We start from the raw sequence: 57,029 nt of genomic DNA, 5'->3' as shown, positions 1-57,029 counted from the left end.
GTGACGTGACCTTCGCCGCCCCCGACCGCGTCGGCGAGGCGGAGGGCGACGAGATCCTCGCCGTCGGCCTGGACGCCTTCGGCCTGGCCGTGCCCGACCTGCCGCCGGGGATCGACGACTACACCACCGAGGTGCGCGTGCACCCCGATGCCTTCACGCCGGGCGGCGTGGGCGCGGACGTCCCGGTGCTCGCCGGTGACACGGCGGAGATCGTGCTGGCCCGGTCGACGGCCCTGGCCGCGTCGGCGGGCTACGCCGCCGGCGACCGGGTGCTCTCCACGCGCGAGTGGCGCACCGTCGACGACCTGTACGACGGCCTGCTCGCCCCGTTCGCGGCCCCGGCCTCGGTCATCCACGTCTCGCATCCGGACCCGGCCGGACTCACGGACAAGTTCGCCACCGAGAAGGCCACCGCCCGCGTCGCCTGACGCGCTACCGCTGCACGTCCACGACGATGCGGCCGGGTCCCGTCAGGGTGGAGTCCGCGTAGCGCTGCGCGTTGCCGGTGAGCTTGAGGGCCACCTGCAGCTGCCCCTCGAAATGGCAGGTGATGATCGCGCGGGAGACGGCGCGGCCGGGCCCGGCGACGGTCCGCTCGCCCGTGTACGGCGAGTACCCGTCGTGGTCGAAGATCCCGACGGGCTCCGCGCGCACCACGAGGTACTCCCCCGGCCCGCCGAGGTCCGCGCCGGACGCGCAGTCGACCACGGGCCCGGCCTCGCGCGTGACCCGGTACGGCGGCACCGGGCCGGTGAACTCGAGCACCACCCGGTCGGCACCGTCCCGCGCCCCGGTCCGCAGGTCCTTGAGCATCGTCGCGCCCGGGGCGACGGAGGCGCTCGCGCTCGCGGTGCGCGGACTGGTCGAGACCGCGGTACTCCCCGGGCCCGACGGTGCCGCCCCCGTCACCGTCGTGCCCGTCACCGTCGTGACGGATGACGGACGCGCGATGCCCGACGGCGCCGTGACCGGCCCTCCGCCGCCGCACGCGGCCGTCGTCGCGGCCAGGGCGAGCACCGCCGCGCCGCACGCCGCTCGGATCGTCTTCGGATGCACGTCCGCCCCTCTCGTTCCGGTCCAGGCTATGCAGGGATCGGGCGGGAGGGGCGGATCGTTATCGAACCGTGGGCGAGCCGGTACCGGCCCGCGTGCGGGTCAGCGCAGCAGCTGGCGCGACATGACGAGGCGCTGCACCTGGTTGGTGCCCTCGTAGATCTGGGTGATCTTGGCGTCGCGCATCATCCGCTCGACCGGGAAGTCGCGGGTGTAGCCGGCGCCGCCGAGCAACTGCACGGCGTCGGTGGTGACGTCCATCGCGACGTCCGAGGCGAAGCACTTCGACGCGGAGCTGATGAAGCCGAGGTTCTTCTCGCCGCGCTCGGCGCGGGCGGCGGCGGTGTAGACCATGAGGCGCGCGGCCTCGAGACGCATCGCCATGTCGGCGACCATGAACTGCACGCCCTGGAACTCGGAGATGGACTTGCCGAACTGCTTGCGGTCCTTGATGTACTCGATCGCGACGTCGAGCGCGCCCTGCGCGATGCCGACTGCCTGCGCGCCGATGGTCGGGCGGGTGTGGTCGAGGGTCTGCAGCGCGGTCTTGAAGCCGGTGCCCTCCTCGCCGATCATGCGCATGGCGGGGATGCGGCACTCCTCGAAGGCCAGCTCGGCGGTGGGGCTGCCCTTGATGCCCAGCTTGTGCTCGTAACCGGTGACGGAGAAGCCGGGGTCGTCCTTGTGCACGATGAAGGAGCTGATGCCGTTGGCGCCCTTCTCCGCGTCGGTGACGGCCATGACGGTGTACCAGGTGGACTTGCCGCCGTTGGTGATCCAGCACTTGGAGCCGTTGAGGACCCACTCGTCGCCGTCCTTGCGGGCGCGGGTGCGCATCGACGCGGCGTCGGAGCCGGCCTCGCGCTCGGAGAGCGCGTAGGAGGCCATGGCCTCGCCGTTGGCGAGGGACGGCAGCACGTGCTGCTTGAGCTCCTCCGAGCCGTTGAGGATCAGGCCCATGGTGCCGAGCTTGTTCACGGCGGGGATCAGCGAGGAGCTGCCGCAGACGCGGGCCACCTCCTCGATGACGATGCAGGTCGCGACCGAGTCGGCGCCCTGGCCGCCGTACTCCTCGGGCACGTGGATGGCGTTGAAGCCGCTGGCGACCAGCGCGTCGAGCGCCTCCTGCGGGAACCGCTCCTTCTCGTCGACGTCCTTGGCGTGCGGCGCGATGTCGCGCTCGGCGAGCGCCCGGATGGCGGCGCGCAGTTCCTCGTGCTCCTCGGGGAGCTGGAACAGGTCGAAGTCGGGGTTGCCAGCCATGGGGCCTCCATCAGCGTCTACGTGTTTGGTCCGCGCTGATTGTATCCATGCCGGTTCGAGGGTCAGTTAGTCGCACGTAACCAGCATTAGCAGCCGCGGTTGTTCCCGGGAACAACCGTCCGTGCGGTCGGCCGCCCCGCCCAGCGGTCCTCCGCCACATGAATGAGGATCGGGGCATGACCTTCACGACGACGTTCGGCGCGGCACGGGTGGACCAGGTGACGGAGCTGGAGCGGTGGGCGTTCCCGCCCGCCGAGCTGTTCCCCGCGATCGGGGACGGCCTGGCGCAGTCGGCACGGGCGGAGCTCGGCGACGGTTACGTCGACCCGGACACCGGCGACCTGCTGCTCGCGATCCACACCTACGTGATCCGGCTGGGCGCGACGGTGATCGTGGTCGACACCGGCAACGGGAACGGCAAGGAGCGCCCGGTCCTGGCGGCGCACCACATGTTCGACACCGACTACCTCGACCGACTCGCACGCACGGGGATCGGCCCCGACGACGTCGACCTCGTCATCAGCACCCACCTGCACCCCGACCACTGCGGGTGGAACACCCGCCTCGTCGACGGGCAGTGGCGTCCGACGTTCCCGCGGGCCGTCCACCTGTTCGCCGAGTCGGACCTGGACGCACTGCGGAGCCTCGCCGCGGGCGAGGACCTGACCGGGGTGGTGGCCGACCTCGCCCGCACCTACCGGGACAGCGTCGGCCCGGTCCTGCGCGACGGCCACTGGCGCGCGGTCGCGGATGGCGAGGTCATCGCCGCCGGCGACGGCGTCGAGGTGGTCGTGCGCGCCGCGCCGGGCCACACCGACGGTCACCTCGCGGTGGAGATCCGGACCTCCGCGGGCGGCGCACTCATCGCCGGCGATGCGATCCACCACCCGATCCAGCTCCTGCATCCCGAGCTGGTGCAGGGCGGCGACGCCGAGCCCGCGACCGCGCGCAGGACGCGGGACGCGCTGCTCCGACGGTGCGCGACGGAGGGGCTGCTCCTGCTGCCCGCGCACTTCACCGAGCACGCGCCGTTCCGGGTCGCGATCGACGCGGACGGCCGCCCGAGGATCAGCGCGGCGGGCGTCCGACCGTCAGCGCGGCCGGCGGGTGAGGACGCGGTGCACGACTCCGGTGGCGGGACTCACGACGGATTCGATGGCGAACCGTGACTGCACGCCCTCGAGCCCGTCCCACAGACGCTCGCCGCGGCCGAGCACGATCGGCACCTCGACGAGGTGCAGGTGATCGACGAGGTCGGCGGCGAGGAACTCGCGGACCGTCGCCACGCCGCCGCCGATGCGGATGTCCTTCTCGCCCGCGATCTCGCGGGCCGCGGCGACGGCCTCGGCGGGTGACGCGTCGAGGAACCGGAACTCCACCCCGTCCTCCGTGGTGAACGCGGGCCTGGGGTGGTGGGTCAGCACGATGATCGGTGTCGTGAACGGCGTCTGCTCGCCCCACCAGCCGCGCCAGGACTCGTCGGCGAGCACCGCGGGTGTCGGAGCGAACTTGCCGCGGCCCATGATCTCGACGCCGATGCCCTCGTCCCACGCCGCGGAGAAGGCGTCGTCGACGCCGCGGGCCGAACTGGTCAGGCCGTGGATCGCGGCGCCCCGTCGGGTGCCGAAGAACCACTCCATGAGCGATCCGCCGGCGTGCCCGAAGGGCGCGTCCACGCTCTGGTCCGCGCCGGTGCCGAAGCCGTCCAGCGAGATCGCGAAGTTGTGCACGCGCACCTGACCCGTCATGCGGATCAGGCTAGCCGCGTTCAGCCCTCGAGGAGCTTCTTCCGCAGGGCCTCGTCCTTGGCCAGCACCATCTTCTCCAGGTCGGCCTGGAACGCCGCCATGCGGGAGCGCAGCGCGGGGTCGGCGGCGCCGAGGATCCGTACGGCCAGGAGACCCGCGTTGCGGGCGCCGCCCACGGACACCGTCGCCACGGGGATGCCGGCGGGCATCTGCACGATCGACAGCAGCGAGTCCATGCCGTCGAGGTGCTTGAGCGGCACGGGCACGCCGATGACGGGCAGCGGGGTCGCGGAGGCGACCATGCCCGGCAGGTGCGCGGCGCCGCCGGCACCCGCGATGATGACCTCGACGCCCCGATCGGCGGCGCCCTTGGCGTAGTCGAGCATCCGCTGCGGGGTGCGATGCGCGGAGACGACACCCACCTCGAACCGGATACCGAACTCGGCGAGCGCCTCGGCGGCGGCCTCCATCGTCGGCCAGTCCGAATCGCTGCCCATGATCAATCCGACGCGCGGCCCGGTCTTGTCAGCCATGCTCACTCCATCCATCGGTCCACTCCGCGGTCGCCATCCAGTGCGCCGCTCGTTCCGCCCGCTCCCGCAGTTCCGCCACGTAGCCGGGGTCGTTCCGGTCGCCGTCGAGATCGCCGACCAGGTTCACGTGCCCGATCTTGCGGTCGGGCCGCCCCTCCTTGCCGTACATGTGCACGTGCGCCTCGGGCATCCGGGCCATGAGGTGGTGCAGCCGCTCGTCGACGCCCATCTCGGGCTCCGACGGTGCGCCGAGCACGTTCGCCATGACGGTCAGCGGTGCGGTCGCCGCGGTACCGCCGAGGGGGTAGTCGAGCACGGCGCGTAGGTGCTGCTCGAACTGGCTGGTCACGCAGCCGTTCATCGACCAGTGCCCCGAATTGTGGGGGCGCATGGCGAGCTCGTTGACCAGCATCTCGCCCGCCGGGGTCTGGAACAGCTCGACCGCCATCACGCCGACGACGCCCAGTTCGTTCGCGAGCCGCAGCGCAAGCGACTCGGCGAAGGAGGCCTCCTCGTCGGAGAGGTTCGGGGCGGGCGCCAGCACCACGGCGCACTGCCCGTTGCGCTGGACCGTCTCCACCACGGGCCAGGTGGCGCCCTGGCCGAAGGGCGAGCGCGCGACCATCGCCGACAGCTCCCGGGCGAGCTCCACCCGCTGCTCCCCCAGCAACTGCACCCCCGCGGCGAGCTGCTCCCGCGCGACCTCCAGCGCCTCGTCCAGCGTGTCCGGCAGCCACACGCCGCGGCCGTCGTAGCCGCCCCGGACGGCCTTGAGCACGACGGCACCGTCGAACCGCTCCCAGAAGGCCCGGACGTCCTCCGGGGACGCGATCTCGGCGAAGCCCGGCACGGGCGCCCCGAGTTCGGCCAGACGGTGCCGCATCGCCAGCTTGTCCTGGGCGTACAGCAGGGCCTGCGGCGGCGGGTTGACGGTCACGCCCTCGGCCTGCAGCGCGAACAGGTGCTCGGTGGGCACGCCCTCGTGGTCGAAGGTCAGCGCGTGCGCCCCGGTGGCGGCGCGGCGCAGGTCCTCGATCCGGTCGTGGTCGCCGAGCACCACGTCGGCGCACACCTGCGGCGCGGGCTCGTCGGGCGACGCGGCCAGGACGCGCAGCGACTGCCCCAGTGCGATCGCGGCCTGATGGGTCATGCGGGCCAGCTGGCCTCCGCCGACCATGGCCACCACGGGCCGCGACCGGCGCGATTGAACATCACTCACCGGTCCATAATCGCAGGTCCACGAGGCCGTGGGAGCGCCCGGCACACGGCGCGCCCCCGGTACCGAGCGCGTCACACTCTCCGCGGTACTATTCACGGTTCCGTTAGAGTGGCGCACGTGGCTTTCATCGAGGCGATTCTGGATCGCACCCCGGCACCGCTCCGCGGGCTCGTCATGCAGCACCACGAGCTGATCAAGTTCGCCATCGTGGGCAGCACGACGGCGGTCTTCGACCTGGCCATCTTCTACGGCCTCGTGCTCACCGTCCTCGACGAGAAGCCCACCGTCGCGAAGATCTTCTCCGGCGTCTGCGCCGTGATCCTGTCGTACATCCTCAACAGCGAGTGGAGCTTCAAGCACCGCGGTGGCCGGGAGAAGCACCACGAGGCGCTGCTCTTCTTCATCATCTCGGGCATCGGCGTGCTCATCATGGCGGCGCCCATCTTCATCGCGAACAACTTCTTCGACCTGCGCAACGTCGACTCGAAGACCACGCTGATCATCGTCGACTTCGTGCTCAACTACATCGTCGGCAACCTGCTGCAGATGGCGTTCCGGTTCTGGGCGCTCCGCCGCTGGGCCTTCCCGGAGGACATGCGCGACGCCCCGGATCAGGAGTCGATCCCGGACGACGAGACGCGCAGCGCCTCCGCCGAGCGCTGACCTCCCCGGGCGTGCGGCACCGGATACTCCGCTCGACCATCGCGGTCGTCGCGGTCACGGGCCTGTTCCTCGGCCTGCCGCTCATGTTCTACACCTGGCGCTGGCTCGACGACACGGCGCGCACCGACCTGCAGCACCGGCTGCAACGCGCCTCCTCCGCGATCCTGCTGCAGGAGCAGCGCACCGGCGTCACCGACGACCCGCCCGTCGAGGCGCTCCGCCTCCTGACGCCCTCCGACGGCCGCCTGGTGCTCACCTACACGGACCGGACGGGCGCCTCGCGGGTGCTCGCCGTCGGGCGCGGCCCGCTCACTCACGCGATGGTCGAGGGCACGTCCCTGGGCGACGCGGGCACGCTGCGGATCGAGCAGGACTACGCGGGTGTGCGCAACGACCAGTTCCGGGCGCTGAGCATCGAGCTGATCGTCATGGTGCTGTCGCTGACCGCGGGCGTCGTCGTCGCGGCGGTCACCGCGAGCCGCGTCGCCGACCCGGTGCAGGAGGTCGCGAGCCGTGCGCAGCGCCTCGCGAACGGCGACTTCCGCCCCGATCCGCACCGGCACGGCATCGAGGAGCTCGACCGCGTGCTCGACGTGCTCGACACCGCGACGGTGGAGATCGCGGACCGGCTGCAGCGCGAACGGCAGATCGTCGGCGACGTCTCGCACCAGCTGCGCAGCCGCCTCACCGCGATCCACATCCGGCTCGACGAGCTCACCCTGCACGCCGATCCGGAGGTGGTCTCCGAGGCGCAGGCGGCCCTCGACCAGGTCGACCGGCTCACCTCCTCCGTCGGTGACATGGTGAAGATGGCGCGCTCGGAGCGGACGACGCAGGGCACCGTCGACGTGCGGGCCGAGCTCACCCCCCTCCTCGCCGACCTCGCGCCGTCGTTCGAGCGTGCGGGACGGCGTCTCACGGTGCTCCCGCCCGACGGTCCGCCGCTGCCCGCCCGGGCCACCGCGACGCGGGTCCGGGAGGCGGCGGCGGTGCTGGTGGACAATGCTCTGCAGCACGGCCGCGGTGAGGTCACGGTGCGCCTCGGGTCGGTCGGCGCGCACACCGTGCTCGTCACGGTCAGCGACGAGGGCGCCGGCATCTCGGACGCCGACGCGCAGCGCATCTTCCGCCGCGGTTATTCGGTGGGCGACGGGACCGGCGTCGGCCTGGCGCTCGCCCGTGCGTTCGTCGAGGGTGATGGCGGCCGCCTCCAGCTGCAGAGCCGCAAGCCGACGACGTTCGCGATGTTCCTGCCCGCGGCGGGCCCCGGCGACGCCCCCGAGCAGCCCGTCGCGCGCGAACCCGAACCGCGCTGACGATCAGGCGCCCAGCGCCCGGTCCATCAGGTACTCGGCGAAGGCCGTGATCACGAGGGACGGGTTCGCCCCGCCCGCGTTACCGGGGATCCCGGCACCGTCGACCACCCGGATCGCGGGGTGCCCGTGCAGTCGCCCGTCCGCGTCCGAGGCGGCCCCGAGAACCGCACCGCCGAGCAGGTGCGCGGTGCCCGATGGAGGCAGGCCCGCCGGGCTGATCCCGATCCCCGGGTCGGGACCCGCGATCGGGATGCCCGGCAGCGGCGCGAGCGCGATTCCGCCCTCGACGTCGGTGACGCGGCGCAGCACCCGGGCGTTCGCCGCGCCGGCGTCCGCGACGAGCGACAGCGGCGGCACGACGAGCTTCGGTGTCCCGGCGACGATCTCCCACGAGGTGCGGTTCTCCCAGTCGACGGGGATCGTGAAGTAGACGATGTACGGCAGTCGAGCCACCGACCCCGCCGTTTGCACCACGGTGGGCAGGTAGTTGGGGTCGTCGTCCACGAACGCCGAGGTCACGATGCAGCCGGGCCGGGGTTCGAAGGGGCCCGGCACGAGGCGGGCCGCGAACTGATCACCGTTGTCGCCGACCTGGGTGCCCACGTGCTCGTTGAGGTTCGGCAGCCCACCCGCGAGCCGTGATGCGAGCAGCAGTTCCGGCGTGCCGTAGGCGCCGCCGGCGAGGAACAACTGATCGCACGTGTAGTCGCGGCGGCGCACCACCGCGCCCTGCACGTCCAGTTCCTCGGCGTGCACGGCCACCCGGCCCCGTTCCTGCGTCAGGCCCGTGACCCGCTGCAGCGTCCGCATCTGCACCGAGGGGCGCCGGAGCGCCGAGCCGAGGTAGGTGGTCGACAGCTCACGCTTGCCGCCGTTGCTGACGCCGAACATCATTTCGCCGACGGTCACGCTGCGCCGCACCTCGCCGCGCAGCTCGCGCCGCACGACGTCCCAGTTGATCGTCGACGGCACCGAGCGGGACGGCCAGCCCGCACGGGCCATCGAATCCTCGAACCGCCGCATCATGGCGAACGGGCGGCTCGCGCGGATGTCGTCCGGGATCGTCTCCGCGCGCAGGTTCCGCAGCGCGCGAGGCACGTACTCGGCCATCAGCTGCTGGTACCGCGGGCCGGCGCGGAAGATCTTGTCGTAGTACCGCGCGTGGGGCGGGATGGTGGCACCGAAGTACGGGACCGAGCCACCGCCGACGGCCGCGCCACGCAGAATCGCCATGGTTCCGGCGAGCTCCACGTCGAAGACCCCCGTGCGGCCCAGTGCGGGCGCCCAGAGCGCGTTCGGGTGCAGCGGGTTCGTCCCCGGCGCGTACACCTCTGCGTGATCGTCGTGCCGGTAGGAGCGCCCCCGCTCGAGGACGAGGGTGTCGACGCCCGCGGCGCCGAGCCGCGCAGCGGCGACGGAGCCGCCGACGCCGGTACCGACGACGATGGCGGTGTAGTGGGTCCGTTCGGGTACGGCACGCACCGGCGCGGGGAGCGCGGCGGCGGCTATCGCGGCGGCGGCGCCGAGCAGCACCGAGCGGCGGCTCGGCGCGGTACGGGGATCTGTCTGCACCGCGCGAGCATATGTTGCGATCGCAAACGTTGATGGCGGAAGGGGCGGATCACTCCGCGTCGAATCGGAAACCCACCCCGCGCACGGTGACGATGCGGCGCTGCGCACCGGTGTCGTCGCCGATCTTGCGACGCAGCCAGGAGATGTGCATGTCGAGGGTCTTGGAGCCGCGCAGGTCCGAGTCCCCCCAGACGTCGGCGAGGATCTCCTCGCGCGAGAGCAGCCGCCCCGCGTGCTCCATGAGGAACCGGAGCAGTTCGAACTCCTTGTTCGCCAGGGAGACGTCGTCTCCGTCGATGGTCACGCGCCGCGCGGTCGCGTCGAGCCGGATGCCGCCGGCCTCCACCACCTCGGGGGCGTCGTGGGCGGGCGCGCTGCGCCGCAGCAGGGCACGGGTGCGCGCCATGAGCTCGAACATGCGGAAGGGTTTGCCCACGTAGTCGTCGGCTCCGGCGTCGAGGCCGACGACGAAGTCCATCTCGTCGGTGCGCGCGGTCAGCATGAGCACGGCCAGCTCGGGCCGGGCGGCGCGCACCTCGCGGCACACCTCCAGTCCGTCGAGCTCGGGCAGCCCCAGGTCGAGGATGAGCAGCGCGAACTCCTCGTCGAGCGCGCGCCGGAGCGCATCGGTCCCGGTATCGGCGACGGTCACCTCGTAGCCCTCGCGTGACAACGCCCGTGCCAGGGGTGACGCGATCGCCTCGTCGTCCTCGGCCAGGAGCACCCGCGTGGTCATGACCGACGAGGGTACTCCGCCGAGCCGCCGTCGCGCCCGCGGTAGTCGTCCGCGTCGTCCAGCGCGTCCACGAGGAGCGCGTGCGTCGCGGCGATCCGCGGCACGTCCGGGAAGTCGAGGGGGTCCTCCCCCGCGGATTCGACGGTGAGCACGCCGCTGCGCAGCGCCCGGTCCACGAGCCGCTGGTGGTACTGCACGGAATTGATGCGGCGGAGCGGGATGTCGATGCCGCGGCGGCGGACGATCCCCGAGCGGAACATGATCCGCAGGTCGGTGACGACGAGGTGGGTCGCGCGCCAGACCGCCCACGGGCGCACCGTGAACCAGCCGACGATCAGCACCCACACCACGACGATGGCGAGCAGCAGCCAGTCGGGCAGCGCGCCGTCGAGCCTGGCGCGGCTGAGCAGGCCCAGCGCGACGCCCGCCGCGGCGCACGCGGCGAACAGCACGAGCACCGGCACGATCATCCGGGTGGCGTGCGGGCGGGTGTGCAGGAGGACGCGCTCGTCGTCGACGAGCGCCTTCGCGGGGAAACCCACGGCTCAGGCCGGCCGGAGGTGGGTGACGTCGCCGGCGGAGAGCACGTGCCTGCTCCCCGCCGCGTCCTGCACCACGATCCGCCCCTCGATGTCCACGTCGACGGCGGTGCCGCGCAGCACCTCGTCGGCCGGGAGGGAGACCGTGACCTCCTGCCCCACGGTGACGCACGCGGCGAGGTAGTCGGCGCGGGCGGAGGCGGGGTCGTCGGTCCAGGAGGTGAGCCCGGCATCGAGGTGTCGCAGGTACGCGATGGCGAGCGCGGTGCGATCCGGGTCGTCGGCGCCGGCCAGCTGGAGCGACGTGGCGGTCTCGACGGGCACGTCGGCGGCGGCCAGGGTCGTGTTCAGGCCGGTCCCGATGACGGCCACGAGGTTCCCGCCGGGCGCCGTCGCCAGCTCCGAGAGGATGCCGGCGGTCTTGCCGCCGCGCTTGCCGGGCTCGGCGTCGAGCAGCACGTCGTTCGGCCACTTGAGGCCCGCGCTCAGGCCGGTCACCTCGCGCACCGCGGCGACGGCGGCGACGCCGGTGACCAGAGAGAGCCAGCCGGCGCGGGGTGCCGCGGCGGCGGGCACCGCCACGGTGACCGAGATGGAGAGCTGGGTGCCGGAGGGCGCCGACCACGGGCGCTGGTGCCGGCCGCGGCCCGCCGTCTGCACGTCGGCGATGAGCACGCGGCCGGGCTCGTCGCCCGCGCGGACGCCGTCGGCGAGGTCGGCGTTGGTGGAGCCGGTGCTGGGCACCACCGACACCTGGTGCCAGCGCGTGCCGCGCACGGCTGCGGCGATGGCCGCCTGATCGGGAAGCACCACGACCTCCTCCTTCTATGGGCAGTGCGGTTCGGAATCGACTCTATTGGTTAGAGTCGGGTCTATGACGAGTGCCTCCACCACCGACGGCGCCTCCGGCGCCGGCAACCCCGCTGACGCCGAGCCCAGCATCCACACCACCGCCGGCAAGCTGGCGGCGTTCCGCAAGAAGGACGCCGAGGCGATGGCCCCGATGGGGCAGGCGGCGATCGACAAGGTGCACGAGAAGGGCCGGTTGACGGCCCGCGAGCGCGTGCTCGCGCTGCTCGACGAGGGCTCGTTCGTGGAGCTGGACAAGCTGGCCCAGCACCGTTCGACCAACTTCGGCATGGCGGCGCGCCGTCCCGTCGGCGACGGCGTGGTGGCCGGCTACGGCACCATCGACGGCCGCGAGGTGTGCGTCTTCAGCCAGGACTCGACCGTCTTCGGCGGCTCGCTCGGCGAGGTCTACGGCGAGAAGATCGTCAAGGTCATGGACCTGGCCACCAAGACCGGCCGCCCGCTGGTCGGCATCATCGACGGTGCCGGTGCGCGCATCCAGGAGGGCGTCGTCTCGCTCGCCCTGTACTCGCAGATCTTCTTCCGCAACACGCAGGCCTCGGGCGTCATCCCGCAGATCTCCGTGGTGATGGGCGCGGCCGCCGGCGGTCACGTCTACTCCCCCGCGCTGACCGACTTCGTGGTGATGGTGGACCACGAGAGCCAGATGTTCATCACCGGCCCGGACGTCATCAAGTCCGTGACCGGCGAGGAGGTCACCAAGGAGGAGCTGGGCGGGGCCCAGACGCACATGACCAAGTCCGGCACGGCGCACTACGTCGCGTCGGGCGAGCAGGACGCGCTGGACTACGTCCGCGAGCTGCTGACCTACCTGCCGTCGAACAACCGCGCCGAGGCCCCGCGCTTCGTCCCGACGGACCCGCTCACCGGCTCGATCGAGGACTCGGTCAATGACGAGGACCGCGAGCTGGACACGCTGATCCCGGATTCGCCGAACCAGCCGTACGACATGCACGAGGTCATCCGCCGCCTGCTCGACGACGACGAGTTCCTCGAGATCCAGCCGCAGCGCGCCATGAACATCATCGTGGGCTTCGGCCGCATCGACGGCCGCTCCGTCGGCATCGTCGCGAACCAGCCGACCCAGCTGGCCGGCTGCCTCGACATCGACGCCTCGGAGAAGGCCGCGCGCTTCGTGCGGTTCTGCGACGCCTTCAACATCCCGATCGTCACGCTGGTGGACGTGCCCGGCTTCCTGCCCGGCACCGGCCAGGAGTACGACGGCATCATCCGCCGCGGCGCGAAGCTGCTCTACGCCTACGGCGAGGCCACCGTCCCGAAGATCACGATCGTCACCCGCAAGGCCTACGGCGGCGCGTACTGCGTGATGGGCAGCAAGGACATGGGCGCCGATATCAACCTCGCGTGGCCCACCGCCCAGTTCGCCGTGATGGGTGCGAGCGGCGCCGTCGGCTTCGTGTACCGCAAGGAGCTGGCGGAGGCCGCCGAGAAGGGCGAGGACGTCGAGGCGCTGCGCCTGAAGCTCCAAGAGGAGTACGAGGACACGCTGGTCAACCCGTACGTGGCGGCCGAGCGCGGCTACGTCGACGCGGTGATCCCGCCGTCGCACACCCGCGGGCAGATCGTCACGGCCCTGAACATGCTCGAGCGCAAGGTGGTCGCCACCCTGCCCAAGAAGCACGGGAACATCCCGCTGTGAGCGCCGAGCAGAAGCCGGTGGAGGCCAGCACGGCCGACGTCGAGAAGCTCAAGGCCGCCATCCGGTTCGAGAAGGGCAATCCCTCGGACACCGATGTCGCCGCCGTCGTCGCGGTTCTGGCCGCGGCCACGGGGTCGGCGCCGCAGACCGGCCCGGAGGGCCCGAAGTCGCTGTGGGGCGACGTGCGCGACCGGATGCGTCCGCAGTACTTCAACGGCCCCAACGCCTTCACCAGCCAGACGCCGGTGTTCTGGACCAAGGGGTCGTAACCCATCGCCGCACCCGTGCGTCTCGTCCTCGCGTCGGCCTCGCCGGCGCGGTTGTCGGTGCTGCGCGCCGCGGGCGCGTCGCCGCTGGTCTCGGTGTCGCGGGTCGATGAGGACGCGGTCCTCGCCGGCCTGGGCCCGGACGTCCCGCACGAGGACGCCGTCGCCGCGCTCGCGCACGCCAAGGCGCGGGACGTCGTGGACCGGATCCTCGCCGAGGCTCCGGTGCCCGGCCGCGCCGTGGTGATCGGCTGCGATTCGATGCTGTCGATCGACGGCGAGCTCGTCGGCAAGCCGCACACAGCCGAGGTCGCGGCGGCCCGCTGGCGCGCGATGCGCGGGCGCACGGGCCGCCTCCTCACCGGGCACAGCGCGATCCTCGTGGACGACGGGGTGGTGACCGGAGAGTCCGGGGGCACCGGGGCGACGACGCTGCGGTTCGGCGCACCGTCGGACGAGGAGGTCGAGGCGTACGTCGCGACCGGTGAGCCGCTGCAGGTGGCCGGCGCGTTCACGCTCGACGGGCTCGGGGGCTGGTTCATCGAAGGCATCGACGGCGATCCGAGTTCGGTGATCGGCATCTCGCTGCCGCTGACCCGTCGGCTGCTCGACACTCTGGGCGTCTCGCCGGTCGACCTGTGGTCCGACCGCGCCTGAACTTCGCCATCACGGACGTGGTGGACCTCACAGGATTCACCATCGAAATCTCGTTAGCATCGCGTTAATTCCACGCGATCGGAACGTTTCCGCAGCTGGGAACCGTAGTTGAAGCTTCTATCGCGTACGCCGTTCGAGCTGCGACAACGACGACTCGGCCACCTTCTGCAATGTTCACCAACCCTGGTCAAGAGTCCCGGGGCGTGACGAGCGACACCGCTCGTTCGCCTCGCGAAAGGAATGGACGGCGTCCTAGCGTCATCCCATGACCACGACGCTCCGCCCCCTCGCCTCGTCCGAGATCGGCTTCGTGGGCCCGCACCCCACGACGTGCGCCTTCGAGCTGACCGTGCGCGGCCCGCTCGACACCGACGCACTCGCGGACGCCTTCGCCGCGCTGCGCGCCGAGCACCCCGCCCTCGACGCCGCCGTCGCGCCCGCCGGTGACGGCTTCGCCTTCGTCGCCCCCGGGGCCGGCGCCACCCGCACGGCCGGCCCGGGCGAGCCGCTGGTCGATCCCACGACGGCGCTCGCCCGCCTGCACGTCACCACGTTCGGGGAGCGCCACCGCGTCGCCCTCGCCGTCAACCACGCGCTCGCCGACGGCACGCACCTGTACGCGCTCCTCACCCGGCTCTGGACGCACTACACCGCCCTGGTGCGCACCGGGGCGACCGACGTCGCCGCGCCGCACCCGTTCCCCGGGTCCGCGCAGCGCGTCCTCGCCGACCTCGACGTCCCCAAGGTCAGCACCGGCCGCGCCCGGCTCGACGGTGCGCGGTGGTACGGCAGCGCGCCCGTCCTCGGCCCGCGGAGCGGCGAAGCCGTGCTTCCCGCGGCGACCTCGCTGCGCTTCTCCCCGGAGACCACCGCGGGGCTGCTGGCCGCCGCCGAGGGCGTGGGGTTGAACGCCCTGATCTCCGGCATCCTCCTCACCGCGGAGCGCGCGGGATTCCTCGACGAGGACCCGGCGGCGCCCATCCGGATCGGCGCGATGACGCTCGCCGACCTGCGGCGCCGGGTGCGCCCGCTCCTCGACCCCACCGAGGTCACGAACTTCGTCGGCGCCTCGTACGCGGCCCCCGAGCTGACCGCCGCGAGCGACCCCGCCGCGGTCGGTGACGCGCTGGCCCGGACGGTCCGGCGGGACGTGCGCGGCGGCCGCGCCCTCACGGCGCTCGCCACGGCCGCCGCACCGGACGCGGAGGCCGATCCGCCGGTCGTGCTCAGCAATCTCGGCCGGCTCGACGTGGAGCTCCCCGACGGTCTGGTCGCCGAGGATCTGCGGCCCGTGCTGTCCATGGACTCCTCCGCGCTGCACGTGCCCGCGGGGCAGCGCCGCCCGGCCCCGTCGGCCACGATCCACCAGGTCTCGACCTTCCGCGGCCGCCTCGGGATCGAGGCGATCACGCTGGGCGGCACCGCCTCCGAGGAGGCCCGGGCCGCCGTCGCCGACCGGATCGACGCCCTCGTCCACGCCGCCGCCCGCCGGGCCCCCGCCGCCTGACGCCACCCGCCCCGCCGCACGCCGTCCAGAACAGGAGCCGCCCATGCAGAACCATCGCGCACTCACCTTCTCCGAGGCATCCTTCGTGCGGCCCACGTCGCGCGAGGTGATCGGCACGTCGTTCGAACTGCGGGGCGAGGTCGACCGCACCGCGCTGCGCTCGGCGTTCACCGCGCTGCTGGAGGAGTACCCCGTGCTCGCGGCCCGCATCGTGGACGTCAAGGGCCGCCCGCACTTCGCCCCGGGCGACGCGGCCGTCGCCGCCGCGATCGGCTTCCGCGACACCGCCGCCCCGTGGAGCGGGTACGAGCAGACGCCGCCGTGGTTCGTCGGCTCCGAGCAACTGGCGGCCCTGTCCCTCACCGGGATCGGCGACCGGTACCGCCTCACGCTGTGGGCGAGCCATGCGGCGACGGACGGCTCCGGGATCGTCGCGATCGCGGCCCGACTGTTCGAGCTGTACACCGCGCTGGCGAGCGGTGCGACGCCGATCATCCGGCGCGCCAACGACTTCCCGGCCGAGCCGCACCTGGTGATGGCGGCCCGCGGGCACCTCCCGGAGGAGCTGGACTACGAGGAGCGGCTGGCGGGCACCGTCTGGCACGGATCGGTCCCGGCGGAGTTCCCGGACGAGCCCGGCCCGGACGTCGACGATGCGGTGCGGGTCCGGTTCACGCCGGGCGAGACGGCGGCGCTCGACGCCGCCGCGCACGCCCACGGCGTCTCCACCCACGCGCTGGTCAGCGGTGTGATCGCACGGGCCGAGCTCGCCGAATGCGCGGAGGACGCGGCCCTCGCGCTGCTCACGCCCGTGGACTTCCGGTCCCGGATCACCCCGCCGATCCCGCTGCGCTCGGTCACCGCGCTGTGCGGCTTCTCCTATGTCGCGGTGGGCGATGCACCGACCGCCGAGATCGCGCGCACCGTCGCCGACCGGATCCGCGCCGACGTCCGCGACGGCACCGTGCTGCGGACCGCCGTGAGCCCGATGCCGGACCCGCGGACCCGCCGTCACGGCCCGCCCGTCCTCATCAGCAACCTGGGCGCGGTGCCCGAGCCCGTGACGCCGGCCGGCCTGCAGGTGCTCGACTTCCACGCCCAGATCGTGCGGAGCGCCGCCGGCATCCGCGAGTACGCCGCCGGCCACACCGGCCCCGGCGTGCCCGCCGCCCCGATCGGCACCTCCTACCTGGTCTCCACCTTCGGCGGCAGGCTGTCGATCGAGCTGCGCGCCCTGCCCGGCACGCTCGACGGTGCCGTCCGCCTCCGGCTCCTGGACCGGATCGAGGACGGGGCGCACGCACTGCTCGAGATCGGAACCGCCGCATGACGGGCCCCCTCGCCGACACCGAGTCGCCGCCCGCGCCGCCCGTGTCGCTCCTCGTGGACGTCGGGCTGCAGTTGGGCGTCTACTTCGCCCTGCGCTACCTGGCCGGCGTGGGACAGCTCCTCGCGCTCGTCGCCGGCACGACCCTGGTGGCGGCCCGGATCCTGACCCGCTCGCTGGTGCGCCGCGCGATCGACCCGCTGGAGGTGTTCACCCTGGCGCTGCTCGCCTGCTCGATCACCGCCGCCGCGATCTCCGGTAGCCCCCGCGTGATCCTGCTGGTGGAGACGGCGATCGGCGGGCTGATGGCGGTGGCGATCGCCGCGGGCCTGGTGCTGCGCCGGCGGGCCGTCGCCACGCTGATGATGCGCCTGACGGTGCGCGGCGACGCGGAGCGGGCGCAGCGGTGGAACCGTCGGGTCCGCGCCGAGCGGCACTGCGTGCGGGCGATCGGAGCGGTGGATCCGCTGTGGCTCGCGGCGGTCGTGCTCAGCACCGGCGCCTCGGTCACGGCCGCACTGGGCCTCCCGATCGACTACGCGGTCGTGGCTTGCCAGGTGATCCCGCTGCTCGTCGCCGTCCCGGTGCTGCCGCTCACGCTGCTGCTCCTGCGCCCGGTGCGGGCGGCGCTCAGCGACACCGCCGGCGTGCCCGCCCGGCCTCCCGTACCGAGCTCCACCCGACCGTCGAAAGGGCTTTACTGACATGAAGGTCTGCATCCTCGCCATGGGGAGCCGCGGCGACGTCCAGCCGACGATCGCGATCGGGCTCGCACTCCGCGCCCGCGGGCACGACGTCACGATCGCGGCGATGGGCGATCCGCTGGTGCGGCTCATCCGCTCGGCCGGCCTCGACGCGCACCGGCTCAACGACGTCGTCCCCGATTACGACGACGACTACCGCGACGTGATCCACCGGCCGGTCGAGCGGATGCGGGCCTACGGCCGCTGGCTGGTGCGCAACATCGCCACCATCTCCCGGGAGACCGAGGCCGTCTGCCGCGGCGCCGACGTGGTGCTCACCCATTCGGACGCCGTCGATTTCGCGCTCCCGATCACACGGCGCAGCGGCGCGACCATCATCAGCTACCGGTTCTTCCCCGGCACCACCAACAGCGTGTACCCCATGACGCAGTACACGCCGGCGGGCCTGACCAGCGACGTGCTGTCGCGGTCGCCGCGCGTGGTCAAGCGCGCGACGTGGGCGCTCGGCGACTCCTTCACCTGGACCCACGTGCGGGCGGCGGTGAACTTCCACCGGATGTCCGTCGGCGAGGCGCCGTACCGGTCCCGCCGGGCGAAGAACCGCGATGCCAACGAGATCGTCGACCTGCAGCTCTACGACGCCGCCCTCACTCCGGACCTGGTGCCCGAGTTCAGCCGCACCCGGCCGATGCTCGGCTTCCTCGAGGTCCCCGCCGACGCCTGGCTGCGCCAGGGCGAGCAGAAGCGCACCGACGCCGACCTCATGGCCTGGCTCACCGACGGCGACGCCCCGATCTACTGGGGCTTCGGCAGTATGCGGATCGCGGACCCGGACGGGATGGCGCGCACCTTCGCCCGGGTCTGCGCCGAACGCGGTCGCCGCGGGCTCATCGTCGCCGGGTGGAGCGATCTGGTCGGCGCCGATCTCGGCGAGCACGTCCGCGTGGTCGACGAGGTGGTGCACGCGGAGGTCCTGCCGCACTGCTCCGCGGCCGTCCACCACGGCGGCGCCGGCACGACCGCCGCCTCGCTGCGGGCCGGCCTGCCCACCCTGATCTGCCCGGTCCTGGCCGACCAGCCGTTCTGGGGCGCCCGCGTCACGGACCTCGGCGTGGGTGCCTGCCTGCCGATGCGCTCGATGACGCCGGAGCGCCTGCACGCCGCCTTCGACCTCCTGCTCGACCCGGCCACCCGCCGTCGCGCGCAACGCATCTCGTCGCTCATCGACCTCGGCGACATCCCGGCCCGCCGCGCGGCGACGATCATCGAGTCGATCGCGGAGGACGACGGGGTGGACGTGCGGACCGTCGCCCCGGTGACCGCGCCCGACACCGTCGACTTCGATACGGCCGACGTGGTCTCCCTCGCCGGCCTGGAGGTGTGACATGCCCCGACGCGCCCTGACCCCCTTGGAGATCCCCTACGTGCTCACGGGGACGACATCCGCCGGGAGCTTCACCGTCCGCGGACCGATCGACGCCGGGCGGCTGGCCCGGGCGTTCGCCGCGCTGCGCCGCGAGCACCCCGTCCTCGCCGGCCGGATCGAGGGGCACGCCTTCGGCTTCGACCTCGTCGCGCCCGACGCGGTGCCCGATGCGGCGCCCGACGAGACCGCCCCGATCGGGGTCGAGCTGCGCCCGTTCGTCCCTGGCGACGTGCGCCTCGGCCTCGACGCCGAGCGGTCGGTCGCGGCGGTGCAACTGGTCTCCGACGGCGACCTGCACCGCGTGACGCTCGGCGTGAGCCACGCGGTGGCCGACGGCGCGCACGCCCTGTACCTGAACCTCCGCCTGTGGGAGCTGTACGCGGGCGCCGAACCCGCGGCCCCGGCCGGGCTCCCCGTCGCGCCGACGGATCTCGCGGACCGGCTGCCCGCCGGTGCGCCCCCGGCGCCGTCCGTGGTCGAGGTCTCCCGCACCGCGGCGGTGCCCTCGCCCGCCGACGTCGACGCCGGGGATTTCGGGTTCGACCGGATCCGCCTGGGCGCCGCCGAGACCGAGGCCGTGCGTCGGCGCGCCAAGGAAGCGGGCCTGAGCCTGCACGGCCTCCTCGCGGGCATCGTCGTCGCCGCCGAGCGCGCCGAACTCGACCGGCCCGCCGACGAGGCGGTACCGCTCGCCGTGTTCAGCCCCGTCGACCTGCGGGGCCGGGCGGAGCCGGCCGTCGCGCCGGCCGCGGTCACCAATTTCGCGGGCTCGTCGACGGTGCCCGTCGCGGTGCGCGGCGACACGCCTCCCGAGGACATCGGCCGCGCCGTCCTGGAGCGGCTCCGCGCCGATCTCGCCGACGGCACCGTCGCCGCCGCGCTCGCCGGCTCCGCGCCGGTGACGGTCGCGGGCGGGGTTCCGGTGCGCCTGAGCAACATCGGGCCGATCCCGGCCCCGGCGGTCCCGGAGGGCGTGACGGCACTGGACTTCCACACCAGTTCCGAGGTCGACATCGAGCGCGTCCGTGCCCTGGTGCGCAGCGCGCCACCCGAGGCGCTCGCGCCGCTCGTCGGCCTGCACCACCACGCGCTCACCTTCGACGGCCGGCTGTCGATCGAGTTGCGACACGCGCCGGGCACGCTCGCGCCCGACGCCGCCCGACGCATCCGGGACCGGATCGAGGCGGGCCTCGTCGGCGCGGAGGTCGCCGCATGACGTCGGACCTGCTGGCGTTCGTCGACCAGGGTGCAGCCTCGGGCACGCGCGCCACCGGCCGCAACTCGCTCATCCAGGTGGTCTGGGTCTACGACGAGGGCGTCGACACCGCGGGGCTGGAGCGGTTCCGCTCCGCCCTCACCGCCGGGCTGCTGGGCCGCCGGATCGCCCACTCGCCATTGCCGTTCGGCCGGGACCGCTGGGTGGCGACGACCGCGGCGCCGCGGATCGCCGTCGAGACCGTCGCGCGCCCCCGGGCGGAGATCGACCGTTGGCTCGACGAGCGCGCCGCCGCCCCGATCGATCCGTGGTCGGGGCCCGGATGGCACCTCGCCGTGCTCCCTCTCACCGACGGTGGCGCCGCCGTCACGCTGGTGGTCTCGCACGTCCTCGCCGACGGGGTGGGCACCGCGACCGCTGTGGCGGAGGCCGCGCTCGGCGCGACGCGCGAGCTGCCCTATCCCCGGGAGGCCGCTCCCCCGGTGCGTGCCGCGCGGCGCGACGCCGCCCGGGCCGCCCGGGAGCTGCCCGCAGCGGTGCGGGCGGCGGCGACGGCCGCCCGGCTGGCCCGCGGACGCCTGGAGCACGACGGCCCCGCGCCCGCGCACCCGGTCGGGCCCGACCGCTGGGCCGTGGTGCACCTGGACCGCACGACGCTCGCCGAGCAGGCCGCCGCGTCCGGCGGCACGGAGTCGACGCTGCTGTTCCGGGCCACGGCGCGGATCGCCGCCGAACTCGGCTGGATCCGTCCCGACGGGCAGGCCGTGCTCGGGCTGTCGGTGAACCGTCGCGAGGACGGCGATCTGCGGGGCAACGCGATCGTCGACGCGGAGCTCCTCGTCGACCCCGCGACGGGCCCCGAGGGCGTGGTGGCGCTGCGCGCCGAGGTCAAAGGGGTCCTCGGCGCCCTTCCGGACGCCGGGCGGTACGACGCCTTCGGGCCGCTGCTGACCCTGCTCCCCCGTCGCACGCTGGCGGCCCTCATCGACGCCCCGCCCGACCCCGCGCACCCCGTGACCACCTGCGCCGGGGTCGGAGCCCTGCCCGCACCGGTCCGCGCTCCCGACGGCACCCCGGCCGACCGCACCTGGTTCCGCCTCGCCTGGTCGGCGCTGCCGGGCCGGATCGCGGCCGCCCGGCCGCCCTACCTCTACGTCGGATGGACGGGCACGGACACCGAGACCTCGGTGTTCGCCGCGAGCAACCTCGCCGCGGCCACCGACCTGCGGGCGGTGGTCGAGCGCGCGGTGCGCGAGTACGCCGTGCACTGAGGCGGACACGCCGGCCGCCCGGGGTCGCCGCGGGGCGCCCGGGCGGCGCGGGGGCTAGGCTGGCGGACGTGGCTATCGAGACCGATCCGAGCGCGGAACTGCAGGACTACGCACACCCCGAGCGCCTCGTCACCGCGGACTGGCTGAGCGGACACCTGGGGGTCCCCGGCCTCAAGGTGATCGAGTCCGACGAGGACGTGCTCCTCTACGACATCGGGCACATCCCGACCGCGCAGAAGGTGGACTGGCACCTCCACCTCAACGACCCCGTGACGCGCGATTACATCACCGGCGAGCAGTTCGCGGAACTCATGCGCGCCAAGGGCATCAGCCGCGACGACACCGTCGTCATCTACGGCGACAAGTCCAACTGGTGGGCCGCGTACGCCCTGTGGGTGTTCACCCTGTTCGGCCACCCGGACGTGCGCCTGCTCGACGGCGGCCGCGACAAGTGGATCAGCGATGCGCGGGACGTCTCGCTGGAGCAGCCCGAGTATCCGCGCAGCGACTACCCCGTCGTGGAGCGGGACGACTCGGTGATCCGCGCGTTCGCCGACGAGGTCCGCGCCGACATCGGCCGTCGCGCCCTCGTCGACGTCCGCTCGCCGCAGGAGTACACCGGCGAGCGCACCCACATGCCCGACTACCCGGAGGAGGGCGCCCTGCGCGGCGGCCACATCCCGACGGCGGTGTCGATCCCGTGGGCGAAGGCGGCGCGGCAGGACGGGCGCTTCCTGCCCCGTGCCGAGCTCACCGAGGTCTACGGCGGTCTCGACCCGCAGGCCCCGGTGACGGCCTACTGCCGCATCGGCGAGCGTTCCAGCCACACCTGGTTCGTGCTGACCCACCTGCTCGGCTTCACGGACGTCAAGAACTACGACGGCTCGTGGACGGAGTGGGGCAACACCGTGCGGGCCCCCATCGTGCGCGGCGAGGAGCCCGGCGCCGCGCCCGGCGCATGAGCGCCCTGCCCGCGCCGCTGGCGGAGATCGTCGACGACTTCGCCGGGGTCGGCGAGCAGGACCGCCTCGAGCTGCTGCTCGAGTTCTCACGGGAGCTGCCCGAGCTTCCCGAGCACCTGACGGCCGCGGCGATGGAGCCCGTCCCGGAGTGCCAGTCGCCGCTGTTCCTGGACGTCGACGCCTCGGACCCCGAGGCGGTGCGGCTGTACTTCAGCGCGCCGCCCGAGGCGCCGACCACCCGCGGCTTCGCGTCGATCCTCGCGCAGGGGCTCGACGGCCAGTCGGCCGCGGCGATCACCGCCGTACCCGACGACTTCCACCACGCCCTCGGCCTCGACTCCGTGGTCAGCCCGCTGCGGCTGCGCGGCATGTCGGCGATGCTGGCCCGCATCAAGCGCCGGCTCGCCGGGTAGCACCTCCCGAAGCGAGCCCCGCCATGCAATTCACGGAGCTGGACGCGTACCCGCTGCGCCCGGGTGAACTGCGCAACTGGATCCCCACCACCGGGCCGGCCGCGCGCTGGCGCGACGATCCGCGGGCCACCTCGCACGTGCACGAGGCGCACCTGCGGGGCGCGCAGGCGGTGCTGCGGCGCCGGCACATCGACGGGGGCCGCGAGTCCTGGCTGGGCCTCGGCATCGAGTTCGACGAGCCGCTGTCCATCCCCGGGATGCGGACGGCGCTACGGGCGTGGATCGACCGGCACGAGGTGCTGCGCACCCACGTCTTCCTCGAGGACGGGCGGCCGCGGCGCCGGAGCGCGCAGACCGACACCGTCGACCTGCGGGTCAAGTCGATCGGCACCTACCGGTCCACCGGCCCCCTCGCCGAACAGCTCCTCGGCGAGTTCGACCGGGCGACGGCCCCGCTGACCTGGCCGGCGTACATGTTCTCGACGGTGGCGCGCGAGGACTCGTTCACCCTGTTCTTCGCCGCGGACCACTCGCTGCTCGACGGCTACTCGCTCATCCTCAGCCCGTACGAGCTGCGCGAGTTCTACCGGGAGGCGGTGCACGGCGAGGCGCCGCGGCTGCTGCCGACCGGGAGCTACGTCAACTACTCCGATACCGACCGGCAGTCGGCGGACCGGGCCGGGGCGACCCACCCGGCGGCGCAGATGTGGGACGAGTACCTCAGCGAGACCGGCTTCAAACCCGACCCCTTCCCCATGCCGCTGCTGCCGCTCAGCGCGAAGGTGCTGGCCGACGAGACCCGGGCGGCGCTGAGCCGCGACCCGGACGGCGTGCCCCGGCTGCCGCAGGGGGCGCTCAACTTCCACCTCCTCGACGACGACCGCTCCAACAACTTCACCCGCGTCTGCTCGGAATCGGGGGCGTCGCTGGTGACCGGCGTGCTGGCGTGCATGGCCAAGATCAACACCGACCTGGGTTTCGGCCCCGTCTTCCGGTGCGCCGTGACCCGGCACACCCGGGACGCCGAGCAGTGGATCGCGGCGCTCGGCTGGTTCGTGGGCATCGCGCCCTTCCGCCTCGACACGACGGGCACCCGCACGTTCGGCGAGCTGGCGCAGCGGGCGCAGGCGGCGTGGAAGCACTCCAAGATCGGCAGCACCCTGCCCTACCTGCGGATCGGCGAGGTCCTCGCCGACGAGCCGGGCCGCTCGCAGGCCCCGCCGCCGCGCTTCGTCGTCTCGTTCATGGACACCCGCTCGGCGCCCGGGTCGGACGTCAACGACGCGGGCGGTGCCGGGGCGCTGCGCTCGCGGGACTACTCGATCGACGACGTCTACCTCTGGGTGCTGCGCACACCGTCCGGCTTGCACGTCGCGGCGCGGTTCCCGGGCTTCGAAACGGCACGCCGGAGTGTCACGCTGTATCTCGGCGCGCTACGTTCGTTGTTGACCGAAATAGGCGATGCGACGGTTACTCGCGGGTAACCGAACCCGCGAGGGGACTGTCGGCTCCGCCACAAGTGAGTAGGCATACACTCGTCAGGAGTTGCGCCCGGACGGGACATGGAAGGGCGGCGCGCCGCTGCGCGCCGCAACGGAACGAGGAGACTTGAGTGGCAGCCCACGCTGACAAGAAGATCGAGAAGGTGCTCATCGCCAACCGCGGTGAGATCGCCGTCCGCGTCATCCGCGCCGCCCGGGACGCCGGCCTGACCAGCGTCGCCGTGTACGCCGAGCCGGACGCGGAGGCCAAGTTCGTGCGCCTCGCCGACGAGGCCTTCGCCCTCGGCGGCCAGACCTCGGCCGAGTCCTACCTCGTCTTCGACAAGATCCTCGACGCCGCCCGCAAGTCCGGCGCCGACGCGATCCACCCCGGCTACGGCTTCCTCTCGGAGAACGCCGACTTCGCGCAGGCCGTCATCGACGCGGGCCTGACCTGGATCGGCCCGTCGCCGGCCTCGATCCGCGACCTGGGCGACAAGGTCACCGCCCGGCACATCGCCGAGCGCGCGAACGCGCCGATGGCCCCCGGCACCAAGGACCCGGTCAAGGACGCCGACGAGGTCGTCGCCTTCGCCAAGGAGTACGGCGTACCCGTCGCCATCAAGGCGGCGTTCGGCGGCGGCGGCCGCGGCATGAAGGTCGCGTACACCATCGAGGAGATCCCCGAGCTGTTCGAGTCGGCCACCCGCGAGGCCGTCGCCGCGTTCGGCCGCGGCGAGTGCTTCGTGGAGCGCTACCTGGACAAGGCCCGCCACGTCGAGGCGCAGGTCATCGCCGACCAGCACGGCAACGTCGTGGTCGCCGGCACGCGCGACTGCTCGCTGCAGCGCCGCTTCCAGAAGCTGGTCGAGGAGGCGCCCGCGCCGTTCCTCACCGACGAGCAGCGCACCTCCATCCACGAGTCGGCCAAGCGCATCTGCCGCGAGGCGGGCTACTACGGCGCCGGCACCGTCGAGTTCCTCGTCGCGGCGGACGGCCTGGTCAGCTTCCTCGAGGTGAACACCCGCCTGCAGGTCGAGCACCCGGTCACCGAGGAGACGGCGGGCATCGACCTCGTGCGCCAGCAGTTCCGCATCGCCGAGGGCAAGGAGCTGACGATCACGGAGGATCCCACTCCCCGCGGCCACAGCTTCGAGTTCCGGATCAACGGCGAGGACGCCGGCCGCGGCTTCCTGCCCGCCCCCGGCCCGATCAGCGTCTACCGCGAGCCCACCGGCCCGGGCGTGCGCGTCGACTCCGGCGTGGATCAGGGCGATGTCATCGGCGGCCAGTTCGACTCGATGCTCGCCAAGCTCATCGTGACCGGCGCGACCCGCCAGGAGGCGCTGGAGCGCTCGCGGCGCGCGCTCGCCGAGTTCGAGGTCGAGGGCCTCGCCACGGTCATCCCGTTCCACCGCCACATCGTCGAGAACCCCGCCTTCGTCGGGGACGAGAACGGCTTCGAGGTCTACACCAAGTGGATCGAGACCGACTGGGAGAACCCGATCGAGCCGTACACCGGTGGCCAGGCCATCGAGGAGGACGACTCGCTGCCGCGCCAGAACGTGGTCGTGGTCGTCGACGGCCGTCGCGTCGAGGTCTCCCTGCCCGGTGAGCTCTCGCTCGGCGGTGGCGGCGCGGCCGCCGGCGCCGGCGTGATCCGCCGCAAGCCGAAGCCGCGCACCCGCGACCGGGGCGCCGGTGTGGCCGCCACGGGCGATTCGGTGACCGCGCCGATGCAGGGCACCGTCGTCAAGGTGGCCGTCGAGGACGGCCAGCAGGTCAGCGCCGGCGACCTCGTCGTGGTCCTCGAGGCCATGAAGATGGAGAACCCCGTCGCCGCCCACAAGGACGGCATCGTCACCGGCCTGGCCGTCGAGCCCGGCACCGCCGTCACGCAGGGCACCGTCCTGCTCGAGATCAAGTCCGACGAGGCCTGATCAGAGCGGACCGGGAATGGAACCCGTTGGCCTGAACGTCGGGGCGTGGTACCTCACGGAACTGCGCCCCGACGCCTGGCTGGCCGATGAGGCCTACGCCTGGGCCGTCCGCGTGAACACCACCGGCGACTCGATCGGCGAGGTCACCCTCCTCCCCTCGGGGGAGGTCACCGTCGACGGCGCCGACAGCGAGGGCCTGCGCACCGCACGCGCCGCCGTGGAGCGATTCAGCGCCTCGCTCTAAGCCGCCTGGTCCGGTGCGGTGGATCGGTGGTGGTGTCCGCTCGGTGTTCGGGTGTCGACGGTGTGCCGCCCGCTCGGGTCCTCGACGACGGCGCTGCGCCAGCCCGCGGCTTCCTTGGCGTAGTTGCATGCCGCGCACAGGCCTTGCCCGTTCGCGAACTCGGTGGGGCCACCCTTCGCGTGGGCGACGACGTGGTCCGTGTGCGCGATCGGTGCGTCGCAGTACGGGGTGCGGCAGTACCGGTCCCGCGCCCGGATCAGCTCGGCGAGCCCGTCGGGGAAGCACCGCGCCCGTGAGTCCATGCCGACGACCGCACCCGACTCGGGGGCGATGTAGAGGCGTTTGACCCACGCGATGCCCGCGGCGGTGGCCCGTCCGATGAGGTTGCGGGCGATCTCCGCCGGCATCGTCCCACCCCCGTCGAGGTGCGCGGTGCCGGGCCGGTCACCGAGCAGCACCGTCGCGGGAATGGTGAGATTCACCAACACGGGCTGGCCCTCGGCGGCCTCGCGGCCGATGATCCGCGCGAACGCGGCATCGGCCATGATCTGCCCCCGCGTCCGCAGATCCCCCGCTACCCCGATCAACGTCGCGGCATGCTTACGCAACGCCGCATACACCCCGACCCCTTGCGCCACCGGCAGCAGCAACGACACCCGTGCCATGCCCTCCGGCAACGGCCGGATCGTCACCGTGCGGTCCTTCTCCGCCGCTGCGTTCCGGTCCACCGTGCCCCGCGCGTCCAGTTCGTAGGCCAGCTTCTTGACCAGGTCAGCGATTCGGCGCAACCCGCACCCGGCGAGCGTGCCCGGATCGGCACACAACAGCTCATCCGCCCGCTGCCGGTCCGACGCATCCAGGTGGGCCAAGCCGCCGACGATCACCGGGATCGCCTCCGGAGACAGGTCACCGTCGCGTAGCCGCGTGCGGGTGTGCGGCAGGTTCTTCTCCAACTCCACCCCGCGTGCGAGCAGCCGTGCGGCGGCGTGCGGCGACATCCGCAACGCCAACCCCACCTCCGCAGCGACGCCCTGCTGCCACCGCTCCTGCGGCGACCCGGCAGCGATCCGCTCGCACACGCGCTGCCGCAGCAGCTCCACAGCCAACCGGTACTGCTCGAACACCGTCCGGCACCGCTGCCGCTCCATCGAACGCAGCAGATCCACCACACCACCATCAGGCGGCCGATCCTCGCCCACCCCACCGTCTTCGTTCATACCCTGACGCTACGCCCACCCACCGACACGTTTTCGAGATCGCAATCCGTCGTCGAACGGTGAGCGCGTCCACCGCGAAATCCCACCGCAGGGCACGCTCGCGAGCGATGATCGAGGCATGGCGAGAAAGCCGGAGCCCCCGAAGGCACCCCCCAGCATCAGCGAATCGGTCAACGACCTGGTCGACTCGGTCCGCGCGGCCGCCGGCAAGGCGATGGACAACACGGGCCGCACCGTGACGAGCGTCAGCAAGCTCAGCACCATCCCCCCTGACACCATCGAACTCATCGCCGAGCTGCCGAAGGTGATGCTGGCGATGGCCGACATGATCGAGCGCGCCAACAACGTCATCGACCGGGTGGAGCGGCTCACGGCCGTTGCGGACCCGGCGCTGAACACCCTCGACGCGGTGCTGCCGCCGCTCGTCGACGTGACCAACAAGCTCAGCGACGTGCAGCGGGGCGTGAACAAGCTGCCCGGCGTGAGCCACCTCCGCAAGGCCACGGGCCTCAGCACCGACTGACTGCTACTCCCCCAGGACGTGGTGCGCGCGCTCACCCTGCGGGCCGTAGATGCCCAGGTACTCGACGGGCCGCCCGTCGGCGCTGCCGAACCAGTGCGGGAGGCGGGTGTCGAACTCGATCACCTCACCGGGCTTGATCACCATCTCCTTCTCTCCGAGGATCAGCCGCAACCTCCCGTCGAGGACGTACACCCAGTGGTAGCCGGGGTGCGAGACGGGCGTGGGCGCGACACCGTCGCCCGGCCGGGGCCGGATGACCTCCTTGAAGGTGCGCAGGCCGCCGGCGCGACGGGTGAGCGGGACGATGGTGCGGTCGCCGTGCCGCTGGGGCTTGAGCCGCACGCGCGGATCGCCCGTCTCTGGCGCGTCGACGAGTTCGTCGAGAGGCAGGCCGTAGGTCCGCGCGAGCGGCAGAAGCAGTTCCAGGGTGGGCTTACGGCCGCCACCCTCGAGTCGGGACAGGGTGCTCACCGAGATGCCCGTGGCCTCCGAGACCGCGGTGAGCGTGATGTCGCGCTCCTGCCGGATCGCGCGCAGCCGCGGGCCGACGTGTTCGAGGATCGGATCGTCTGCCATGAGACCGATTGTGCCCTCGATCAGACGCTCACAGCCGCTCCACGCCTAGCGGACCGCGGTCCGTTAAGCTACGGTGGAAGCCACGCCCGAGCGGGCGCGCACCCACCCCGAAAGGACTCGTATGAAGATCGGCATCATCCTCGGCTCCATCCGCGACGGCCGTAAGGCGGAGCAGGTCGGCCAGTGGGTCGCCGCGGCGGCCGCGGAGCGCCCGGGCGTCGAGGTCAGCGTGATCGACCTCAAGGAGTTCGACGTCCCGCTGCTCACCTCCGCCACCGTGCCCGGCGCCGCGAACCGTCAGTACGACAACGCCGCGGTCACCGCGTGGGGCCAGGCGATCGACGCGCAGGACGGCTTCATCTTCGTCACTCCCGAGTACAACCACTCGATCCCCGGCGCCTTCAAGAACGCCTTCGACTCGATCGGTCCGGAGTGGGCCGGCAAGACCGTGGGGTTCGTCGCCTACGGCGCCGACGGCGGCGTCCGCGCCGTGGAGCACTGGCGCCAGATCACGGCCAACTTCTCCATGGTCGATGCGCGCTCGCAGGTCAGCCTGGGCCTGTTCACCGACTTCGACGGTGCCGGCGCGTTCGCCCCGATCGATCGCCGCCCCGCCGAGCTGGCCGCACTCCTCGACGAGCTGATCGCCGCCACCGAGCGCCACCTGGTCGCCGCGCGCTGACCGCACCGGATCCGCACCGCGGGCACGCCGCCCGGCAGGTGCGGATCCGCCGGCCCGCCGCGATCACGGCCGGGCGGTCACCGCCGGTCCATCACCACCCGGGGGCCGATCACGGCCAGGTGATCACGCCACGCTGGAAGGTCTGGGAAAAGCTGCTGCCGGTGCGCACCTCGGGGCCGGTCGGGTAGCCGTACTTGCCGGACTCGCGCTTGTCCGCACTCCACTTCACCAGGATCTCGCCCCACACCGGCCAGGCGCCGGTCGCGGGCGACCAGTAGATCACGCCGCCCTGGAAGGCGTTCATCGCGCCGGTGACGGCGTTGAACGTGCCGCGGGACTGCAGCTCGTCGGTGATCGGATACCCGAGGGGGCCGTTCTCCCAACGGTTCTCACCCCACTTGGCGCGGATCGCGCCACCCACCTGATGCGCATTGCCGCCGTCCGCGCCCGGGTGCCAGTAGAAGGACGCCTGGTTCTGGAAGGTCTGGAACTTGCCGCCGCGGCCCGCGTTGGACTCGGGGATGAGCGGCACACCCCAGGTCGCCGGGCCGCCGGTGGCGAAGTAGGAGACCTCGATCTGCCCCTTGACCAGGAAGCGGCCGACCTGTTGATCGGCCTTGGCGACGGCGGTCACGCCGCCGCTGATACCCACGACGAGCGCCGCCGCGGCGACGGCGCCCCGGAACCAGGCGCGACGGTGGCTGTTCGACGAGACGTGCGTGGTCATTCCTGCTCCTTAGGTCAGCAACCTCCAGAACATCATGAATCACATCAGTCACACAGACAACAACAGAGAGGGGCGTGTCGCCGGCCGCACGGCCGGCGACACGCCCCTTCTCCTCAGTACTGCCAGAGGCCCAACGCGTCCCGGTTCCGCTCCGCCTGCGGACCGAACACCTTGAGATCCGCCTCGGAGGCGAACGGACGCCAGTCCTTCCCGGGAACGCCGGTCTTGATGAACTCCATCCACCGGCCGTGGATGTCGTCCGCAAGCGCCTGAGGCGCATCCTCGCCCGCGTACATCGTGAAGCCCGGGTCCTTGATGTTGTCGAAGGCGAACCCGAGGTCCAGCGTGTGCATCGACGACTTGGTGTGCACGCTCGACGGCCACGTGAAGTAGTACGCGAAGCAGTTCTCCCCCTGGCCGTACTGCGCCGCGTGGCTGGGGCCGCCGAACGCACCGTCGGAGAGCAGCTCCAGGACGATCTCGCCCGGCGTCAGATGCTCGCCGTACACCTTCCGGTACGCGGCCACGATCGGCGCGGTGTCGCCGAACGGGCGGAGCAGCACGTCGAGAGCCTTGAGCGGCTGATCGCCGGGCACGAACTCACCGAAGACGCGCCAGAAGTCCGACTCCTTGTGGTTGTTGCCGATCATCATCCGCACGGGCACCGGCCCCTTCGCCAGCCTGCTCACGGGGTTCTCCGGCAGCAGCTCGCCGTCGATCACCGGCGGGAACAGGGTGAGCACGTTGTGCGGGCTCAGCTTGTGCAGCAGCTTCGCGACGGCGGCCGCGGACTCGCGCGGGTCCTTGTCGCGCAGCGCCTTCGCGGTGAGATGCGGGCCGAGGGCGGCCTTGAGCGGATCCGCGAGCTTGGCCGCGGTCGGCACGTCCGCCGCCACGCCGATGCCGGACTCGCAGATCACCTGCTGGAAGAGCGTGCCCGCGAACTCCGTGGTCGCGAGCGACGAGACCGACATCGAACCCGCGGACTCACCACCGATGGTGACGCGCCCCGGGTCGCCGCCGAAGGCCGCGATGTTGCGCTGCACCCAGCGCAGCGCCTCCAGCTGGTCGTGCAGGCCGCGGTTGTCCGGCGCGTCCGGCAGGTGGGTGAACCCCTCGAGACCCACCCGGTAGTTCGCCGAGACGTAGACGGCACCGTCGCGCGCGAAGGCGGTGCCGTCGAACAGCGACTGGGCCGTGTTCCCCATGGCGAAGGAGCCGCCGTAGATCCACACGTAGACGGGCAGCGCGTCGCCGGGCTTCGCGTCAGCCGGGGCCCACACGTTGAGGGTGAGCCAGTCGTCGCCCTCGATCTCCGGGTAGGTGTAGGGCTCCGGCAGCACCATCGACGCGGGCGGGGTGGGGCCGAACGACGTCGCCTCGAAGACGCCCGGGAACGGGTCCGCGGGCTCCGGGAGCGCGAACCGGCGCTCTCCCACCGGGGGCTTGGCGTAGGGGATGCCGAGATAGCGCGCGACACCCCCGACCACCGCACCACTGATCTCGCCGGCCTGACACACAACCCTGGGTCCACCCACTCCGCACCGCTTTCATCGAGGGCCGCCCTGAGGTCGGACAGCCCGATTCCACACCTGTCGTTTGCGATTGAATCAGGAAAACGTGCGCACCGACGGCTTTGCGACGGACCGGTGCAGATCCGCGGCATTCCGGGACACGGCGACGTGTCAGGGGCCTGCGCCATGATGGAGCCATGCCGGACGCCCTCCGGGCGTTCACGCCCGCCACCGCCCAGTGGTTCACCGAGTCCTTCGCCGCCCCCACCGCGGCCCAGGCCGGCGCCTGGCGCTCGATCGCACGTGGCGACAACACGCTGGTCGTGGCCCCCACCGGCTCCGGCAAGACGCTCTCCGCGTTCCTCTGGGCCCTCGACCGGCTGGCGGACCGGACGGCACCCCCGCAGGCAGCCGGCGCGGCGACCCGGCCCGGCACCTCCGTCCTGTACGTGTCGCCGCTCAAGGCCCTCGCGGTCGACGTGGAGCGCAACCTGCGCGCGCCGCTCGCCGGGATCGCCCGGGTCCGGGAGCGGCGGGGCGAGCCGGCGCCCGTGGTCACCGTCGGCGTGCGGTCCGGCGACACCCCCGCGCAGCAGCGGCGCACCCTCGTCCGCACGCCGCCGGACATCCTCATCACCACGCCCGAGTCGCTGTTCCTCATGCTCACCTCGCAGGCCCGCGAGACCCTCGCACAGGTGGGCACCGTGATCGTCGACGAGGTGCACGCCGTCGCCGGCACCAAGCGCGGCACGCACCTCGCGCTCTCGCTCGAGCGGCTCGACGAACTGCTCGAGCGCCCCGCCCAGCGGATCGGGCTGTCCGCCACCGTCGAGCCGGCACAGGAGATCGCGGCGTTCCTCGGCGGGCCGCGCCCGGCCACCGTCGTGCGCCCGCCCGCGCAGAAGGAGTTCGAGCTCACCGTCACGGTGCCCGTGCCGGACATGACGGAGCTCGACGCGGTCTCGGACGACCCGGACGAACCCGTGCAGCAGGGCTCGCTCTGGCCGCACGTCGAGGCGTCGATCGTCGAGCTCATCGAGCGGCACCGGTCCACCATCGTCTTCGCCAACTCGCGCCGCCTCGCGGAGCGCCTCACCGCCCGGATCAACGAGCTCGCCGCCGGCGTGCACGCGGGGCCGCCGAACCCCGGCGTCGCGGGCGGCTCCCCCGCCCAAGTCCTCGGGAGCGGGCAGACGCACGGCGCGGAGGCGGTGCTCGCACGGGCGCACCACGGCTCGGTGAGCAAGGAACAGCGCGCGATCATCGAAGACGACCTCAAGTCGGGCCGCCTGCGCTGCGTGGTCGCGACGTCCAGCCTGGAACTCGGGATCGACATGGGCGCGGTCGATCTCGTGATCCAGGTGGAGGCGCCGCCGTCGGTGGCCGCGGGCCTGCAGCGCGTGGGCCGCGCCGGGCACCAGGTGGGCGAGCCCAGCCGGGGCGTCTTCTTCCCGAAGCACCGCACCGACCTGTTGCACAGCACCGTCACCGTGCAGCGCATGCGCGAGGGTGCGATCGAGAAGCTGGTCGTGCCCCGCAACCCGCTCGACGTGCTGGCGCAGCAGACCATCGCCGCCGCGGCCATGGACCAGCTGGACGTGCACGAGTGGCTCGCGCTGGTGCGGCGCGCGCATCCCTATGCCGCGCTGCCGGATTCGGCGTACGAGGCGGTGCTGGATCTGATCTCCGGCCGCTACCCGGCGGAGGACTTCGGCGAGCTGCGCCCACGGGTGGTCTGGGACCGGGACGCCGGCACGCTGACGGGCCGCCCCGGCGCCGGGCGGCTCGCCGTCACGTCCGGCGGCGCGATCCCCGACCGCGGCCTGTTCGGCGTGTTCATGGTGGGCGAGAAGGCCTCCCGCGTCGGCGAGCTCGACGAGGAGATGGTCTACGAGTCGCGCGTGGGCGACGTGTTCGCGCTCGGCGCCACGAGCTGGAAGATCGAGGAGATCACCCACGACCGGGTGCTCGTCTCACCCGCGTTCGGCCAGCCGGGCCGGTTGCCGTTCTGGATCGGCGACACCGTCGGCCGCCCCGCGGAGCTGGGCCGCGCCATCGGGCGGTTCACCCGCGAGTTCACCGCCCTCGGTCCCGCGGAGCAGCGCGCGCGGGCCGCGGAGGTGGGCCTCGGCGAGTGGGCGGCCGACAACCTGGTCGCGCTGCTCGATGAGCAGCAGCGGGCGACGGGCGTCCTCCCGACCGACCGCACGCTGGTGGTGGAGCGGTTCCGCGACGAGCTCGGAGACTGGCGGGTCGCGCTGCACTCCCCGCTCGGGATGAAGGTGCATGCACCGTGGGCCCTGGCCGTCGGTGCGCGCCTGAACGCCACCCTGGGGCTCTCCGGCGCGGTCACCGCCACGGACGACGGGATCCTCGTCCGCCTGCCCGATACCGACGACGTCCCACCGGGCGCGGAACTCTTCCGGTTCGAGCCGGACGAGATCGACGCGCTGGTCACCGAGGCCGTGGGGTCGAGCGCACTGTTCGCGTCGCGGTTCCGCGAGTGCGCCGCGCGGGCCCTGCTCCTGCCGCGCCGCGACCCCGGCAAGCGGGCCCCGCTGTGGCAGCAGCGCCAGCGCGCGAGCCAACTCCTCGAGGTGGCGCGCGGCTACCCGCAGTTCCCCATCGTGCTCGAGGCGGTCCGCGAATGCCTGCAGGACGTCTACGACGTCCCGGAGCTGATCGCCGTGCACCGCGCCCTCGCGTCCCGCGGCGTCCGGCTGGCCGAGGTGGAGACGGTCGCGCCGTCGCCGTTCGCGGCCTCGCTGCTGTTCAGCTACGTCGGGGCGTTCATGTACGAGGGCGATGCACCGCTCGCCGAACGGCGTGCGGCGGTCCTGAGCCTGGACCCGGCGGTGCTCTCCCAGCTCCTCGGCCGGGTCGAGCTGACGGAGCTGCTGGACGGCGGGATCCTGACGGAGGTCGCGGCGCAGGTGCAGCGCACCGCGCCCGGATACCGCGCGCGCACGACCGAGCAGGTGGCCGACCTGATCCGCGAGCTCGGCCCCCTCACCCGGTCGGAGATCGCGGAGCGCTCCGAGGGAACACCGGCCGCGGTCGACGAGCTGCTCGCCGCGGGCCGCGTCTTCGCGTACGGCGACGGCTGGATCGCGGCCGTGGAGGACGCGGCGCGGCTGCGCGACGGCCTCGGCGTGCCGCTGCAGCCGGGCATCGCGTCGGCGTTCACGGACGCCGTCCCCGATCCGGTCGGCGATCTGGTCGCGCGGTACGCCCGCCGGCACGGCCCGTTCACCGCCGCCGAGGTCGCCGCCCGCTACGGGCTGGGCGTCGCGGTGGTGCAGCGGCCGCTGACGGAGCTGGTCGCCGCGCGCCGCGTGATCGAGGGCCGCTTCGTCCCGGAGGGCGCGGTGCCGGGCGGCGAGGACGCGGGCGTCGACGGCGTTCCTCAGTTCTGCGACGCCGAGGTCCTGCGCCGCATCCGGCAGCGGAGCCTCGCCCGGCTCCGGCAGGACGTGGAGCCGGTGCCCGAGCGCGCGTACGCCGAGTTCCTCGCCGGCTGGCACCACCTGACGTCCCCGCTCCGCGGCATCGACGGCGTCGCGGCCGTCATCGACCAGTTGGCCGGCGTCCCGATCCCCGCGTCCGCCTGGGAGTCCCTGGTGCTGCCGCAGCGGGTCGTGGACTACTCGCCCGCGATGCTCGACGAGCTCACCGGTACGGGAGAGGTGGTGTGGACGGGGCACGGCGCCATCGGCGCGCAGGACGGCTGGATCGCGTTCCATCCCGCCGATCTCGCGCCGCTCACCCTGCCCCCGCCCGAACCGCTGGACACCACGGCCGCGCACGAGGCGATCGAGGACGCGGTGCGGGGCGGCGGGGCGTACTTCTACCGCCAGCTCACCGGCGCCACTCCCGAGGCGCTGTGGGACCTGGTGTGGGCGGGCAGGCTCACGGGCGACACCTTCGCCCCGGTGCGGGCCCGGCTCGCGGGCGGGCGGCGCGCCACCGCCCATCGCACTCCTCGGCGCGCTCCCCGGGCCCGGTTCCGCGTCGCCGTGGACCAGGCACCGCCCATGGTCGCGGGACGGTGGTCCCTGCCGCCCGCGCCGGCGGAGGCGAGCGCCACGGAGCAGTCGGCAGCCCTCGCCGAGCAGCTGCTGGAGCGGTACGGCGTGGTGACCCGCGGCGCGGTGACGGCCGAGCGCGTCGAGGGCGGTTTCGCCCGGATCTACCGCACCCTGGCGGCTTTCGAGGAGTCCGGGAAGGCGCGCCGCGGCTACTTCATCGAGCGGCTCGGCGCGGCGCAGTTCGCGCGGGGCGGCACGGTCGACGCGCTCCGCGACGCGGCCTCCGCGCTGGAGCGGGCCGAGCAGCAGGGCGAGACCTCGGCGCTGGTCCTGGCCGCCACGGATCCCGCGAATCCGTACGGCGCCGCGCTCCCCTGGCCCGACCGCGGCGACGACGGGGCGCGCCCCGGTCGCAAGGCCGGGGCCCTCGTCGTGCTCGTCGACGGTGCGCTGGCACTGTTCGTCGAGCGCGGCGGCCGCACGCTGCTGACCTTCACCGACGCGCCCGAGGCGGCGCTCACCGCCCTGGCGGGGGCCGCGCCGCGGATCGGCGGCCTCACCGTCGAGAAGGTCGACGGTGCCCCCGCCCTCACCTCGCCCCTGGCCGGGGCGCTCGCCGCGGCGGGCTTCGCGCGCACGCCGAAAGGCCTTCGCGTCCGCTGACCCGCGCGGGCACACTGGCCGCGTGGACACGCTCTCCGTCGACCTGCCGCCCGGCGCCGGCCACCGGGCCGCGGAAGCCGCATTCGCGGCCGCGGGCTGGACGCGCTGCGGCGCCGGGGACTGGGCGATCGCACTCGCCTCGCCCGACGGTGCCCTCGTCGCGCGGATCAGCCCGTTCGACCCCGTCGGCCCGTACAGCGCGGCGCTGTACCGGGAGGCGGCCGGCACCGGGCAGGTCCCCGCGCTGCACGCGCACCGGCGCCTGGCGGGCGGCGGCGACCTGCAGGTGCTGGAGCGATTGATCGACGCCCCAGCGGGCGTGGCGGAGAGCTTTCACCGGTCGATCGCGGACGGCGATCCCGTGACCGCGGCGCTGTCGGCGATCGTCCGCCGAATCCACGCCGGCGCGCTGCGGGAACTGCCGTGGTGCGGACCGCTCGACACCAACTCGTCGAACGTGATGCGCCGCGCCGACGGCACCCCGGTCCTGATCGACCCGCTCTACGCCGACGGCCCCGACCTGTACACGACGGCGGGCCGCGACCCCGACCTGTTCGTGACGCGGATCCCGGAGGCCGAGCGGCGCTTCATGACCGAGATCCCGCTGGCCGCCTCCGGACCGTGGCCGGCGGCCGAGCGCGCGGCGCTGCGCGAGGCCCTCGCGGCGGCCGATGCACGATCGGCGAAGATGGACCGATGAGCACCCCGCAGCAGCCCGTCGACCGCTACGCGAAGTTCCTCGGGATCGAGGTGACGGGGCACGGTGGCGGCCGCGCGGTGGCGACGGCGACGGTCACCGAGGACCACCTCAACCCGCACGACACCACGCACGGCGCCTTCGTCTTCGCGATGGCGGGCACGGCCGTCGCCGCCGCGGCGAACGACGACGAGCACACCGGCGTGGCCAGCGCCATCCACATCGACTACCTGCGGCCCACACGGCTCGGCGACACGCTGCGCGCCGAGGCGAGCATCGGCGAGAGGCTCCCCAAGGAGGACATCTTCGTCATCCGGGTCACCGACCCGGACGACCGGGTGATCGCCCGCGCCACCGCCCGGTTCACCCGCCGCGCCCGCCGGGAACCCGGCCGGGCCGGGTGACCACAGGAGGACACCGCCCCTCTTCGCCACCATTCCCCCACCCGCCGCGGCGGAAAGGTGCAGCATGGACAGGTATGACGAACAACGTGTACCGAGTCATCGAAGTCGTCGGCACCTCCACGGACGGGTACGACGCGGCCATCGCGAACGCGGTCGGCCGCGCCTCGCAGACGATGCGGAACCTGGAGTGGTTCGAGGTCGTGTCGACCCGGGGCCACATCGAGAACGGCGCCGTCGCGCACACCCAGGTGACGCTGAAGATCGGCTTCCGGATGGATGGCGCCGACTGAGGCGCGGGTCCACCGGGACGTGGTCGTGCCGGTGCGCGACGGCGTCACCCTGATCGACGTCGCCGGCCCCGTCCAGGCGCTCAGCGACGCGGGTGGCTACCGGGTCCGGATCGCCTCCCACGACGGCGGCCCCGTGACCACCGACGCCCGCGTGCCGCTCGTCGCCGACTGCGCGTGGGCCGAACTCGCGGACGACCCCGTCGACACGCTCCTCGTGCCCGGCTACCCGCCGGGCGGTCTCGCGGGCGTCGACGCGGAGTTCCTCGCCGTCGTGGGCCGGATCGCGGCCGGCGCACGTCGCGTGGTCTCGGTGTGCACCGGCGCGTACGTGCTCGCCGCGGCGGGCCTGCTGGACGGGCGCCGCGCGACGTCGCACTGGCAGGCGCTCCCCCAGCTCGCCGCGCGGTTCCCGGCCGTCGCGTGGGAACCCGACGCCATCTACGTCCGCGACGGTCCCGTCATCACGTCCGCGGGCGCGACCGCGGGCATCGACCTCGCGCTGGCGCTCATCGGCGAGGACCAGGGCGAAGAGCGCGCGCGTGCGGTCGCGCGGTACCTCGTGGTGTTCCTGCAGCGCCCCGGCGGTCAGCAGCAGTACGGCGCGCCCGAGCCGGGCGGTTCGCTGCACCCGCTGGTCCGCGCGGCGACCGAACGGATGGCCCACGACCCCGCCGCCGACCACCACCCGGCCGCACTCGCCGCGGCTCTGTCCGTGAGCGAGCGCCACCTGGCGCGCCTGTTCCGGCGCGAGCTGGGCCGGTCGCCGGGCCGGCACCTCGAGCACGTGCGGGTGCGCGCCGCGCAGCGGCTCCTCGAGCGCCCCGAGACCACCGTGCCGGAGGTCGCCGCGGCCGCCGGATTCGGTACGCCGGAGGCCATGCGGCGCGCCTTCCACCGCGTCCTCGGGATCTCACCGTCGGCGTACCGGCACCGTTTCCGGCTGTGAGCCCGGCCCTTCGGTGGTCACCGGTGCACCGTGGGCCGGTAGACGAGCTCCTGCGTGTGCCCGTCGAGCGTCGTCGCCTCGAGGAGTTCGAGGTCGAAGTCGTCGGAGCCCCGCAGGATCGGGCTGGTTCCGGAACGACCGGAGATCACCGGGAAGACGGTCACCTGCAGGCGGTCGACGAGGCCGGCGGCGAGCAGCGCCCGGTTCAGCGACAGGCTCCCCTGGGAGCGCACCGGAACGTCGGACTCCTCCTTGAGCCGCGTCACGACCTCGACGGCGTCGCCGCTCACGATGGTCGCGTCGGGCCACCCCAGGGTGTCCTGCAGCGTCGACGAGATCACCGTCGCGGGACTGCGCAGTGTCCGGATGTTCCACCCGTCGAGCGCGTTGGGGTCGTCGCCGCCGGTGAGCACCGGGGCGGTCTCCCGGAACGTGTTGGCCCCGAACACCATCCGTTGCGGAGTGTCGAAGATCCTCGCGCGGCGCGCCAGGAGCTCCGGCCCCTGTTTGCCCCAGTAGCCGCCCCAGTCTCCGTCGGCGCCGTACGAGCCGAAGCCGTCGAGCGTGCTGAACACGTCCCAGGTGTACGTAGCGGTCATGGCAGTTTCCCTTCCTCGTTCGTGCATCCATCTCGGTTCGCCTGTGAGCACGCCGGCCTACGACGGCGGATACAGCGGCACCAGGACGAGCGCCGCCGCGACGAGGACGTCGAGCACTCCGCACCACTGCGCCCAGGACCGGGCCACGACGCGGTCGCGGAGGAGGTGCACGAGGTCCCATACGCCGTGGCCGAACCAGCCGGCCGCGACGACGTAGCGGGCGAGCCCGGGCTCGGCGAGGAGCCCCGCCACCGACAGCGCGCCGAAGAGTGCCAGTCCCACCAGCTGGAGGCGGGCGACGCCGTCGGCGAAGCGGCCGCGCAGGTGGCTCCAGACGGCGAACGCCAGCGCCACCCAGAGGATCACCACCACCGGTGGCACCTGGTCCTGCGCTTCGAGCCCGACGAAGCCGACGAGCAGCACGACCAGGACGGGCCAGGTGAGCCTGCGCCGGTCGACCGCCACCATGATCACGTACATGGTGGGCAGCAGCGCCATCGCCGAGGCGAAATGACGGACGAGATCGTCGGTGACCTCGGAGAAGAACGTGTCCACCGACATGGCGAGGGCCAGCGCGGTCGGCCAGCGGGACGCCACGAAGGCCGCGATCCCTCGTTCTCGCGCCGGTTCCGGCGGTGCCACCGCGGGCGCGCTGCTCTCGTTCATGCCCCGATCGTGCGCCCCGGCGCCGGCCGCGTCACGGGCGGCGACGGTTCGGGTCCGTGACCGTGGGATGCCGGTCCGTAGCCGCACGCCGGTGCGGCCGGACGGGTCAGCCGGCGAGTTTCTCCGCCTGCCGCACCAGCCCGTCGACGTTCCCGTCGAAGCCGCGGCGCAGATGCGCGCCGAGGAGGACCCCCACGACGGGCGACAGCGGACCGTCGAGCTGGAAGTGCGAGGTGTAGCGCGACCGGCCGCCGCCCAGGTCGACGACGTTCTGCTCGCGGATGCTGCGCAGCAGTCCCGCGGGCGCGGGCTTCATGGCGTACGCGAAGCCTCGGCCCTCGTCGACCGAGACTATGTACTCCTTCTGCGTCATCAGCTTCGGGGGCCGGAGCGCCACCCGCATGGTGATCGCGCCGCCCGGACGCAGGTCGCAGGTCGCCTCGACGGCGAAGGGATTCCACTGCCCGTAGGCGTCGAAGTCGGTGAGCGCCTGCCAGACGAGGGCGGCCGGGGCGGCGATCTCGCGGGTGTGGTCGATGGTGAAGGCCATGCCATCAACGTAGAACATGTTCCACCCGTTGCGAGGTGGGTCACACGGTAATGAGGTGGCGGAATATCTTCGCCGACGTTACAGTTGCACCCTGCACGTTATTGCTTAGAGCTTTGAAGGAAGGTCCGATGTCCGAGATCACGGCGGAAGCCGCACCACAGGCCTCGGCCCCCATGACGCATCGGGAGATCCTCGAGGTCATGGCGGGCCTACTCGCCGCACTGTTCACCGCCCTGCTGAGCACCACCGTCGTCTCGACGGCGCTGCCCAGGATCATCGACGACCTGGGTGCGTCGACGACGGCGTTCTCCTGGGTCATCACCACCGCACTCCTCGCGAACGCCGCTTCCACCCCCATCTGGGGCAAGCTGGCGGACCTGTTCAACAAGAAAGTCCTGGTCCAGGCTGCGATCATCATCTTCGTGGCGGGCTCGGTCCTCGCCGGCGCCACCCCGAACGTCGAGGTGCTGCTGGTGGCCCGCGTCATCCAGGGCATCGGCATGGGCGGCCTGACCGCCCTCGTCGTCGCGATCATCGGCAGCATCGTCCCGCCGCGCGAACGCGGCCGGTACTCGGGATACATGGGCGCCGTCATGGGCGTGTCGATGGCCGGCGGCCCGATCCTGGGCGGCGTGATCACCGATCACATCGGGTGGCGCTGGTGCTTCTACGTCAGCGTCCCGCTCGCCGTCGCCGCGCTGATCCTCATCCAGCGCACGCTGCATCTCCCGTCGACCCGCAAGGACGACGTCTCCATCGACTGGCTCGGCGCGACGCTGCTGACCGCGGGCGTGTCCGTGCTGCTCATCTGGGTCTCCTTCGCCGGCAAGAACTACGGCTGGGTCTCCACGTCGTCGGCCGTGTACCTGATCGCCGGCTTCGCGCTGCTCGTCGCGACGGTGTCCGTCGAGCTGCGCGCCAAGGATCCGATCATCCCGATCGGCATCATCACCGAGCGCACCACCGCGCTCGCGATCATCGCCTCGATCGCGGTCGGTGTCGGCATGTTCGGCGCCATGTCCTTCCTGGGCCTGTACTTCCAGAACTCGCGCGGGTACAGCCCGACCATGGCAGGTGTCCTCACGATCCCCATGGTGGTCGGCATGCTGTTCTCGTCGGTCGTGTCCGGCCAGCTCATCACCCGGTTCGGCAAGTGGAAGCGCTTCGTCGTCGGCGGCGCCATCGTCATGGTCGCCGGCTTCGCCCTGCTCAGCGGCATCGATCACCTGACGCCGATCTGGCAGGTGCAGGTCTACATCGCGATCATGGGCTTCGGCGTCGGCGCGCTGATGCAGAACCTCGTGCTCGCGGTGCAGAACACCGTGAGCGTGCAGAACATCGGCGCCGCGTCCAGCTCGGTCGCCTTCTTCCGGACGTTCGGCGGCGCGATCGGCGTCTCCGCCCTCGGCGCGGTCCTCACCGCCCGCGTCACCGAGCTGGTCAAGGAGGGCGTGGTCGCGAACCACGTCCGCGATCCGCACAGCCCGCTCATCCGGGAGATCACCAACGCGGCCTTCGGCGACGCGACGGGCAGGATCTTCCTGGTGTCCACCGCATGCGCGATCGTCACGCTGATCGCGGTGGCGCTCCTGCCGAACAAGCCGCTCCGCACGACACTCGACCTGGAGCCCGGCGTCGCGTCCACCCCCGTGGGCGTCGCCATCGGCGAGGCCTCGATCGACCCTTCCACCAGCGCGGATGCCGCGTCGGACGGTGCCACCGAAGGCCGGGGAAGCACCCGGGCGGGCATGATCAAGACCAACTGAGGTGTAACTGAAGGTGCGCAAGGGGCAGGTGAGGCGGCATAATCGGACACATGATCCGTCAGTCCGCCTCCCTCGCCCTTCCGCTGCTCGCGGGAGCCGCGGCCCTCACCGCCGGGTGCGCCGCCTCCGCGGGCGCCGACCCCGCCACGTCGACGAGCGTCGCCGCGCCCGCCTCGTCGTCCCCGTCGAAGCCCGCCCTCGTGGGCTCGCAGTGGCGCCTGAAGTCCGACCCCGCCGCCTGGTTCCGGGTACAGGGCTCGAACATCACCGGCAACGACTCCTGCAATTCGCTCACCGGTACGGGCTCGTCGCTGGCGACGCCCGACCGCGTGGACTTCGGCGCCGGCCTCGCGGCGACGACGAAGTACTGCCCGGATCCCAAGGGGACCCAGACCGCGATCAGCGAAGCCCTCAAGGGCGAGCGGATCTGGTCGCGCAACGGCACCGAGCTGGTGCTCACCGACCCCGACAACAACCGGTCGTGGACGTTCGTCCTGACCCCGGCCGGGGCCTCCTCGAGCACGCCCGCCACCCCGTCGACGGTGCCCTCGGCGGCCGTCACCTCCTCTGCGACGGCCTCGGCACCGGCGTCCGCCGTGGCGAGCGCGCCGGCGCGCTGATCAGCGCTTGAGTGCCCGCGCCTGAGCGGAGGGCACCGGCACGGGCTCGAGGATCTCGCCCCGGGCCTCGGGCGCGGCGGCGCGCAGGGCGTCCGCGGTCTCGTCGTCGGGCATGTTCTGCGACTCGATCTCGGCGGCCACGCGCGCGCCGTAGTTCTCCAGCTCCCGCGCGATGTCGGCGGCCGACCAGCCCAGCACGGGCGCGATGAGCTCCGCGACCTCGGCGGCGGCCTCGAGCCCGCGGTCGGGGTACTCGATGGAGATGCGGGTGCGCCGGGCGAGCACGTCCTCGAGGTGCAGCGCGCCCTCGGCCTTCGCCGCGTACAGCGCCTCCACCCGCAGGTACTGGGGCGCCCCGGCCAACGGTTCCAGGAGGCCGCGGTCACTGTCGGCCAGCGCGAGCACGTCGCCGATGAGCGAGCCGTACCGGTTCAGCAGATGCGTCACGCGGTGCGGGTGCACGTCGTGCTCGCGCGCGATCGACGTGGTCTGGTTGGTGAGGGCGTAGTAGCCGTCGGCCCCCAGGAGCGGCACCTTCTCCGTGCAGGACGCGGGGATCTTGTGCGGCAGGTAGGCCTCGGCGGCGTCCACCGCGTCCGAGGCCATCACCCGGTACGTCGTGTACTTGCCGCCCGCGATGGTCACCAGGCCGGGCGCGATCGCGGCGACGGCGTGCTCGCGCGACAGCTTGCTGGTCTCGTCCGACTCCCCCGCCAGCAGCGGACGCAGGCCCGCGTACACGCCGGTGATGTCGTCGCGCGTGAGCTCGGTGATGAGCACCTTGTTCACGTGGTCGAGGATGTAATCGATGTCCGTCGCCGTGGCCGCGGGGTGCGCCAGGTCGAGGTTCCAATCGGTGTCGGTGGTGCCGATGATCCAGTGGATGCCCCACGGGATCACGAACAGCACGCTCTTCTCCGTGCGGAGGATGAGCGCGACGTCGCTGACGATGCGGTCGCGCGGCACCAGGATGTGCACGCCCTTGCTCGCACGCACGCGGAACCGCCCCTTCTGGTGCGAGAGGGCCTGCAGTTCGTCCGTCCACACGCCGGTGGCGTTGATGACGACCGTCGACCGGATCTCGGTCGTGGCGCCCGTCTCGCTGTCGCGGACGACCACGCCGGAGACCCGGTCCGCCTCCCGGAGGAAGTCGACGACCTGCGTCGACGTGCGGACCACGGCGCCGTAGTGCGCGGCGGTCCGGGCGACGGTCATGGTGTGCCGGGCGTCGTCGACGACCGTGTCGAAGTAGCGGATGCCGCCGATCAGCGCGCCGCGCTTGAGGCCGGGTGCGAGCCGCAGCGCCCCGGCGCGGGTGAGGTGCTTCTGCGCGGGCACCGACTTGGCGCCGCCCATCGTGTCGTAGAGGAACATGCCGGCGGCCATGTAGGGCCGCTCGATGACCCGCTTGGTGAGCGGCGCCAGGAAGGGCAGCGGCTTGACCAGGTGGGGCGCCAGCGTCGAGAGGGAGAGCTCGCGCTCGTGCAGGGCCTCGCGCACCAGGCCGAACTCGAGTTGCTCGAGGTAGCGGAGGCCGCCGTGGAACATCTTCGAGCTGCGCGAGCTGGTGCCCGACGCGAAGTCGCGGGCCTCCACCAGGGCCACCTTGAGGCCGCGGGTGGCCGCGTCGAGGGCCGAGCCGACGCCGACGATGCCTCCGCCGATCACGACGACGTCGAACTCCTCGGAACCGAGCCGGTCCCAGGCCTGCGCCCGGTACTGCGGCGACAGCAGCGACACGGCGGTCGCAACGCCCGCGGACGCCGCCCCGGAAGTCCCCGGGGTCGTGGCGGTTTCAGGGTTGGCAGCGTTCATCTGTGATCACCATGTCAGTATTCGGTCGTGGCTCTTTCATCGCGCGACCCGCAGTTCGTCGCCGCAATCGACCAGGGCACCAGCTCGACGCGGTGCATCATCTTCGACCGGCGCGGGACCATCGTGGCCTCCGAACAACGGGAACACGACCAGATCTTCCCACGCGGCGGCTGGGTGGAGCACGACGCCACGCAGATATGGGTGAACACGCGCCTGGTGTGCGCGGAGGCGCTGGCGGCGTCCGATCTCACCGCCGCCGACATCGCGGCCGTCGGGATCACCAATCAGCGCGAGACCGTCGTGGTCTGGGATCGGGCCACGGGCGAGCCGATCCACAACGCCATCGTCTGGCAGGACACGCGCACCGACGCGCTGTGCGAGGAACTCGCCGCCGTCGGCCTCGACGAGCCCGATCGCGACCGGTTCAAGGCCTCGTGCGGCCTGCCGCTGTCCACCTACTTCTCGGGTCCCAAGATCGCCTGGATCCTCGACCACGTCGACGGTGCCCGGGAGCGCGCCGAGCGCGGAGAGCTGTGCGCCGGGACCATCGACTCGTGGCTGGTGTGGAACCTGACCACCGACGACGACTTCGGGACCGGGCCGGACCGGTCCGACACGGCGCGGCCGCTGCACATCACCGACATCACGAACGCCTCGCGGACGATGCTGATGAACCTGGCGGACGGCGCCTGGGATCCGGCCACCTGCGCGGCGATGGGGATCCCCATGGCGATGCTGCCCGAGATCCGTTCCAGCGCGGAGGTCTACGGCACCGTCCGCGAACGCGGCGTCTTCGGCGGGGTGCCGATCGCCGGGATCCTCGGCGATCAGCAGGCCGCGATGTTCGGGCAGGCGGCCCTCGACGAGGGTTCGGCGAAGAACACGTACGGCACCGGTAACTTCCTCCTCCTGAACACGGGCGAGCGGCCGATCTTCAGCGAGCACGGCCTCCTGACGACGGTCTGCTACAAGCTCGGCGACGAGGCGACCGTGTACGCACTGGAGGGCTCGGTCGCGGTGAGCGGCTCGCTGGTGCAGTGGCTGCGCGACAACCTGGGCATCATCTCGACGGCGCCGGAGGTCGAGGACCTCGCGACCGGGGTGCCCGACAACGGCGGCGTCTACGTGGTGCCGGCGTTCTCGGGCCTGTTCGCGCCGCGCTGGCGGCCGGACGCCCGCGGGGTGATCGTGGGCCTGACCCGCTTCTCCGACAAGCGGCACATCGCGCGGGCCGCGCTGGAGGCCACCGCGTACCAGTCGCGCGAGGTGATCGAGGCGATGAACGGCGACAGCGGTATTCCGCTGACCGAACTGCGCGTGGACGGGGGCATGGTCGTCAACGACACGCTGATGCAGTTCCAGGCCGACGTGCTCGACGTGCCGGTGATCCGCCCGCGGGTCATCGAGACCACCGCGCTCGGCGCCGCCTACGCCGCGGGCTACGCGACCGGGGTGTGGACGCTGGACGAGATCCGCACCAACTGGGCGGAGGACGCGCGGTGGCTGCCGACGATGCCCGCGGAGCAGCGTGAGCACCTGTACGCCGAGTGGAACCGCGCAGTGGAGCGCACCCTGAACTGGGCCTGAATCAGCATTTCTCATATATTGAGATATTCGTCTCGACAATTGGGAGCTGCGCTGAGAGAGTGCTCGCATGTCCGAGGAATCCGGTTCCCTGTCCGTCCGGGCCGTGCGCGGCTCGGCGATCCGTGACCTGCTCGCGGTGACCGAGCGTCCCGGGGTGATCTCGCTCGCGGGCGGCCTTCCGGCTCCGGAGCTGTTGCCCACCGATCGGGTCTCCGCGGCGGCGGAGGCGGCCCTGCGGTCCCCGGCGGCGCTGCAGTACGGCGTGACCACCGGGGTGCCGGCGCTCCGTGAGGTGGTGCACGCGCGCGAGACCGCGATCGTGGGCCGGGATCCCGGCGCGGTGGTCGTGACGCACGGCTCGCAGCAGGCGCTCTCGCTCCTCGCGCAGGCGCTGCTCGACCCCGGCGACACGGTGATCGTCGAGGACCCCGGCTACATCGGCGCTCTGCAGGCCTTCGACACCACGCGAGCCCGCGTCGTCGGCGTGCCGATGGACGCCGAAGGGATGCGCGTCGACGAGCTGCGTCCGCTGCTCGAGCGCGGAGGGGTCCGCATCGTCCACACCGTCTCGAACTTCCACAACCCCGGCGGTGCCACGCTGTCCGAGGAGCGGCGGCGCGAGCTCGCCGGCCTCGCGGACGAATTCGGCTTCTGGATCATCGAGGACGACCCGTACGGCGGCCTGCGGTTCGCGGGTTCGACGGTGCCTCCCGTCGCCGCGTTCTCCGACCGGGTGCTGCGTCTGTCGAGCGCGTCGAAGATCGTGGCGCCGTCGCTGCGCGTGGGGTGGATGCACGGTGACGCCAGGGTGTTGGCCCTCGTGGAGCGGCTCAAGCAGGGCGCCGACCTGTGCGGCTCGAGTCTCACGCAGGCGATCGCCGCGGAGCTGCTCGCCGATACCGCGTGGCTCGACCGGCATGTCGCCGGCATCCGCGCCGTCTACGCCGAGCGCGCGTTGGCCCTGCACGCCGCGCTGGTCGACGCCTTCGGTGATCGCCTGCGCCTGACGAAGCCCGAGGGCGGCATGTTCCTCTGGGGTGAGTTCACCGACGGCACAGCGACGTCCGCGCCGCTCACCGCGGCCGTCGAGGCGGGTGTCGCCTACGTTCCCGGCTCGGCCTTCGCGGTGCGGCGCGATCTCGGCCACGCCCTGCGGTTGTGCTTCACGACCGGATCGCCGGACGACCTCCGCGAGGCCGTCCGGCGACTGTCGACGGTGCTGTGATCAGTCGGGCTTGTCAGGCGCCGTAGCGGGGGAAGGCGGTGTCGCCGGCGTACCGCGCGGCATCGCCGAGCTCCTCCTCGATGCGCAGCAGCTGGTTGTACTTCGCGACCCGCTCCGACCGGGCCGGCGCACCCGTCTTGATCTGGCCACTGCCCACGGCGACGGCGAGGTCCGCGATGGTCGTGTCCTCAGTCTCACCCGAACGGTGACTCATCATCGACTTGTAACCGTTGTTATGCGCCAACGCCACCGCATCCAACGTCTCGGTCAGCGTGCCGATCTGATTCACCTTCACCAACAGAGCGTTCGCAGCACCCCGAGCGATACCGTCCTCAAGCCGCTCCGGGTTCGTCACGAACAGATCATCACCCACCAACTGCACCTTGTCGCCGATCGCATCGGTCAGATCGACCCAGCCCTCCCAGTCGTCCTCCGACAACGGGTCCTCGATCGAGACCAGCGGGAACTCCCCGATCAGACCCCGGTAGAACTCCCCCATCTCCGCCGCGCTCAGGGTCTTGCCCTCGAACTTGTAGCCCCCCGAGCCGTAGAACTCCGTCGCCGCCACATCGAGCGCGAGCGCCACATCGGAGCCCAACTGCAGGCCGGTCTTGCCGATGGCCTCGGAGATCAGGTCCAGCGCCTCGCGGGTGCCGGCGACCGACGGCGCGAAACCACCCTCATCACCCAGCCCCGTGTTCAACCCCTTGCTCTTGAGCACCGACTTCAGGGCGTGGTACACCTCCGCACCCCAGCGCAGCGACTCCTTGAAGGTCTCGGCACCGATCGGCGCGACCATGAACTCCTGCACATCGACACCACTGTCCGCATGGGCGCCGCCATTGAGAATGTTCATCATCGGCACCGGCAGAATGTGCGCGTTCGGGCCACCCAGGTAGCGGAACAACGGCAGCGCCGCCGACTCCGCCGCGGCCTTCGCCGCCGCCAACGACACACCCAACAGAGCGTTCGCACCCAGCCGGCTCTTATCCGGAGTGCCATCCAGATCCAGCAACGTCTGATCGATGATCCGCTGCTCATCCGCCGGAATGCCGATCACCTCCGGCGCGATGACCTCCAGCACCCCCTCGACGGCCTTCGTCACACCCTTACCCAGATACCGGTCGCCACCATCGCGCAGCTCCACGGCCTCGTGCTCACCGGTGGACGCACCCGACGGCACCGCCGCACGGGCGAAGCTGCCATCGGCCAACACGATCTCGACCTCCACCGTGGGGTTACCACGCGAATCGAGAATCTCGCGGGCGCCTACCTGGATGATCTCGCCGGCGGTCGTCACAGCGACTTCCCCACCAGGCCGGTGAGATCCACGAGACGGTTGCTGTAGCCCCACTCGTTGTCGTACCAGGAGACCACCTTGGCCTGGCCGTCGATGACCTTGGTGAGTCCGGCGTCGAACAGCGAGCTGTGGGGGTCGGTGACGATGTCGGAGGAGACGATCGGGGCGTCGTAGTACTTGAGGATGCCCTTGAGCTTCCCCTCGGCCGCGGCCTTGAGGGCGGCGTTGATCTCGTCGACGGTGGCCCGCTTGCCCAGTTCGACGGTGAGGTCGGTGACCGAGCCGGTGGGGATCGGCACGCGGAGCGCGTAGCCGTCGAGCTTGCCCTTGAGCTCGGGCAGCACGAGGCCGATGGCCTTCGCCGCGCCGGTCGAGGTGGGCACGATGTTGATCGCGGCGGCGCGGGCGCGGCGCGGATCCTTGTGCGGGCCGTCCTGCAGGTTCTGGTCCTGCGTGTAGGCGTGGACGGTGGTCATGAGTCCGCTGACGATGCCGAACTCGTCGTTGACCACCTTCGCGAGCGGGCCGAGGCAGTTCGTGGTGCAGGAGGCGTTGGAGATGATGTTCTGGCTGCCGTCGTACTTGTCGTCGTTGACGCCCATCACGATGGTGATGTCCTCGCCCGAGGCGGGAGCGGAGATGACGACCTTCTTGGCGCCGGAGTCGAGGTGGCCCTGCGCCTTGTCGCGCGCGGTGAAGATACCGGTGGACTCGACGACGACGTCCACGCCGAGGTCGCCCCACGGCAGCGCCGACGGCCCCTCGCGGACCTCGAGCGCCTTGATGACCTGATCGCCCACGCGGATGGAATCGCCGTCGGCGACCACGTCCGCATCGAGGCGTCCCAGGATCGAGTCGAACTTCAGGAGATGCGCCAGCATGGCGTTGTCGGTCAGGTCGTTGACCGCGACGATCTCGATGTCGGCGGCGCCGCCGAGGGCCTTCTGGGCGGCGACGGCCCGGAAGAAGTTGCGGCCGATCCGGCCGAATCCGTTGATGCCTACGCGAATGGTCATGGTCGTGTTCCTTTCGGGTGTGTCCGTTCGCGGTGTCTCCGCGGCGACGGACGGGATGAGTCTGGGGCGCAGCCGGTCCCGGCTACGTCGTGCTGATGGACTTGCCGGCGGAGTGCAGATCGTTGCACGCCTCGACGACGCGCTCGGCCATGGAGGTCTCGGCCTTCTTCAGGTACGAGCGGGGGTCGTAGGTCTTCTTGTTGCCGACCTCGCCGTCGATCTTGAGCACCCCGTCGTAGTTGGCGAACATGTGCCCGGCCACCGGGCGGGTGAACGCGTACTGGGTGTCGGTATCGACGTTCATCTTCACCACCCCGTAGCTCAACGACTCCTCGATCTCATTCTTGAGCGAACCCGAACCGCCGTGGAAGACGAAGGAGAACGGCTTACTCCCGGCCGGCAGCCCCTGCTTCTCCGCCGCGACCGCCTGCCCATCGCGCAACACCGCCGGACGCAGCTTCACATTCCCCGGCTTGTACACACCATGAACGTTGCCGAACGTCGCCGCGAGCAGATACCCGTCCGTACCCAACGCGTCGACGGTCTTCGCGAAATCCTCATCGGAGGTGAACAACTTGTCGTTGATCTCGTTCTCGACACCGTCCTCCTCACCACCGACCACACCGATCTCGATCTCCAAGATGATCTTCGCCGCCTTCGCCCGAGCGAGCAGATCCCGCGCGATCTCCAGGTTCTCCTCCAACGGCACCGCCGACCCGTCCCACATGTGCGACTGGAACAACGGATTCCGGCCGGCATCGACCCGCTCCTGCGAAACCGCCAACAGCGGCCGCACATACGAATCGAGCTTGTCCTTCGGGCAATGATCGGTGTGCAGCGCGACCGTCACGTCGTACCGCGCCGCAACCACATGCGCGAACTCCGCCAACGCGACCGCACCCGTGACCATGTCCTTGACCCCCAAACCGGAACCGAACTCGGCACCCCCGGTGGAGAACTGAATGATCCCGTCACTACCCGCATCGGCGAAACCCTTGATCGCCGCATTGATCGTCTCGCTCGACGTGCAATTGATCGCCGGATAGGCGTAGCCGCCCTCACGGGCGCGGTCCAGCATCTCCCGGTAGGCCTCGGGGGTCGCGATGGGCATGTCTGTCCTCTCCGTGGATGCTCGGCATCCGATTGGGTTTCGATGTCGTTGGGGCCGTGGGCCCTCAGTGGTCGTCTTCGCCGATGCGGTGCACGTGGACGAGGTTGGTGGAACCGACGGTCCCGGGGGGCGCGCCGGCGACGATCACGACCTGATCCCCGCGGGAATAGTCACCGATGCCCTCGAGCGAGTGGTCGACCTGCCGGATCATCGCGTCGGTGCTGTCGGCACCGTCGACGAGGAAGGTCTCCGTACCCCAGGACAGGGCGAGCTGGCTGCGGACCTCGGGCAGCGGCGTGAACGCCAGCAGCGGCAGCCGCGTGTGCAGGCGCGCCAGCCGGCGCACCGTGTCACCGGACTGGGTGAACGCGACGAGGGCCTTGGCGTTGAGCCGCTCCCCGATATCGCGGGCCGCGTACGACAAGACGCCCGGCCTGGTGCGCGGCACGTGATTGAGGGGAGGAATGGACGGCGCTCCGTCGTCGACGTTCTCGACGGCCTGCACGATCTTGCCCATCGTGCGCACCGTCTCGATCGGGTACTTGCCCACCGACACCTCACCCGAGAGCATCACCGCGTCCGCACCGTCGAGCACCGCATTCGCCACATCCGAGGCCTCCGCCCGCGTCGGACGGCTGTTCTCGATCATCGACTCCAACATCTGCGTCGCCACGATCACCGGCTTGGCGTTCTCCCGCGCGATCTGAATCGCCCGCTTCTGCACCAGCGGCACCTCCTCCAGCGGCAACTCCACGCCCAGATCACCACGCGCGACCATCACCGCATCGAACGCCAGAATCACCGCCTCCAGATTCTCGATCGCCTCCGGCTTCTCCAACTTCGCGATCACCGGAATCCGCCGACCCACCCGGTCCATCACCGCATGCACCCGCTCGATATCCGCCGGCGACCGCACGAACGACAGCGCAATGAAATCCACACCCAACCCGAGCGCGAACTCCAGATCCTCGATGTCCTTCTCACTGAGCGCCGGCACCGACACGTTCATCCCCGGCAGGGACACACCCTTGTTGTTGGAAACGGGGCCACCCTCAGTGACCTCACACACCACATCATTGCCGTCGACAGAGACGACCTTCAGGCCGACCTTCCCGTCATCGACCAACAACCGATCACCCGGACGCGCGTCCTGCGCCAACTCCTTGTACGTGGTCGACACCCGATCATGCGTACCGACCACATCCTCGACGGTGATCCGCACCGTCTCACCCGTCTCCCACACGGTCCGACCGTCGCCGGCGAACCGACCCAGCCGGATCTTCGGGCCCTGCAGATCAGCGAGGATCCCGACAGCCCGGCCGGTCCTATCCGACGCGGCACGCACGCGGTTGTAGTTCACCGCATGGTCGGCGTGTTCGCCATGGCTGAAATTCAGGCGCGCAACATCCATGCCCTCCTCAACGAGAGCGAGCACCTTCTCATCCGTTCCGACAGCAGGGCCCAGGGTGCAGACGATCTTGGTTCGACGAGTCACAGGACGGAACGTATGCACCCGCGATCGGAGTGACAACCGTCACGCCCATATGGGCACTATGCGTGATCGGCGGACTCCGCCGGTGCGACGCGCAGTAGCGAGATGGCGGTCTCGCGGTCGGTCACCAAGGACGTGACCACGCCGCTGATCAGGCTGGCGCGGATGGCCTCCACCTTCTGGTGACCGCCGGCGATGGCGATGACCTCGTCGACGGCGCTCAGTTCGCGGTACGAGATGGCGAGTGTGCGGCCGCTGTAGGTGGTGCGCACGGGGCGCCCTGCGGCGTCGAACTGGATGGCGCACAGCTCGGCGGCGACGTTGAGTGAATCCAGTTCCGCCCGGCCCTGATCCGACAGCATGGCGTAGACCTGCGAACCCGTGAGGTCCAGACTCCCGACGGCCACGACGGCCACGGTGATCCGCTGCCACAACGCCATCGCGGCGGCGATGTTCGGCTGCCGGGCGAGCGCGGCCTTCATCCGCTGGTCCGACATGATCAGCGGGGCGTAGATCGGGTACTGCGGCCCGTGCGAGACCGATGTCAGCTGGCGCACCAGGTCGACGGAGCTGGCCTGCACATCGCCGACGACGCCGGACATCTGGACGATCGTGCACGGCGGCAGGTCGCGGACGTGCTGCGCCATCGCGTCGAGGGTTCGTCCCCAGCCGACGCCCAGCACGTCGGTCTCGGTCACGACCTCACTGAGCAGGTCGGCGGCGACGCGGCCCAACCCGTGGCGCAGGCCGTCGAAATCGGTGAACGAGCCCGTCGCGACCAGCGCGCGCCGCAGCCCGTAGGCGCGGCGCAGCCGCTCGGACAGGTCGGCGTCGATCGCCGAATCGGTGTTGATCTCGATGCGGACCAGGCCCGATTCGAGGCACGCGTCCAGAATCCTGGCCACCTTGTAGCGCGACAGCCCGTACTCGGCGCCGATCTCCATCTTCGACTTCCCGTCGAAGTAGAACCTCCGCGCGATGGCTGCTGCCCGGACCACTTCGGCCGGCCCCATGGAACCCACTCGACACCTCCTCGGGACGCCGCGGTCGGGCGACCGCGCCCCCCTCAGCGTAGAGCCGGACCGCATCGATTCGCGCCCATATGGGCGCGACCGTTGTCGAAACGTTCCGATCGGCGTGTGATGGGACGGTACGACGACGGCCCGACGGCCGCGTTCCCACGGACGAAAGGGACGAAGTGCGGATCGGAGTGTTGACCGGCGGTGGCGACTGCCCGGGCCTGAACGCGGTGATCCGGGCGGTGGTCCGCACGAGCGATTCCCGCTACGGATCGGCGGTCGTCGGATTCCAGGACGGATGGCGCGGCCTCCTCGAGGACCGGCGCGTGCAGTTGTCCAACGACGATCGCAACGACCGGCTCCTCACCAAGGGCGGCACGATGCTGGGCACCGCCCGCACCCACCCCGACGTGCTGCGGGCGGGCCTGGACCGGATCAAGCAGACCCTCGACGACAACGGCATCGACGTCCTCATCCCCATCGGCGGCGAGGGCACCCTGACCGCCGCCTCCTGGCTCGCCGACGAGGGCGTCCCGGTCATCGGCGTGCCGAAGACCATCGACAACGACATCGACTGCACCGACGTCACGTTCGGCTTCGACACCGCGCTCACCATCGCGACCGACGCGATCGACCGGCTCCACTCAACCGCCGAATCCCACCAACGCGTCATGATCGTCGAGGTGATGGGCCGCCACGCCGGCTGGATCGCACTCAACTCCGGCCTCGCGTCCGGCGCCCACGCCGTCCTCATCCCCGAGGTCCCGTTCGACGTCGACGACCTGTGCACCATGATCAAGCGCCGCTTCCAGCGCGGTCACTCCAGCTTCATCGTCGTCGTCGCGGAGGGCGCCAAACCCGCCGAGGGCACGATGGAACTGCGCGTCGGGGGCACCGACGAGTTCGGCCACGAACGCTTCACCGGCGTCGCCCACCAACTCGGCGTGGAGATCGAGAAGCGGATCAACAAGGAGGTCCGCACGACGGTCCTCGGGCACGTCCAGCGCGGTGGAACCCCGACCCCCGCCGACCGCGTCCTCGCCACCCGCTACGGCGTCAACGCCGCCGACGCCGCCCACGCAGGCAAGACCGGACAGATGGTCTCCCTCCGCGGCACCCAGATCAGCCTCGTCCCCCTCGCCGACGCCGTCCAGCAACTCAAGCGCGTCCCGCGCGAGCGCTACGACGACGCCGCGGCGTTCTTCGGCTGAGCGCGTGCGGCCCCGGCCGGGGCGAGATCACCGGGTCCCGAACGTGATCACCCACCGGGGAGGAGGTGGGCGCCACGTCCCGGCCGCACGGCGGAGACGGTCGGCGCGGGATGCCCGGCGCGGACGACGCGGTCCGGCAGTGATTCCGTGATCCGGCGCGCCACCGGAGCCGGTGCCAGTGCGATGACGGTGCCGCCGAACCCACCACCGGTCATGCGGGCACCGTGGGCGCCGAGCTCGACCGCGATGTCCGCGATGAGATCGATCGCGGGCACGGTGATCTCGAAGTCGTCCCGCATCGAGGCCTGCGAGGCGTTCATCAGCGCACCGAATGCGGCGTGGTCCGAACGGCGCAGCGCCGCGGCGGCGTCGAGCACCCGACGGTTCTCGGTGAGCACGTGCCGGGCGCGGCGGCGGATCTCCCCGGCCTGCAGCGATTCCCAGGCGTCGTCCGCCGCGTCCCGGAGGGCCGCGACGCCGAGCCGGGCGGCCGCCGCCTCACACGCCTCGCGTCGCGCGCGGTACTCGCCGGCCGCGTGCTGATGCGGCGTCCGCGAGTCGATGGCCACCAGGACGTCGTCGCCCAGGCGCAGCGGCACGGGGTCCACCGACACCGATCGGAAGTCGAGCAGCAGCGCGGTGTCCTCAGCGCCGTACAGGCTGCTCATCTGGTCGAGCAGGCCGGTCGGTGCGCCGACGTAGTCGTTCTCCGCGCGCTGCGCGATCCGGGCCAACACGGTCCGGTCCTGCGGCGCGTCCGGCGCCGCGCCGGCCAAGGCCAGCAACACCGCACACTCGAGGGCCGCCGAGGACGAGAGCCCCGCCCCCACCGGCACGTCCGACGTCAATCGGAGCGTGCCGGCGGGGACGTCGACGCCGTGCTCGCGGAGGGCCCACACACACCCCGCGACGTATCCCGCCCAGCCCCGAACCTCACCCGGGCCGGTCCGCAACGGGATCGTCACAACGCCGTCCTCCTGCGCGGAGGAGACTTCGATCGCGGAACCCTCGCCCGCCGTGTCGAACTCGGCGGTCACCCCCACCTGGAGGGCGATGGGCAACGCGAAGCCGTCGTTGTAGTCCGTATGCTCCCCGATCAGGTTCACCCGGCCGGGGGCGTACGCGCGCACCGTCATCCGATCACCCGCCGCACCTCGTCGGCGATCGCCTCCGGGGTCTTATCGGTCACGAAGGCGTCGCGGCCGGATTCCGATCCGGCCAGGTACTTGAGTTTGTCGGCGCTGCGCCGGATGGAGAACATCTCCGCGTGGAGGTAGCCCTCGGCGGCGTCGGCCCGGTACTGGTGCCACGAGGCGATGTACGGCAGCGGCGCGTCGTACATCGCGTCGAAGGCGCGGAGCAGCAGGAGGTAGACCGCCGCGAGGTCGTCGGCCTCGGCCTCGGTGAGCTCGGCGAGGTTGCGCACGTGCCGGTTGGGGTACACGTGCACCTCCACGGGCCATTTCGCCGCGTAGGGCACGAACGCCGTGACGTGTTCGGTGCGCACGAGGATCCGGGCACCGTCGGCGACCTCGGCGGCCAGCACGGCCTCGAACAGGTCCGCGCCGTTCTCGGCACGGTACTGCGCCGCGGTGCGCAGCAGCGACGCCGTGCGGCGGGTGCGGAACGGGTAGCCGTAGATCTGGCCGTGGGGGTGCGGCAGCGTCACCCCGATCTCCTCGCCCCGGTTCTCGAAGCAGTACACCTCCTCGATGTCGCCGCGCGCCAGCAGCTCCGAGGTCCGATGACTCCAGGCGTCGATCACCAGCCGGGCGTGACGCCGGGAGAGCCGGGCGAACGACCCGTCGTGGTCGCTCGCGAAGCACACCACCTCGCACCGGCCCAGCCCGGGCCGCTCGACGCGGAGCGGGTCGGCCCCCGCGCCGGTGGGGGGTTCGAAGCCCGCCGGCGTCGCCAGCGAGGGGAAGCGGTTCTCGAAGACCACGACCTCGTAGTCCGCGGCGGGGATCTCACTCGACAGCCCCGACGGGTCGGGACACAACGGACACATCGTGCGCGGCGGCTTGTAGGTGCGTTCCTGCCGGGCGGGCGCCACGATGATGTTGTCGCCGGTCGTCGGATCGCGCCGGACGGTGGTGACGGGCACCGTCGGGCGATCGGGCAGGTCCCGGCGGTCGACGCCGATGGCCGGCGGACCGTCGGACGAGAAGAAGAGGATCTCGCGGCCGTCCGCGAGCC

Annotated in this window: 54 protein-coding genes (2 of these 54 only partly in view); 30 read left to right on the top strand and 24 right to left on the bottom strand. The window is 71.9% G+C overall.

Going from position 1 to position 57,029, the window contains the following annotated elements:
* On the top strand, positions 1-428 hold the 3' portion of the coding sequence (locus tag ELY19_RS13425; RefSeq protein ID WP_126196647.1) for a TIGR03089 family protein. The gene continues 283 nt to the left of window position 1, outside the view; only the last 428 of its 711 coding nucleotides appear in the window; its start codon lies off the left edge, out of view; it ends in the stop codon at positions 426-428.
* A gap of 4 nt (positions 429-432) precedes the next feature.
* Here the strand turns inward: ELY19_RS13425 and ELY19_RS13420 are convergent, their stop codons facing one another.
* Positions 433-1,056, bottom strand: a complete 624-nt coding sequence (locus tag ELY19_RS13420; protein WP_126196646.1) for an AMIN-like domain-containing (lipo)protein — start codon at positions 1,054-1,056, stop codon at positions 433-435.
* 99 nt (positions 1,057-1,155) lie between these two features.
* Positions 1,156-2,316, bottom strand: a complete 1,161-nt coding sequence (locus ELY19_RS13415; RefSeq protein WP_126196645.1) for an acyl-CoA dehydrogenase — start codon at positions 2,314-2,316, stop codon at positions 1,156-1,158.
* 176 nt (positions 2,317-2,492) lie between these two features.
* Between ELY19_RS13415 and ELY19_RS13410 the strand changes: the two genes are divergently transcribed.
* Complete coding sequence (locus ELY19_RS13410; RefSeq protein ID WP_126196644.1) at positions 2,493-3,485, top strand: MBL fold metallo-hydrolase; 993 nt, start codon at positions 2,493-2,495, stop codon at positions 3,483-3,485.
* Here the strand turns inward: ELY19_RS13410 and ELY19_RS13405 are convergent.
* Genes ELY19_RS13405 through ELY19_RS13395 form a run of 3 tightly spaced genes read right to left on the bottom strand, consistent with a single transcriptional unit; the run spans position 3,408 to position 5,816 of the window.
* Complete coding sequence (locus tag ELY19_RS13405) at positions 3,408-4,064, bottom strand: dihydrofolate reductase family protein (RefSeq protein WP_126196643.1); 657 nt, start codon at positions 4,062-4,064, stop codon at positions 3,408-3,410. The two genes, ELY19_RS13410 and ELY19_RS13405, sit on opposite strands and share 78 nt — an antisense overlap.
* 20 nt (positions 4,065-4,084) lie before the next feature.
* On the bottom strand, positions 4,085-4,597 hold the full coding sequence (purE, locus tag ELY19_RS13400) for a 5-(carboxyamino)imidazole ribonucleotide mutase (RefSeq protein ID WP_126196642.1): 513 nt from the start codon (positions 4,595-4,597) through the stop codon (positions 4,085-4,087).
* Positions 4,590-5,816, bottom strand: coding sequence for a 5-(carboxyamino)imidazole ribonucleotide synthase (locus ELY19_RS13395; RefSeq protein WP_126196641.1), 1,227 nt, complete (start codon positions 5,814-5,816; stop codon positions 4,590-4,592). Before ELY19_RS13395 ends, purE begins: the two co-directional genes overlap by 8 nt.
* A 117-nt stretch (positions 5,817-5,933) precedes the next feature.
* On the opposite strand from ELY19_RS13395, the gene ELY19_RS13390 reads away from it, so the two are divergent.
* Positions 5,934-6,479 (top strand): GtrA family protein, encoded by a 546-nt coding sequence (locus ELY19_RS13390; RefSeq protein WP_126196640.1) that lies wholly within the window; start codon positions 5,934-5,936, stop codon positions 6,477-6,479.
* An 11-nt stretch (positions 6,480-6,490) separates the two neighbouring features.
* Positions 6,491-7,795, top strand: a complete 1,305-nt coding sequence (locus ELY19_RS13385; RefSeq protein ID WP_126196639.1) for a sensor histidine kinase — start codon at positions 6,491-6,493, stop codon at positions 7,793-7,795.
* A 3-nt stretch (positions 7,796-7,798) separates the two neighbouring features.
* On the opposite strand, the gene ELY19_RS13380 is transcribed toward ELY19_RS13385, so the two are convergent.
* The 4 genes from ELY19_RS13380 to ELY19_RS13365 are packed head-to-tail and all read right to left on the bottom strand — an operon-like array spanning position 7,799 to position 11,455.
* Positions 7,799-9,367 (bottom strand): GMC family oxidoreductase N-terminal domain-containing protein, encoded by a 1,569-nt coding sequence (locus ELY19_RS13380; RefSeq protein ID WP_164711597.1) that lies wholly within the window; start codon positions 9,365-9,367, stop codon positions 7,799-7,801.
* 49 nt (positions 9,368-9,416) lie between these two features.
* Positions 9,417-10,103 carry a response regulator transcription factor gene (locus ELY19_RS13375; protein WP_126196637.1) on the bottom strand — a complete coding sequence of 229 codons (687 nt, stop codon included), beginning with the start codon at positions 10,101-10,103 and terminating at the stop codon, positions 9,417-9,419.
* Positions 10,100-10,645, bottom strand: coding sequence for a PH domain-containing protein (locus ELY19_RS13370; protein WP_126196636.1), 546 nt, complete (start codon positions 10,643-10,645; stop codon positions 10,100-10,102). The genes ELY19_RS13375 and ELY19_RS13370 overlap by 4 nt, the downstream gene beginning before the upstream one ends.
* 3 nt (positions 10,646-10,648) lie before the next feature.
* Positions 10,649-11,455: a biotin--[acetyl-CoA-carboxylase] ligase gene (locus ELY19_RS13365; protein WP_227966820.1), complete on the bottom strand. Its 807-nt coding sequence runs from the start codon at positions 11,453-11,455 to the stop codon at positions 10,649-10,651.
* Between the two features lie 61 nt (positions 11,456-11,516).
* Between ELY19_RS13365 and ELY19_RS13360 the strand changes: the two genes are divergently transcribed.
* From ELY19_RS13360 to ELY19_RS13295, 14 genes are all read left to right on the top strand, one after another.
* Positions 11,517-13,172 carry an acyl-CoA carboxylase subunit beta gene (locus ELY19_RS13360; protein ID WP_126196635.1) on the top strand — a complete coding sequence of 552 codons (1,656 nt, stop codon included), beginning with the start codon at positions 11,517-11,519 and terminating at the stop codon, positions 13,170-13,172.
* Complete coding sequence (locus ELY19_RS13355) at positions 13,169-13,441, top strand: acyl-CoA carboxylase subunit epsilon (protein WP_126196634.1); 273 nt, start codon at positions 13,169-13,171, stop codon at positions 13,439-13,441. Before ELY19_RS13360 ends, ELY19_RS13355 begins: the two co-directional genes overlap by 4 nt.
* Positions 13,442-13,456: 15 nt before the next feature.
* Entirely contained in the window at positions 13,457-14,095 is a 639-nt protein-coding gene (locus ELY19_RS13350; RefSeq protein ID WP_126196633.1) for a Maf family protein, read from the top strand.
* Between the two features lie 265 nt (positions 14,096-14,360).
* The gene (locus ELY19_RS13345; protein ID WP_126196632.1) at positions 14,361-15,602 is read left to right on the top strand and encodes a phthiocerol/phthiodiolone dimycocerosyl transferase family protein; all 1,242 of its coding nucleotides are present in this window, start codon (positions 14,361-14,363) and stop codon (positions 15,600-15,602) included.
* Positions 15,603-15,645: 43 nt separating this feature from the next.
* Positions 15,646-16,932 carry a phthiocerol/phthiodiolone dimycocerosyl transferase family protein gene (locus ELY19_RS13340; protein ID WP_126196631.1) on the top strand — a complete coding sequence of 429 codons (1,287 nt, stop codon included), beginning with the start codon at positions 15,646-15,648 and terminating at the stop codon, positions 16,930-16,932.
* Positions 16,929-17,633 (top strand): VC0807 family protein, encoded by a 705-nt coding sequence (locus tag ELY19_RS13335; protein ID WP_126196630.1) that lies wholly within the window; start codon positions 16,929-16,931, stop codon positions 17,631-17,633. Before ELY19_RS13340 ends, ELY19_RS13335 begins: the two co-directional genes overlap by 4 nt.
* A gap of 1 nt (position 17,634) precedes the next feature.
* Entirely contained in the window at positions 17,635-19,017 is a 1,383-nt protein-coding gene (locus ELY19_RS13330; RefSeq protein WP_126196629.1) for a glycosyltransferase, read from the top strand.
* Position 19,018: 1 nt separating this feature from the next.
* On the top strand, positions 19,019-20,275 hold the full coding sequence (locus ELY19_RS13325) for a phthiocerol/phthiodiolone dimycocerosyl transferase family protein (protein WP_126196628.1): 1,257 nt from the start codon (positions 19,019-19,021) through the stop codon (positions 20,273-20,275).
* Positions 20,272-21,546 (top strand): hypothetical protein, encoded by a 1,275-nt coding sequence (locus ELY19_RS13320; protein ID WP_126196627.1) that lies wholly within the window; start codon positions 20,272-20,274, stop codon positions 21,544-21,546. The genes ELY19_RS13325 and ELY19_RS13320 overlap by 4 nt, the downstream gene beginning before the upstream one ends.
* Positions 21,547-21,614: 68 nt before the next feature.
* Entirely contained in the window at positions 21,615-22,508 is an 894-nt protein-coding gene (locus ELY19_RS13315) for a sulfurtransferase (RefSeq protein WP_126196626.1), read from the top strand.
* The gene (locus ELY19_RS13310; RefSeq protein ID WP_164711596.1) at positions 22,505-22,921 is read left to right on the top strand and encodes a SufE family protein; all 417 of its coding nucleotides are present in this window, start codon (positions 22,505-22,507) and stop codon (positions 22,919-22,921) included. The genes ELY19_RS13315 and ELY19_RS13310 overlap by 4 nt, the downstream gene beginning before the upstream one ends.
* Before the next feature lie 23 nt (positions 22,922-22,944).
* A complete protein-coding gene (locus ELY19_RS13305; protein ID WP_126196625.1) occupies positions 22,945-24,405 on the top strand; it encodes a condensation domain-containing protein in 1,461 nt (486 codons plus the stop codon).
* 128 nt (positions 24,406-24,533) lie between these two features.
* Positions 24,534-26,342: an acetyl/propionyl/methylcrotonyl-CoA carboxylase subunit alpha gene (locus ELY19_RS13300; RefSeq protein ID WP_126196624.1), complete on the top strand. Its 1,809-nt coding sequence runs from the start codon at positions 24,534-24,536 to the stop codon at positions 26,340-26,342.
* 16 nt (positions 26,343-26,358) lie between these two features.
* A complete protein-coding gene (locus ELY19_RS13295; RefSeq protein WP_126196623.1) occupies positions 26,359-26,586 on the top strand; it encodes a hypothetical protein in 228 nt (75 codons plus the stop codon).
* Here the strand turns inward: ELY19_RS13295 and ELY19_RS13290 are convergent.
* Complete coding sequence (locus ELY19_RS13290) at positions 26,583-27,803, bottom strand: HNH endonuclease (RefSeq protein ID WP_126196622.1); 1,221 nt, start codon at positions 27,801-27,803, stop codon at positions 26,583-26,585. The genes ELY19_RS13295 and ELY19_RS13290 overlap by 4 nt on opposite strands.
* Before the next feature lie 118 nt (positions 27,804-27,921).
* On the opposite strand from ELY19_RS13290, the gene ELY19_RS13285 reads away from it, so the two are divergent.
* Entirely contained in the window at positions 27,922-28,326 is a 405-nt protein-coding gene (locus ELY19_RS13285) for a hypothetical protein (RefSeq protein ID WP_126196621.1), read from the top strand.
* Between the two features lie 3 nt (positions 28,327-28,329).
* Here ELY19_RS13285 and ELY19_RS13280 read toward each other — a convergent pair whose 3' ends face one another.
* Positions 28,330-28,902 (bottom strand): helix-turn-helix domain-containing protein, encoded by a 573-nt coding sequence (locus ELY19_RS13280; protein WP_126196620.1) that lies wholly within the window; start codon positions 28,900-28,902, stop codon positions 28,330-28,332.
* Positions 28,903-29,023: 121 nt separating this feature from the next.
* On the opposite strand from ELY19_RS13280, the gene ELY19_RS13275 reads away from it, so the two are divergent.
* Complete coding sequence (locus ELY19_RS13275) at positions 29,024-29,584, top strand: NADPH-dependent FMN reductase (RefSeq protein WP_126196619.1); 561 nt, start codon at positions 29,024-29,026, stop codon at positions 29,582-29,584.
* A gap of 109 nt (positions 29,585-29,693) precedes the next feature.
* On the opposite strand, the gene ELY19_RS13270 is transcribed toward ELY19_RS13275, so the two are convergent.
* Both ELY19_RS13270 and ELY19_RS13265 read right to left on the bottom strand, forming a co-directional pair.
* Positions 29,694-30,311: an LGFP repeat-containing protein gene (locus ELY19_RS13270; protein ID WP_126196618.1), complete on the bottom strand. Its 618-nt coding sequence runs from the start codon at positions 30,309-30,311 to the stop codon at positions 29,694-29,696.
* 113 nt (positions 30,312-30,424) lie between these two features.
* Positions 30,425-31,801: a carboxylesterase/lipase family protein gene (locus ELY19_RS13265; protein ID WP_164711595.1), complete on the bottom strand. Its 1,377-nt coding sequence runs from the start codon at positions 31,799-31,801 to the stop codon at positions 30,425-30,427.
* 221 nt (positions 31,802-32,022) lie between these two features.
* Between ELY19_RS13265 and ELY19_RS13260 the strand changes: the two genes are divergently transcribed.
* The 5 genes from ELY19_RS13260 to ELY19_RS13240 all read left to right on the top strand — a co-directional run bounded on the left by ELY19_RS13260 (position 32,023) and on the right by ELY19_RS13240 (position 38,853).
* A complete protein-coding gene (locus ELY19_RS13260; RefSeq protein WP_126196616.1) occupies positions 32,023-36,516 on the top strand; it encodes an ATP-dependent helicase in 4,494 nt (1,497 codons plus the stop codon).
* 22 nt (positions 36,517-36,538) lie between these two features.
* A complete protein-coding gene (locus tag ELY19_RS13255) occupies positions 36,539-37,216 on the top strand; it encodes a hypothetical protein (protein WP_126196615.1) in 678 nt (225 codons plus the stop codon).
* Positions 37,213-37,617: a hotdog fold thioesterase gene (locus ELY19_RS13250; protein ID WP_126196614.1), complete on the top strand. Its 405-nt coding sequence runs from the start codon at positions 37,213-37,215 to the stop codon at positions 37,615-37,617. Before ELY19_RS13255 ends, ELY19_RS13250 begins: the two co-directional genes overlap by 4 nt.
* Positions 37,618-37,691: 74 nt before the next feature.
* On the top strand, positions 37,692-37,907 hold the full coding sequence (locus ELY19_RS13245; RefSeq protein ID WP_126196613.1) for a dodecin: 216 nt from the start codon (positions 37,692-37,694) through the stop codon (positions 37,905-37,907).
* The gene (locus ELY19_RS13240; protein WP_126196612.1) at positions 37,894-38,853 is read left to right on the top strand and encodes a GlxA family transcriptional regulator; all 960 of its coding nucleotides are present in this window, start codon (positions 37,894-37,896) and stop codon (positions 38,851-38,853) included. Before ELY19_RS13245 ends, ELY19_RS13240 begins: the two co-directional genes overlap by 14 nt.
* Positions 38,854-38,870: 17 nt before the next feature.
* Here the strand turns inward: ELY19_RS13240 and ELY19_RS13235 are convergent, their stop codons facing one another.
* The 3 genes from ELY19_RS13235 to ELY19_RS13225 form a co-directional block, all read right to left on the bottom strand.
* Positions 38,871-39,452, bottom strand: coding sequence for a dihydrofolate reductase family protein (locus tag ELY19_RS13235; protein WP_126196611.1), 582 nt, complete (start codon positions 39,450-39,452; stop codon positions 38,871-38,873).
* A gap of 57 nt (positions 39,453-39,509) precedes the next feature.
* Positions 39,510-40,118, bottom strand: a complete 609-nt coding sequence (locus ELY19_RS13230; RefSeq protein ID WP_126196610.1) for a hypothetical protein — start codon at positions 40,116-40,118, stop codon at positions 39,510-39,512.
* 106 nt (positions 40,119-40,224) lie between these two features.
* On the bottom strand, positions 40,225-40,686 hold the full coding sequence (locus ELY19_RS13225) for an SRPBCC domain-containing protein (RefSeq protein WP_227966818.1): 462 nt from the start codon (positions 40,684-40,686) through the stop codon (positions 40,225-40,227).
* Between the two features lie 110 nt (positions 40,687-40,796).
* Here ELY19_RS13225 and ELY19_RS13220 point away from each other — a divergent pair, with 110 nt between their 5' ends.
* Together ELY19_RS13220 and ELY19_RS13215 are read left to right on the top strand one after the other, a co-directional pair.
* On the top strand, positions 40,797-42,434 hold the full coding sequence (locus tag ELY19_RS13220) for an MDR family MFS transporter (protein WP_227966816.1): 1,638 nt from the start codon (positions 40,797-40,799) through the stop codon (positions 42,432-42,434).
* Positions 42,435-42,484: 50 nt separating this feature from the next.
* A complete protein-coding gene (locus ELY19_RS13215) occupies positions 42,485-43,054 on the top strand; it encodes an META domain-containing protein (RefSeq protein WP_126196609.1) in 570 nt (189 codons plus the stop codon).
* Here the strand turns inward: ELY19_RS13215 and ELY19_RS13210 are convergent, their stop codons facing one another.
* Complete coding sequence (locus ELY19_RS13210; RefSeq protein WP_227966814.1) at positions 43,055-44,869, bottom strand: glycerol-3-phosphate dehydrogenase/oxidase; 1,815 nt, start codon at positions 44,867-44,869, stop codon at positions 43,055-43,057.
* Between the two features lie 27 nt (positions 44,870-44,896).
* Between ELY19_RS13210 and glpK the strand changes: the two genes are divergently transcribed.
* Positions 44,897-46,456, top strand: a complete 1,560-nt coding sequence (gene glpK / locus ELY19_RS13205; protein ID WP_126196608.1) for a glycerol kinase GlpK — start codon at positions 44,897-44,899, stop codon at positions 46,454-46,456.
* A gap of 67 nt (positions 46,457-46,523) precedes the next feature.
* A complete protein-coding gene (locus ELY19_RS13200) occupies positions 46,524-47,681 on the top strand; it encodes an aminotransferase-like domain-containing protein (RefSeq protein WP_126196607.1) in 1,158 nt (385 codons plus the stop codon).
* Positions 47,682-47,694: 13 nt separating this feature from the next.
* Here the strand turns inward: ELY19_RS13200 and eno are convergent, their stop codons facing one another.
* From eno to ELY19_RS13175, 5 genes are all read right to left on the bottom strand, one after another.
* A complete protein-coding gene (gene eno, locus ELY19_RS13195) occupies positions 47,695-48,981 on the bottom strand; it encodes a phosphopyruvate hydratase (RefSeq protein ID WP_227966812.1) in 1,287 nt (428 codons plus the stop codon).
* Positions 48,978-49,997, bottom strand: a complete 1,020-nt coding sequence (gene gap, locus ELY19_RS13190) for a type I glyceraldehyde-3-phosphate dehydrogenase (protein WP_126196606.1) — start codon at positions 49,995-49,997, stop codon at positions 48,978-48,980. Before gap ends, eno begins: the two co-directional genes overlap by 4 nt.
* 82 nt (positions 49,998-50,079) lie before the next feature.
* Complete coding sequence (fbaA, locus tag ELY19_RS13185; protein WP_126196605.1) at positions 50,080-51,108, bottom strand: class II fructose-bisphosphate aldolase; 1,029 nt, start codon at positions 51,106-51,108, stop codon at positions 50,080-50,082.
* A gap of 64 nt (positions 51,109-51,172) precedes the next feature.
* Positions 51,173-52,603: a pyruvate kinase gene (gene pyk, locus ELY19_RS13180; protein WP_126196604.1), complete on the bottom strand. Its 1,431-nt coding sequence runs from the start codon at positions 52,601-52,603 to the stop codon at positions 51,173-51,175.
* Between the two features lie 56 nt (positions 52,604-52,659).
* On the bottom strand, positions 52,660-53,613 hold the full coding sequence (locus ELY19_RS13175; RefSeq protein ID WP_212555446.1) for a sugar-binding transcriptional regulator: 954 nt from the start codon (positions 53,611-53,613) through the stop codon (positions 52,660-52,662).
* A 185-nt stretch (positions 53,614-53,798) separates the two neighbouring features.
* Between ELY19_RS13175 and ELY19_RS13170 the strand changes: the two genes are divergently transcribed.
* Positions 53,799-54,830, top strand: coding sequence for an ATP-dependent 6-phosphofructokinase (locus ELY19_RS13170; RefSeq protein ID WP_126196602.1), 1,032 nt, complete (start codon positions 53,799-53,801; stop codon positions 54,828-54,830).
* A 47-nt stretch (positions 54,831-54,877) separates the two neighbouring features.
* On the opposite strand, the gene galK is transcribed toward ELY19_RS13170, so the two are convergent.
* Positions 54,878-55,966 (bottom strand): galactokinase, encoded by a 1,089-nt coding sequence (gene galK, locus ELY19_RS13165; RefSeq protein WP_126196601.1) that lies wholly within the window; start codon positions 55,964-55,966, stop codon positions 54,878-54,880.
* Positions 55,963-57,029, bottom strand: the 3' portion of a protein-coding gene (galT, locus tag ELY19_RS13160) for a galactose-1-phosphate uridylyltransferase (protein ID WP_126196600.1). Its footprint extends 34 nt past the window's final position; only the last 1,067 of its 1,101 coding nucleotides appear in the window; its start codon lies off the right edge, out of view; its stop codon occupies positions 55,963-55,965. The genes galK and galT overlap by 4 nt, the downstream gene beginning before the upstream one ends.

Source organism: Tsukamurella paurometabola, from assembly GCF_900631615.1.
Classification (GTDB): domain Bacteria; phylum Actinomycetota; class Actinomycetes; order Mycobacteriales; family Mycobacteriaceae; genus Tsukamurella; species Tsukamurella paurometabola_A.
This window is presented reverse-complemented; position numbering and strand designations above follow the sequence as displayed.

Coding starts and splice junctions, on each gene's coding strand:
- ELY19_RS13410 (WP_126196644.1), top strand. CDS start 2,493: ATGACCTTCACGACGACGTTCGGCGCGGCACGGGTGGACCAGGTGACG.
- ELY19_RS13280 (WP_126196620.1), bottom strand. CDS start 28,902: ATGGCAGACGATCCGATCCTCGAACACGTCGGCCCGCGGCTGCGCGCG.
- ELY19_RS13330 (WP_126196629.1), top strand. CDS start 17,635: ATGAAGGTCTGCATCCTCGCCATGGGGAGCCGCGGCGACGTCCAGCCG.
- ELY19_RS13235 (WP_126196611.1), bottom strand. CDS start 39,452: ATGACCGCTACGTACACCTGGGACGTGTTCAGCACGCTCGACGGCTTC.
- ELY19_RS13320 (WP_126196627.1), top strand. CDS start 20,272: ATGACGTCGGACCTGCTGGCGTTCGTCGACCAGGGTGCAGCCTCGGGC.
- ELY19_RS13260 (WP_126196616.1), top strand. CDS start 32,023: ATGCCGGACGCCCTCCGGGCGTTCACGCCCGCCACCGCCCAGTGGTTC.
- ELY19_RS13215 (WP_126196609.1), top strand. CDS start 42,485: ATGATCCGTCAGTCCGCCTCCCTCGCCCTTCCGCTGCTCGCGGGAGCC.
- ELY19_RS13405 (WP_126196643.1), bottom strand. CDS start 4,064: ATGACGGGTCAGGTGCGCGTGCACAACTTCGCGATCTCGCTGGACGGC.
- ELY19_RS13310 (WP_164711596.1), top strand. CDS start 22,505: ATGAGCGCCCTGCCCGCGCCGCTGGCGGAGATCGTCGACGACTTCGCC.
- ELY19_RS13200 (WP_126196607.1), top strand. CDS start 46,524: ATGTCCGAGGAATCCGGTTCCCTGTCCGTCCGGGCCGTGCGCGGCTCG.
- ELY19_RS13275 (WP_126196619.1), top strand. CDS start 29,024: ATGAAGATCGGCATCATCCTCGGCTCCATCCGCGACGGCCGTAAGGCG.
- purE (WP_126196642.1), bottom strand. CDS start 4,597: ATGGCTGACAAGACCGGGCCGCGCGTCGGATTGATCATGGGCAGCGAT.
- ELY19_RS13295 (WP_126196623.1), top strand. CDS start 26,359: ATGGAACCCGTTGGCCTGAACGTCGGGGCGTGGTACCTCACGGAACTG.
- ELY19_RS13325 (WP_126196628.1), top strand. CDS start 19,019: ATGCCCCGACGCGCCCTGACCCCCTTGGAGATCCCCTACGTGCTCACG.
- ELY19_RS13240 (WP_126196612.1), top strand. CDS start 37,894: ATGGCGCCGACTGAGGCGCGGGTCCACCGGGACGTGGTCGTGCCGGTG.
- ELY19_RS13220 (WP_227966816.1), top strand. CDS start 40,797: ATGTCCGAGATCACGGCGGAAGCCGCACCACAGGCCTCGGCCCCCATG.
- ELY19_RS13290 (WP_126196622.1), bottom strand. CDS start 27,803: ATGAACGAAGACGGTGGGGTGGGCGAGGATCGGCCGCCTGATGGTGGT.
- ELY19_RS13245 (WP_126196613.1), top strand. CDS start 37,692: ATGACGAACAACGTGTACCGAGTCATCGAAGTCGTCGGCACCTCCACG.
- ELY19_RS13270 (WP_126196618.1), bottom strand. CDS start 30,311: ATGACCACGCACGTCTCGTCGAACAGCCACCGTCGCGCCTGGTTCCGG.
- ELY19_RS13340 (WP_126196631.1), top strand. CDS start 15,646: ATGCAGAACCATCGCGCACTCACCTTCTCCGAGGCATCCTTCGTGCGG.
- ELY19_RS13305 (WP_126196625.1), top strand. CDS start 22,945: ATGCAATTCACGGAGCTGGACGCGTACCCGCTGCGCCCGGGTGAACTG.
- ELY19_RS13345 (WP_126196632.1), top strand. CDS start 14,361: ATGACCACGACGCTCCGCCCCCTCGCCTCGTCCGAGATCGGCTTCGTG.
- ELY19_RS13250 (WP_126196614.1), top strand. CDS start 37,213: ATGAGCACCCCGCAGCAGCCCGTCGACCGCTACGCGAAGTTCCTCGGG.
- ELY19_RS13335 (WP_126196630.1), top strand. CDS start 16,929: ATGACGGGCCCCCTCGCCGACACCGAGTCGCCGCCCGCGCCGCCCGTG.
- fbaA (WP_126196605.1), bottom strand. CDS start 51,108: ATGCCCATCGCGACCCCCGAGGCCTACCGGGAGATGCTGGACCGCGCC.
- ELY19_RS13375 (WP_126196637.1), bottom strand. CDS start 10,103: ATGACCACGCGGGTGCTCCTGGCCGAGGACGACGAGGCGATCGCGTCA.
- ELY19_RS13175 (WP_212555446.1), bottom strand. CDS start 53,613: ATGGGGCCGGCCGAAGTGGTCCGGGCAGCAGCCATCGCGCGGAGGTTC.
- ELY19_RS13225 (WP_227966818.1), bottom strand. CDS start 40,686: ATGTTCTACGTTGATGGCATGGCCTTCACCATCGACCACACCCGCGAG.
- ELY19_RS13285 (WP_126196621.1), top strand. CDS start 27,922: ATGGCGAGAAAGCCGGAGCCCCCGAAGGCACCCCCCAGCATCAGCGAA.
- ELY19_RS13415 (WP_126196645.1), bottom strand. CDS start 2,316: ATGGCTGGCAACCCCGACTTCGACCTGTTCCAGCTCCCCGAGGAGCAC.
- ELY19_RS13360 (WP_126196635.1), top strand. CDS start 11,517: ATGACGAGTGCCTCCACCACCGACGGCGCCTCCGGCGCCGGCAACCCC.
- ELY19_RS13230 (WP_126196610.1), bottom strand. CDS start 40,118: ATGAACGAGAGCAGCGCGCCCGCGGTGGCACCGCCGGAACCGGCGCGA.
- ELY19_RS13210 (WP_227966814.1), bottom strand. CDS start 44,869: ATGAACGCTGCCAACCCTGAAACCGCCACGACCCCGGGGACTTCCGGG.
- gap (WP_126196606.1), bottom strand. CDS start 49,997: ATGACCATTCGCGTAGGCATCAACGGATTCGGCCGGATCGGCCGCAAC.
- galK (WP_126196601.1), bottom strand. CDS start 55,966: ATGACGGTGCGCGCGTACGCCCCCGGCCGGGTGAACCTGATCGGGGAG.